At 69.9% G+C, this 46942-nt stretch carries 45 protein-coding genes and 2 pseudogenes (1 of these 47 only partly in view); 34 read left to right on the forward strand and 13 right to left on the reverse strand.

Annotated features, from left to right (window positions below):
- From PH203_RS44285 to PH203_RS44305, 5 genes are all read left to right on the forward strand, one after another.
- Positions 1 to 597, forward strand: the 3' portion of a protein-coding gene (locus tag PH203_RS44285) for a trypsin-like peptidase domain-containing protein (RefSeq protein WP_289928051.1). Its footprint begins 489 nt before the window's first position; only the last 597 of its 1086 coding nucleotides appear in the window; the start codon falls outside the window, past its left edge; its stop codon occupies positions 595 to 597.
- A 29-nt stretch (positions 598 to 626) separates the two neighbouring features.
- Entirely contained in the window at positions 627 to 806 is a 180-nt protein-coding gene (locus PH203_RS44290) for a hypothetical protein (RefSeq protein WP_289928052.1), read from the forward strand.
- A 99-nt stretch (positions 807 to 905) separates the two neighbouring features.
- Entirely contained in the window at positions 906 to 1643 is a 738-nt protein-coding gene (locus PH203_RS44295) for a response regulator transcription factor (protein WP_289928054.1), read from the forward strand.
- The gene (locus PH203_RS44300; protein WP_289928056.1) at positions 1640 to 3091 is read left to right on the forward strand and encodes a HAMP domain-containing sensor histidine kinase; all 1452 of its coding nucleotides are present in this window, start codon (positions 1640 to 1642) and stop codon (positions 3089 to 3091) included. Before PH203_RS44295 ends, PH203_RS44300 begins: the two co-directional genes overlap by 4 nt.
- A gap of 84 nt (positions 3092 to 3175) precedes the next feature.
- Positions 3176 to 3619 (forward strand): PH domain-containing protein, encoded by a 444-nt coding sequence (locus PH203_RS44305; protein ID WP_289928058.1) that lies wholly within the window; start codon positions 3176 to 3178, stop codon positions 3617 to 3619.
- 99 nt (positions 3620 to 3718) lie between these two features.
- Here PH203_RS44305 and PH203_RS44310 read toward each other — a convergent pair whose 3' ends face one another.
- Positions 3719 to 5527 carry a bifunctional metallophosphatase/5'-nucleotidase gene (locus tag PH203_RS44310; RefSeq protein WP_289928059.1) on the reverse strand — a complete coding sequence of 603 codons (1809 nt, stop codon included), beginning with the start codon at positions 5525 to 5527 and terminating at the stop codon, positions 3719 to 3721.
- A 159-nt stretch (positions 5528 to 5686) separates the two neighbouring features.
- Between PH203_RS44310 and mshD the strand changes: the two genes are divergently transcribed.
- The 15 genes and pseudogenes from mshD (at position 5687) to pstB (ending at position 21030) form a co-directional block, all read left to right on the forward strand.
- The gene (gene mshD, locus PH203_RS44315) at positions 5687 to 6613 is read left to right on the forward strand and encodes a mycothiol synthase (protein WP_289928060.1); all 927 of its coding nucleotides are present in this window, start codon (positions 5687 to 5689) and stop codon (positions 6611 to 6613) included.
- Positions 6614 to 6774: 161 nt separating this feature from the next.
- Positions 6775 to 7143 (forward strand): annotated as a pseudogene (locus PH203_RS44320) (GntR family transcriptional regulator); the annotation flags it as partial.
- Positions 7144 to 7292: 149 nt separating this feature from the next.
- Positions 7293 to 8246, forward strand: coding sequence for an ABC transporter ATP-binding protein (locus PH203_RS44325; protein ID WP_289928064.1), 954 nt, complete (start codon positions 7293 to 7295; stop codon positions 8244 to 8246).
- Complete coding sequence (locus tag PH203_RS44330; protein WP_289928065.1) at positions 8243 to 9211, forward strand: ABC transporter permease; 969 nt, start codon at positions 8243 to 8245, stop codon at positions 9209 to 9211. Before PH203_RS44325 ends, PH203_RS44330 begins: the two co-directional genes overlap by 4 nt.
- Positions 9208 to 10056, forward strand: a complete 849-nt coding sequence (locus tag PH203_RS44335) for an ABC transporter permease subunit (protein WP_289928066.1) — start codon at positions 9208 to 9210, stop codon at positions 10054 to 10056. The genes PH203_RS44330 and PH203_RS44335 overlap by 4 nt, the downstream gene beginning before the upstream one ends.
- Positions 10053 to 11015 (forward strand): hypothetical protein, encoded by a 963-nt coding sequence (locus PH203_RS44340; RefSeq protein WP_289928068.1) that lies wholly within the window; start codon positions 10053 to 10055, stop codon positions 11013 to 11015. The genes PH203_RS44335 and PH203_RS44340 overlap by 4 nt, the downstream gene beginning before the upstream one ends.
- On the forward strand, positions 11012 to 11875 hold the full coding sequence (locus PH203_RS44345) for a hypothetical protein (protein ID WP_289928070.1): 864 nt from the start codon (positions 11012 to 11014) through the stop codon (positions 11873 to 11875). Before PH203_RS44340 ends, PH203_RS44345 begins: the two co-directional genes overlap by 4 nt.
- Before the next feature lie 264 nt (positions 11876 to 12139).
- The gene (locus PH203_RS44350; RefSeq protein WP_289928072.1) at positions 12140 to 14380 is read left to right on the forward strand and encodes an RNA degradosome polyphosphate kinase; all 2241 of its coding nucleotides are present in this window, start codon (positions 12140 to 12142) and stop codon (positions 14378 to 14380) included.
- A pseudogene (locus PH203_RS44355) lies at positions 14361 to 14726 on the forward strand (CHAD domain-containing protein); the annotation flags it as partial. The gene PH203_RS44350 and the pseudogene PH203_RS44355, both read left to right, overlap by 20 nt.
- 105 nt (positions 14727 to 14831) lie before the next feature.
- A complete protein-coding gene (locus PH203_RS44360) occupies positions 14832 to 16097 on the forward strand; it encodes a CHAD domain-containing protein (RefSeq protein ID WP_289928132.1) in 1266 nt (421 codons plus the stop codon).
- Positions 16098 to 16139: 42 nt separating this feature from the next.
- On the forward strand, positions 16140 to 16562 hold the full coding sequence (locus PH203_RS44365) for an NUDIX hydrolase (protein ID WP_289928074.1): 423 nt from the start codon (positions 16140 to 16142) through the stop codon (positions 16560 to 16562).
- Between the two features lie 348 nt (positions 16563 to 16910).
- On the forward strand, positions 16911 to 18035 hold the full coding sequence (pstS, locus tag PH203_RS44370; RefSeq protein WP_289928075.1) for a phosphate ABC transporter substrate-binding protein PstS: 1125 nt from the start codon (positions 16911 to 16913) through the stop codon (positions 18033 to 18035).
- Between the two features lie 120 nt (positions 18036 to 18155).
- On the forward strand, positions 18156 to 19160 hold the full coding sequence (gene pstC, locus PH203_RS44375) for a phosphate ABC transporter permease subunit PstC (protein WP_289928077.1): 1005 nt from the start codon (positions 18156 to 18158) through the stop codon (positions 19158 to 19160).
- Positions 19157 to 20215, forward strand: a complete 1059-nt coding sequence (gene pstA, locus PH203_RS44380) for a phosphate ABC transporter permease PstA (protein WP_289928079.1) — start codon at positions 19157 to 19159, stop codon at positions 20213 to 20215. Before pstC ends, pstA begins: the two co-directional genes overlap by 4 nt.
- 38 nt (positions 20216 to 20253) lie before the next feature.
- Positions 20254 to 21030 carry a phosphate ABC transporter ATP-binding protein PstB gene (gene pstB, locus PH203_RS44385; protein WP_289928080.1) on the forward strand — a complete coding sequence of 259 codons (777 nt, stop codon included), beginning with the start codon at positions 20254 to 20256 and terminating at the stop codon, positions 21028 to 21030.
- Between the two features lie 140 nt (positions 21031 to 21170).
- On the opposite strand, the gene PH203_RS44390 is transcribed toward pstB, so the two are convergent.
- The 3 genes from PH203_RS44390 to PH203_RS44400 form a co-directional block, all read right to left on the reverse strand.
- Entirely contained in the window at positions 21171 to 21377 is a 207-nt protein-coding gene (locus PH203_RS44390; RefSeq protein ID WP_289928081.1) for a hypothetical protein, read from the reverse strand.
- 140 nt (positions 21378 to 21517) lie between these two features.
- Positions 21518 to 22516 (reverse strand): inorganic phosphate transporter, encoded by a 999-nt coding sequence (locus tag PH203_RS44395; protein ID WP_097265882.1) that lies wholly within the window; start codon positions 22514 to 22516, stop codon positions 21518 to 21520.
- Positions 22517 to 22523: 7 nt separating this feature from the next.
- The gene (locus PH203_RS44400; RefSeq protein WP_015659485.1) at positions 22524 to 23144 is read right to left on the reverse strand and encodes a DUF47 family protein; all 621 of its coding nucleotides are present in this window, start codon (positions 23142 to 23144) and stop codon (positions 22524 to 22526) included.
- A 212-nt stretch (positions 23145 to 23356) separates the two neighbouring features.
- Between PH203_RS44400 and PH203_RS44405 the strand changes: the two genes are divergently transcribed.
- Complete coding sequence (locus PH203_RS44405; protein WP_289928086.1) at positions 23357 to 23683, forward strand: metal-sensitive transcriptional regulator; 327 nt, start codon at positions 23357 to 23359, stop codon at positions 23681 to 23683.
- A gap of 48 nt (positions 23684 to 23731) precedes the next feature.
- Here the strand turns inward: PH203_RS44405 and PH203_RS44410 are convergent, their stop codons facing one another.
- Together PH203_RS44410 and PH203_RS44415 are read right to left on the reverse strand one after the other, a co-directional pair.
- Positions 23732 to 23911: a hypothetical protein gene (locus PH203_RS44410; RefSeq protein ID WP_289928087.1), complete on the reverse strand. Its 180-nt coding sequence runs from the start codon at positions 23909 to 23911 to the stop codon at positions 23732 to 23734.
- 118 nt (positions 23912 to 24029) lie between these two features.
- Positions 24030 to 24863, reverse strand: a complete 834-nt coding sequence (locus tag PH203_RS44415; RefSeq protein WP_289928088.1) for a hypothetical protein — start codon at positions 24861 to 24863, stop codon at positions 24030 to 24032.
- 471 nt (positions 24864 to 25334) lie between these two features.
- Here PH203_RS44415 and PH203_RS44420 point away from each other — a divergent pair, with 471 nt between their 5' ends.
- On the forward strand, positions 25335 to 26912 hold the full coding sequence (locus PH203_RS44420; protein ID WP_289928090.1) for an FAD-binding oxidoreductase: 1578 nt from the start codon (positions 25335 to 25337) through the stop codon (positions 26910 to 26912).
- 8 nt (positions 26913 to 26920) lie between these two features.
- On the opposite strand, the gene PH203_RS44425 is transcribed toward PH203_RS44420, so the two are convergent.
- The 4 genes from PH203_RS44425 to PH203_RS44440 form a co-directional block, all read right to left on the reverse strand.
- Positions 26921 to 27625, reverse strand: a complete 705-nt coding sequence (locus tag PH203_RS44425) for a phosphatase PAP2 family protein (protein ID WP_289928091.1) — start codon at positions 27623 to 27625, stop codon at positions 26921 to 26923.
- Between the two features lie 182 nt (positions 27626 to 27807).
- Positions 27808 to 28815, reverse strand: coding sequence for a bifunctional lytic transglycosylase/C40 family peptidase (locus PH203_RS44430; RefSeq protein WP_289928093.1), 1008 nt, complete (start codon positions 28813 to 28815; stop codon positions 27808 to 27810).
- Positions 28816 to 28851: 36 nt separating this feature from the next.
- Complete coding sequence (locus PH203_RS44435) at positions 28852 to 30531, reverse strand: serine/threonine-protein kinase (RefSeq protein WP_289928096.1); 1680 nt, start codon at positions 30529 to 30531, stop codon at positions 28852 to 28854.
- A 22-nt stretch (positions 30532 to 30553) separates the two neighbouring features.
- Entirely contained in the window at positions 30554 to 31276 is a 723-nt protein-coding gene (locus PH203_RS44440) for a trypsin-like peptidase domain-containing protein (RefSeq protein WP_289928100.1), read from the reverse strand.
- Between the two features lie 303 nt (positions 31277 to 31579).
- Between PH203_RS44440 and PH203_RS44445 the strand changes: the two genes are divergently transcribed.
- Complete coding sequence (locus tag PH203_RS44445) at positions 31580 to 32935, forward strand: S53 family peptidase (RefSeq protein WP_289928103.1); 1356 nt, start codon at positions 31580 to 31582, stop codon at positions 32933 to 32935.
- A gap of 161 nt (positions 32936 to 33096) precedes the next feature.
- Positions 33097 to 33963: a hypothetical protein gene (locus tag PH203_RS44450; RefSeq protein WP_289928106.1), complete on the forward strand. Its 867-nt coding sequence runs from the start codon at positions 33097 to 33099 to the stop codon at positions 33961 to 33963.
- 28 nt (positions 33964 to 33991) lie between these two features.
- Here PH203_RS44450 and PH203_RS44455 read toward each other — a convergent pair whose 3' ends face one another.
- Together PH203_RS44455 and PH203_RS44460 are read right to left on the reverse strand one after the other, a co-directional pair.
- On the reverse strand, positions 33992 to 34639 hold the full coding sequence (locus PH203_RS44455) for a Uma2 family endonuclease (RefSeq protein ID WP_289928108.1): 648 nt from the start codon (positions 34637 to 34639) through the stop codon (positions 33992 to 33994).
- A gap of 129 nt (positions 34640 to 34768) precedes the next feature.
- Positions 34769 to 35191: an ATP-binding protein gene (locus PH203_RS44460; RefSeq protein ID WP_289928112.1), complete on the reverse strand. Its 423-nt coding sequence runs from the start codon at positions 35189 to 35191 to the stop codon at positions 34769 to 34771.
- Between the two features lie 187 nt (positions 35192 to 35378).
- Here PH203_RS44460 and PH203_RS44465 point away from each other — a divergent pair, with 187 nt between their 5' ends.
- The 8 genes from PH203_RS44465 (at position 35379) to PH203_RS44500 (ending at position 44233) form a co-directional block, all read left to right on the forward strand.
- The gene (locus tag PH203_RS44465; protein ID WP_289928114.1) at positions 35379 to 36224 is read left to right on the forward strand and encodes a helix-turn-helix transcriptional regulator; all 846 of its coding nucleotides are present in this window, start codon (positions 35379 to 35381) and stop codon (positions 36222 to 36224) included.
- Between the two features lie 11 nt (positions 36225 to 36235).
- Positions 36236 to 36568 (forward strand): DUF397 domain-containing protein, encoded by a 333-nt coding sequence (locus PH203_RS44470; RefSeq protein WP_289928115.1) that lies wholly within the window; start codon positions 36236 to 36238, stop codon positions 36566 to 36568.
- Between the two features lie 479 nt (positions 36569 to 37047).
- Entirely contained in the window at positions 37048 to 37356 is a 309-nt protein-coding gene (locus PH203_RS44475; protein WP_007383036.1) for a hypothetical protein, read from the forward strand.
- Between the two features lie 197 nt (positions 37357 to 37553).
- Positions 37554 to 38363 (forward strand): hypothetical protein, encoded by an 810-nt coding sequence (locus PH203_RS44480; RefSeq protein WP_289928118.1) that lies wholly within the window; start codon positions 37554 to 37556, stop codon positions 38361 to 38363.
- Positions 38353 to 39690: a hypothetical protein gene (locus tag PH203_RS44485; protein ID WP_289928120.1), complete on the forward strand. Its 1338-nt coding sequence runs from the start codon at positions 38353 to 38355 to the stop codon at positions 39688 to 39690. Before PH203_RS44480 ends, PH203_RS44485 begins: the two co-directional genes overlap by 11 nt.
- A 23-nt stretch (positions 39691 to 39713) precedes the next feature.
- Complete coding sequence (locus tag PH203_RS44490; protein ID WP_289928122.1) at positions 39714 to 41255, forward strand: SCO6880 family protein; 1542 nt, start codon at positions 39714 to 39716, stop codon at positions 41253 to 41255.
- 14 nt (positions 41256 to 41269) lie between these two features.
- Positions 41270 to 42691 carry an ATP-binding protein gene (locus PH203_RS44495; RefSeq protein WP_289928123.1) on the forward strand — a complete coding sequence of 474 codons (1422 nt, stop codon included), beginning with the start codon at positions 41270 to 41272 and terminating at the stop codon, positions 42689 to 42691.
- 15 nt (positions 42692 to 42706) lie between these two features.
- Entirely contained in the window at positions 42707 to 44233 is a 1527-nt protein-coding gene (locus PH203_RS44500; protein WP_289928124.1) for a type IV secretory system conjugative DNA transfer family protein, read from the forward strand.
- 26 nt (positions 44234 to 44259) lie between these two features.
- On the opposite strand, the gene PH203_RS44505 is transcribed toward PH203_RS44500, so the two are convergent.
- Positions 44260 to 44820 carry a GNAT family N-acetyltransferase gene (locus PH203_RS44505; RefSeq protein ID WP_289928125.1) on the reverse strand — a complete coding sequence of 187 codons (561 nt, stop codon included), beginning with the start codon at positions 44818 to 44820 and terminating at the stop codon, positions 44260 to 44262.
- A 95-nt stretch (positions 44821 to 44915) separates the two neighbouring features.
- Between PH203_RS44505 and PH203_RS44510 the strand changes: the two genes are divergently transcribed.
- Both PH203_RS44510 and PH203_RS44515 read left to right on the forward strand, forming a co-directional pair.
- Positions 44916 to 46178 carry a sensor histidine kinase gene (locus PH203_RS44510; RefSeq protein WP_289928126.1) on the forward strand — a complete coding sequence of 421 codons (1263 nt, stop codon included), beginning with the start codon at positions 44916 to 44918 and terminating at the stop codon, positions 46176 to 46178.
- The gene (locus PH203_RS44515) at positions 46175 to 46843 is read left to right on the forward strand and encodes a response regulator transcription factor (protein ID WP_289928128.1); all 669 of its coding nucleotides are present in this window, start codon (positions 46175 to 46177) and stop codon (positions 46841 to 46843) included. Before PH203_RS44510 ends, PH203_RS44515 begins: the two co-directional genes overlap by 4 nt.
- Positions 46844 to 46942: the final 99 nt, after the last annotated feature.

The raw sequence follows: 46942 nt of genomic DNA on the forward strand, positions 1-46942 counted from the left end.
GGCGAGATCATCACCAACAACCACGTCATCTCCGGCGCCTCCACCATCAAGGTGAGCACCAGCGACGGCAAGACCTACACCGCGAACGTCGTCGGCACCGACCCCGCGAAGGACCTCGCCCTCATCAAGCTGGAGAACGCCTCCGGTCTGAGCGCGGCCACCCTCGGCGACTCCGACGGCGTCCAGGTCGGCGACCAGGTCGTGGCGATCGGCTCCCCCGAGGGCCTGACCGGCACGGTGACCAGCGGCATCGTGTCCGCCCTCAACCGGGACGTGACCGTCTCGACCGACGAGGGCCGGCAGCAGCAGGGCGGCGGGCAGTGGCCGTTCGAGTTCGGCGGCCAGCAGTTCAACGGCGACACCGGGTCGTCCACGACGACGTACAAGGCGATCCAGACCGACGCGTCCTTGAACCCGGGCAACTCCGGCGGCGCGCTGATCGACATGAACGGCAACATCATCGGCATCAACTCGGCTATGTACTCGGCCAGTTCGGACGCCTCGACGGCTGGCAGCTCGGGCCTCGGGTTCTCCATCCCGATCAACACCGTCAAGTCCGACCTGGCCACGCTGCGGGCCGGCGGCAGCGACAACTGAGCTTCTTCGAACCCCGTAGGGAGTACGTCATGATCAAGCAGGTTTCGCACACGGTGGCCGGCGCCGACCCGGCCGGGTTCGCCCTGGCCCTCGACGTGGCGTACGAACTGCACGCCCCGGTGGCGCGGGCGCCCGAGGTGGCCTCCCCGGCGGTGGCCCGCCGCGGGGCGAGCGCGGGCCGCGCCCGGCGCCGCAGTGCCGCCCGCTGACCCCGTGCCCCTCTCGCACCGGCCGGGAACCATGCGAGGCTGAAAACGTTCACCCTTCAGCTCCCTGCCGGCCCCACCGCACCCGAGGAATCCGAAGCCATGAGCCCCGCCGAAGGCGACCGTGACCCCCAGCGCATCCTGATCGTCGACGACGAGCCGGCCGTGCGCGAAGCACTCCAGCGCAGCCTCGCCTTCGAGGGCTACGACACGGAGGTCGCCGTGGACGGGGCCGACGCCCTCGACAAGGCGACCGCGTACCGGCCCGACCTGGTCGTCCTCGACATCCAGATGCCCCGCATGGACGGGCTCACGGCGGCCCGGCGCATCCGCGGCGCGGGCGACACGACCCCCATCCTGATGCTGACGGCACGGGACACGGTCGGCGACCGGGTGACCGGGCTCGACGCGGGCGCCGACGACTACCTGGTCAAGCCGTTCGAACTGGACGAGCTGTTCGCCCGGGTCCGGGCGCTGCTGCGGCGGTCCTCCTACGCCGCGGCGGCCGGGGCGGCGACCGCCGAGGCCGACGAGGCGCTCACCTTCGCGGACCTGCGGATGGATCTCGCGACGCGGGAGGTGACACGGGCCGGGCGGCCGGTGGAGCTGACCCGCACGGAGTTCACCCTGCTGGAGATGTTCATGGCGCATCCGCGTCAGGTGCTGACCCGTGAGCAGATCCTCAAGGCGGTGTGGGGCTTCGACTTCGAGCCCTCGTCCAACTCCCTCGACGTGTATGTGATGTACCTGCGCCGCAAGACGGAGGCGGGTGGCGAGCCCCGGCTCGTTCACACGGTGCGTGGGGTGGGGTATGTGCTGCGCCAGGGTGGGGCGGAGTGAAGAGGGTTCTGCGCCGGTTCCAGACCCTGCCGATCCGGGCGCGGTTGTCGTTGCTGGTGGCGGCGGCGGTGGCGTTCGCGGTGGCGGCGGTTTCGGTGACGTGTTGGTTCATCGTGCAGGGGAAGTTGTACGACCAGCTGGACGGTGACCTGCAGAAGGCGGCGGCCGTCCAGGGCCCCCAGCGGGTGGGTATCGAGAACGCCCTCGCCAACTGCACACAGACCCCCCAGACCGCCTACAACGGTCCCCGCAACACCTACTCCCAGGCGCTCACCGCCGACGCGACCGTCTGCCTCCTCGGGAACTCCGCGGGCGAGGTCAAGGTCACCCAGGCAGACAAGGGCGTCATCGAGAACAGGCACAACGGTGATGGGATCGTCCACAACGGCACCACGGTGGACGGCACCCCCGTGCGAGTGATGACCGTCCCCCTGACGCTCCAGAACCGCACGACCGGCGAGACCTCGAACGCCGCCTTCCTCGTCGCCGTCTCCCTCAAGGGCACCCAGAACACCCTCAACGAACTCGCCCTCATCCTCCTCCTCGTCTCCGGCGTCGGAGTCCTCGGCGCAGGCGCCGCCGGTCTCGCCGTCGCCCGCGCAGGTCTCCGCCCCGTCGACAAGCTCACCGAGGCCGTCGAACACGTGGCCAGGACCGAGGACCTGAACGTCCGTATCCCGGTCGAGGAGGACGCCGAGGACGAGGTCGCCCGGCTGTCCCGTTCCTTCAACTCGATGACGTCCTCCCTGGCCAGCTCCCGCGAGCTCCAGCAGCAGCTGATCGCGGACGCCGGCCATGAGCTCCGGACGCCGCTCACCTCCCTCCGTACCAACATCGAACTCCTCACCCGCAGCGAGGAGACGGGGCGCCCGATCCCGGAGGCCGACCGCAAGGCGCTCCTCGCCTCCGTGAAGGCGCAGATGACGGAACTGGCGTCGCTGATCGGTGACTTGCAGGAGCTGTCGCGGTCGGCGGGGCAGCGTGGGGAACGGGTCCAGGTGGTCTCGCTGGAGGACACCGTCGAGTCCGCGTTGCGCCGGGCGCGGCTGCGCGGACCGGAGTTGACGATCAACGCGCATGTGGAGCCGTGGTTCACGCGGGCCGAACCGGCGGCGTTGGAGCGGGCGGTGGTCAACATCCTCGACAACGCCGTGAAGTTCAGCCCCGACGGCGGCACCATCGACGTACGGCTGAGCGGGGGCGTCCTCACCGTCCGCGACCACGGCCCCGGCATCACCGAGGACGAACTCCCCCATGTCTTCGACCGCTTCTGGCGCTCCCCCAGCGCACGCGCGCTGCCGGGTTCGGGTCTCGGCCTGTCGATCGTCGCGCGCACGGTGGAACAGGCGGGCGGCCAGGTGACCCTGGCCCGCGCGGAGGGCGGCGGCACGGTGGCGACGGTACGGCTCCCGGGGGCGCCGACGCCGCCGCCGACAGAGCTGCAGTAACCCCGGATCCGGCCCTCCCCGCCCGGGCCCCCACGGCTACGATCCTGCGGACAGTGTCCGGGGAAATCGGGAACGGGGGGCAGCGTGGTCGAGAGGGTGTACCGCAGACAGGCGCCGGCGTGGAAGCCGGCCCTTCTGATCGGGCTGATGTTCGCGGCCGGTACCGCCGAGGTGCTGATCAGCGGCCTACGCGGCTGGGTCGCGGCGTTTCTGATCGCGATGCTGCTCGCAGCCGACGGCTTTTTCGCGCTCACCCTGCTCCGGGCCCGTACGGTCGTGCGGGCCTCCGGGATCACCGCGTACGGCGCCCTGCGGGTACGGAAGTGGTCCTGGCCCGAGATCCGGGAGCTGCGTGTCGAGACCGTCCAGCGCGCCCAGGGCGCCGGGCCGGGACAGATCGTCCACCTGTACGACACGGCGGGCCGCCGGACCACCCTGCCCTTCCTCAACGACCGGGTCCTGCCCCACCTGCACGCCGAGGTCGAGATCCTGCACGGGATGCTCGCGGGCCGGCGAGGGGTGGCGTAGCCGGAAAGGCGGGGACGGAAGGCACCAGACGGGAAGGCGAGACGCGAAGAGGCGGCCGCGTCATGTGACGCGGCCGCCTCTCACTGTTCCCGTGGGGGGTTACTTCACGATCGTGATCCGGTTCGCGGCCGGAGGTGCGATCGGGCTCGTGGCCGAGGAGTTGGCCAGCAGGTACTGCTCAAGGGCAGCCAGGTCGTCCGTGCCGACGAGGTCGTTGGTGCCCTGGCCCAGCGTGGTGATGCCGTCGCCGCCGCCCGCGAGGAAGCTGTTGGTCGCGACGCGGTAGGTGGCCGCCGGGTCGATGGCCGTGCCGTTGAGCTTGATGGAGTCGACGACGATCCGGTCGGCGTCGGTCTTCGTCAGGTCCAGCGTGTACGTGAGGCCCGAGGACGGCTGGAGGATCTTCGGGGAGGCCGCGTTGCTGCCGCTGACCTGCTCCTGGAGGACCTTGATCAGCTGGGCGCCGGTGAAGTCCTGGAGGTTCACGGTGTTGGAGAACGGCTGGACCGTGAAGCCCTCGGCGTAGGTGACCACGCCGTCGCCTTCCGTGCCCTTCTGCGCGTACGTCAGCCCGGCTCGCACACCGCCCGGGTTCATCAGCGCCAGGTCGGTCTCCGGGTCGAGCTGCTTGCCGTAAGCGAGCTGCGCGTCGGCGATGAGGTCGCCCATCGGGGACTCGGTGCCGGTGTTCGGGATGTCGGCGGAGATGTAGCCGATCGCGCGGTTGCCGATGGGCGCCGCGAGGGTGTTCCACTTGCTGATCAGCTCGGTCATGTCCGTGGCCTTGGCGACGGTCCGGGTGACCACGTGGTTCGCCGACTTCACCGCCGTACGGGCGATGTCACCCGTCCACCGGTCGTACGTCAGCGTCGTGTCCGTGTAGAGGCGGCCGAAGGCGGCGGCCGAGGTGACCGTGCGCGGGTTGCCCGCCGGGTCGTTGATGGTGCAGGCGTACGCGGCGTGGGTGTGACCCGTCACCAGCGCGTCGACCTGCGGGGTGATGTTCTTGGCGATGTCCACGATCGGGCCGGAGATGCCGTCGCCCGCGCCCGGGGCGTCGCAGTCGTAGTTGTACGCCGACGAGGCCGGGGCCCCGCCCTCGTGGATGAGGGCCACGATCGACCTCACGCCCTGCGCCTGCAGCACGCGGGCGTACTTGTTGATCGTCTCGACCTCGTCCTTGAACTTCAGGCCCTTGACGCCCTCGGCGGAGACGACGCCCGGAGTGTCCTCCAGGGTCACGCCGATGAAGCCGACCTTGACGCCGTTCTTCTTCCAGACCCAGTAGGGCTTGAGGATCGGCTTGCCGGTCTTCTCGTCCAGGACGTTCGCCGCGAGGTACGGGAAGTCGGCGCCCTCGAACTCCTCGTCCGTGTAGCAGCCGGCGGTCGGGTGACAGCCGCCCTTCTGGAGGCGGCCCAGTTCCTTGGCGCCCTCGTCGAACTCGTGGTTGCCGACCGAGGTGACGTCCAGGTCCAGCTTGTTGAGCGCCTCGATGGTGGGCTCGTCGTGGAAGAGGCCCGAGATCAGCGGCGAGGCGCCGACCATGTCGCCGCCGGCCGCGGTGATGGAGTACTTGTTGCCCGCGCGCGCCTCGCGCAGATGCGTGGCGAGGTACTCGACACCACCGGCGTCGATCGTCTTCGTGGTGCCGTCCGCCTGGAGCTCGGTGACGCGGCCGGAGGAACCGGACGGGGGCTCCAGGTTTCCGTGCAGGTCGTTGAAGGACAGCAGCTGCACGTCCTGGTACCGACTCAGGCCCTTTCCGCCCGGCTTGCCCGTTTCGCCCGCCGAGGCCGTCGAGGGCAGCGCGGCGGCGAGGGCACCGGCGGTCACCAGACCGGCGGTTGCGGCAAGGAGACGGATGGTCCGTCTGCGGCGGTGGTGCGGCTGGGATATGGCTGGCATACGCCCCCCTGTGGGATGTCTGAAATCGCGTGGGCCCCGTCCGGCGCAGCCTAAAGTCAACGCGCGTAGCGCGACAGGGGTTTCATGGTTACATCCTGGTTTCCCTTTGCCTCGCCCTTTGCCCCCACTTTGCGGCACCCTCCCCGTACCCTCGTACGCATGACCAGCGACGACACCGCACCGCGCGGTACTTCCCGCTCGATCGACACCCACTCGGCGCTCTCCCCGGACCAGACCGAAGCGGTCCTGGCGCTCCTCGCGGAGGCCGCGCACCGCGACGGGCAACAGGCGGTGTCGGAGCAGGGTCGGCTGCAGTTGCGCGGCGGCGCGCGCGAGGGGGTGTCGCATTTCCTGCTGACCGTGGACGAGGAACTCGTCGGCTACGCCCAGCTGGAGGACACCGACCCGGTGGAGGCCCCGGCCGCGGAGCTGGTCGTCCACCCGTCGCACCGCGGTCACGGCCACGGGCGGGCGCTGGGCTCGGCCCTGCTCGCCGCGTCCGGCAAGCGGCTGCGGGTGTGGGCCCACGGCGGCCACTCCGCGGCACGGCACCTCGCCCAGGTCCTCGGCCTGACGCTGTTCCGTGAGCTGCGTCAGATGCGTCGTCCCCTGACGGGTCTGGAACTCCCCGACCCGGTCCTCCCGGACGGCGTCTCGGTGCGCACCTTCGTCCCCGGCAAGGACGACGCCGCGTGGCTCGCCGTGAACGCCGCCGCCTTCGCCCACCACCCCGAGCAGGGCTCGCTCCAGCAGCGCGACCTCGACGACCGCATGGCCGAGCCCTGGTTCGACCCCGCCGGCTTCTTCCTCGCCTTCCGCGACGCGGAGCTGGTCGGCTTCCACTGGACCAAGGTGCACGCGGCGGAGCGGCTGGGCGAGGTGTACGTGCTGGGCGTGCGGCCGGGTGCGCAGGGCGGAGGGCTCGGCAAGTCCCTCACGACGATCGGGCTGCGGCATCTGGCGGGGCAGGGGCTGCCGACGGCGATGCTGTACGTCGACGCGGACAACAAGGCGGCGGTGTCCGTGTACGAGCGGCTGGGGTTCGTGACGCACGAGACGGATCTGATGTACCGGACGGAGACGTGAGCCGCCGCGCCTGATCCCCGCCCTCCTCTCCCCCTGCCTCTCTTTCTGAGCCCTCCCCTTCTGAGCCCTCTCCTTCCGAGCACCTCCTTCTGACGGCTTGACTTCCCGGGCCGTCTTACACCACCCTTTCACTACTCAATTAGTGAAAGGGTGGTGGACCGGTGGTCGAGTACCGCATCGACCGGCATTCCGGCGTGGCTACCTACGTCCAGATCATCCAGCAGACCAAGCAGGCCCTCCGTCTGGGCCATCTGGAGCCGGGCGACAAGCTCCCCACGGCGCGCGAGGTAGTGGAGGCCACCGCCATCAATCCGAACACCGTCCTCAAGGCCTACCGCGAGCTGGAGCGCGAGGGACTGGTCGAGGCCCGGCGCGGTCTCGGCACCTTCGTGCGCCGCGGTCTCGGCGCCGCCCCCGCCGACTCGCCCCTGCGCGCCGAGCTCGACGGATGGACGCAGCGGGCCAGGGCCTCCGGCCTCGACCGGGAGGACGTGGCCGCGCTCTTCACCGCCGTACTCGACAAGCACTTCCTGAACCAGCACGGCCTGAACCAGCACGGCCCGGACCAACACGTACCGGATCAACACGACCCGGACCAACACGACCCCGATCAACACATTCCCGATCAACACAGTCCCGACCAGCACAGCCAGGACCAGCACCGCCAGGGAGACCCCTCATGACCGACACCGCTCTCGAGACAGCCGCGCTGGGCAAGCGCTTCGGCCGGCTGAGACGGTCCGCCGGGTGGGCCCTGCGGGACTGCACGTTCGCGCTCCCCGCCGGCCGGGTCTGCGCCGTCGTCGGCCCCAACGGCGCGGGCAAGTCCACGCTGCTCGCCCTCGCCGCCGGTGTCATGGCGCCGACCGAGGGCAGCCTCTCGGTGCTCGGCAGGCCCGCGGGCGAGGCACGCGCGCGTGTGGGGTACGTCGCCCAGGACAAGCCTCTCTACCCCCAGCTCAGCGTCGCCGAGACGCTCCGTATGGGCGCCGACCTCAACCCGGGCCGCTGGGACACCCGCGCCGCCGAGCGGATCGTGACCGACGGCGGCCTGGACCCCAAGGCCCGGATCCGCACCCTCTCCGGCGGCCAGCGCACCCGCGTCGCGCTCGCCCTCGCGCTCGGCAAGAAGCCCGAACTGCTGCTCCTGGACGAGCCGATGGCCGACCTGGACCCGCTGGCCCGGCATGAGCTGATGGGCGTACTGATGTCCCAGGCGGCCCAGTTCGGCACCACGATCGTCATGTCCTCGCATGTCGTGGCCGAGCTGGAGGACTCCTGCGACCACCTGCTGCTGATCGGCGGGGGCCGGGTCCGGCTCAACGGCGAGATCGACGAGCTGCTGGAGACGCACGCGCGCGTGACGACCGCCTCGGACACCGTCCTCGACCCGCACACGGTCGTCGAGTCCCGCACCACGGGCCGCCAGCTGACCGCCCTGATCCGGCCGGCCGCCCCGCTTCCCGCCGACTGGCGCACGAGCACGCCCTCCCTGGAGGAGCTCGTCCTGTCCTATCTGCGCAACCCCGAGGCGCCCGGAAAGACCGATCCGGGGTCCCCGACGAATCCGCCGGCTCCGACGACACCGACGACACCGACGACTCCGACGAGCACCAAGGGGGTCTCCGCGTGAGCACGCTCGCCGCCCCGCGTCTGACCCGCTGGCTGATCCGGCTGCACCGCCCGGCCCTCGCCGTCTGGACCGTCGTACTCCTCGCGGTCGGCACCCTGCTGCTGTGGCTGTGGGGGCCGCTCGCCGATGCCGCGGCCGCGGCCTGGCAGCAGTACGACGCCTGTGCGGGGTCCGGTTGCCGCTACGACCAGGACGCGATCCTGCGCTACAAGGACGTCTACACCTACGCCAACTGGGCGGTCCTGGCCGTCCCCTTCCTGGTCGCCGCCTGGGCGGGCGCCGCCCTCACCGGCCGTGAACTGGAGCTGCACACCGCCCAGTTGGCGTGGACGCAGGGGGTGTCCCCGACCCGTTGGCTGTTCTCGAAGCTGGCCCTGCCGGCCGTCCTGGTCACCGCGGGCACCGGACTGCTGGTCCTGCTGCACCACCAGATGTGGTGGGCGGCGAAGGGCCGGATCGGCAACGCCAAGACCTGGTACGACCCGCCCACCTTCTACGCGGGCGGCCCGATCATCGTCGCCCTCGCCCTCGCCGGCCTGTTCGCGGGCGTCCTCGCGGGCCTGCTCCTGCGCCGCTCACTGGCCGCGCTGGGCACCGCCGTGGTCGCGGTGGGCGCGCTGTGGGCCGGGATCAACTGGGCCCTGCCCCACCTGTGGTCCCCGGTGACCAGCGTGTCGAGCCTCAGCGGCACCGGCCCCGCGGGCGCCGGTATCAACGTCTCGACGGGCCTGCTCACCGCCACGGGCGAGCGCCTCGGCGACCCGTACTGCGGGAGCGGCATCGACGACGACTGCGCCACCCTCTACGACCGCCTCGGCGCGGTGAGCTGGTACCACGACTACCACCCGCTCTCCCACTACTGGCCGCTGCAGCTGACCGCCTCCGCGATCCTGCTCGCCGTCGCCGTCCTGCTGGCCCTGGCCGCGTTCCGTGTGACCGCCGCACGGACGAGGTCCGTCTCATGAACGCGGGCCGGGTGCGGACGGTCCTGCGGCTGCACCGCACGGCACTGATCGTGTGGGCCGTGTTCGTGCTGGGATCGGTGGGCTACCTGGTGTGGCTGACCGAGGTCACCGCCGACGACGTGCACGCGACGCTGGCCGCCTGCCGGGACACCCCGTCGAACTACTGCGGCCTGTGGGCCTCGCAGGACTTCAGCGGTCCGATGGGCTGGATCAGCACGTTCATGTACTACGGCTTCTGGGCCGTCGCCGCCTGGTCGGCCGCCGCGCTCATCGGCCGCGAACTGGAGTCCGGCACCGCGCGGTTGGCGTGGACGCAGGGCGTGACACCGGCCCGCTGGCTGGCCGCGAAGCTCACCGTGCCGGCCCTGGTGCTCATAGCGGGCGGTCTGCTCTTCGTCCCCGTCTTCCGCTGGGCCTGGTCGGCCCACCGCGATCTGATGGGCGACCACTGGGGCTTCGCCGACGTGTTCGCCGCCCGCGGCCCGCTCGTCGTGGCGTACGGCCTGTGCGCCCTCGCGGTCGGCACGCTCACCGCGCTCGCCGTACGGCGTTCCCTGCCGGCCTCGGCCATCGCACTCGCGCTGGTGATCGTGCTCAACCGGTACGTGGAGAAGCACCGCGACGAGTACTGGCCGCCGGTCAGCGGCGACGGACGCGAACTGCCCGACACCGTGTGGCAGTTGGGGGGCGGTGACTATCACCCGCCGTCGCACTTCTGGCCGCTGCACCTCGTCGAGACCGGCATCGTCCTCGCCGTCGCCGCGGCAGCCGCCGTCGCCGCGTTCCTCCTGCTCCGCCACCGCACCGCTCCCGCACGCACGCCCCGCCAGGAGTCGCCCGCATGACCGCAACCCTCCCCATGGCGCCACCGCGTCCCCCGGCCACCGGCCGCACGGTGCTGCGCCTGCACCGCCCCGCCCTGATCGTCTGGGCGGTCCTGGTCGCGGCCGCCGCGCTGGCCTTCCTGTGGGCGTACGGCCCCGGCGCGGACGCCGCCGCGGCCGCGTGGCGCGAGAGCTGCCCCGCCCAGGACCGGACCTGCCAGTGGGACACCACGCTCAACGGCTACTACCGGGCGGTCAAGCTCGCCGAGTGGGCGGTCTACTGGACTCCGAGCCTGGTCGCCGTCTGGGCGGGCGCCGCGCTCGTCGGGCGTGAACTGGAGTCCGGCACCGCGCGGTTGGCGTGGACGCAGGGGGTGACACCGACCCGCTGGCTCGCCGTGAAGCTCGCCGTCCCGGCGGCCCTGCTCGTGGCGGGCACGACCGTCCTCGTACTGCTGCACCGCATGGTCTTCACGGCCAACCGATTCCCGCTGAGCTGGGAGTGGTACGAGGACGGCGCCTTCACCGCCAACGGCACCCTCGGCATCGCCCAGCCCCTCCTCGCCCTCGCGACAGGCGCCCTGGCAGGCGTCCTGCTGCGCCGCACACTCCCGGCCCTGGCGGTGTCCCTCCTGGTGACCAGCACCGTCCAGTACGCCACCGGCGAGCTGACCCCCCGCCTGTGGCCCTACGAGACGGCTGTGGGCACCCTCGACCACTACACCACCCCCGAGAACTCCCTCTGGGGCGACCAGGGCGCCCTCACCTCCACGGGCGCGCGGGTCCCCGACCCGCTCTGCGGCGACAGCGCCCAGTGCCTCGCCGCCCACGACATCACCGGCTACTACACCGACTACCACCCCTCCTCGCACTTCTGGCCCCTCCAACTCATCGAGACGGGCCTCACGTTGACGGCCGCGGCGGCTGCGGTGGGCGCGGCCTTCTGGCTGCTGCGCAGGACGACGAGGACGGCGACATGAGCGCGCCCTCGCTCCCGGTCGGCGCCCGGAACACCGTGCGCCTGCACCACACCGCCCTCATCCTCTGGCTCACGGCGCTGGCCGCCGCCGCGGGGTATCTGATCTGGCTCCGGTCCCTCTCGGACGAGGCCCGCCGCGGCGCCGGCGGGTGTGCCGTGCCGAGCCAGGACGGACTGCCGCTGTGTTCGGCCGTCGAGGCGATCACCGCCGACGCGACGTACCGCGAGGGCATGGCCCTGGTCAGCGGCTGTCTGGCGCTCATGATGTTCCCGGCGGCCGTCTGGGCCGGTGCCGCCGTCGGACGGGAGCTGGAGAGCCGTACCGCCTTGCTCGCCTGGACCCAGGGGCAGGCCCCGGCCCGCTGGCTAGCGGCCAAGCTGACCGTCCCGGCGGTGCTGCTCGCGGCCGGCACCGGCGCCGTCGTCGTACTGAACCGCTGGGCGCGCGGCGATGCCGACCCGAATCTCGTGGGCGACTGGTACTTCCCCGACGTGTTCCTCGCCGCGGGCCCCGCCGCCGTGGCGTACGCCCTCGCGGGGCTCGCCCTCGGTGCGCTCGCCGGACTGCTGACCGGGCGTGGCCTGGCCGGGGCGGGGGTGGCCTTCGCGGGCTGCCTGGTCCTCCACAACCTGGTGGACCTCTTCCGCGCGGACCTGTGGCCGACGCTCACGCACGTCGGCGCCTTCGAGCCGCCGCGCTCGTACTACCAGGTCGACTGGTCGGGCGACGAGACCGTCCTGGCGTATCACCCGCAGTCGCACTTCTGGCCGCTGCAGTACGTCGAGACCGGCCTCCTCCTCGCCGTCGCCGCGGCCGCGACCGCCGCCGCCTTCCTGCTGCTGCGCCGCCGCACGGCCTAGGACCCCGGGCCGCACGTCCCCCCACGGGGGTGGGGGACGTGCGGCCCGGTCATGTAGATGCCCGGGATCCGCCCCCCGGTGTCCCACACGCCATGTCTCCGTAACCATTGGTTCAGACAGACTTGCGACGCTCGGCGAATGAAGCCCGCCGTGCCAGAGCCTTCACCGCCACGTGAGGAGCCCGTGGGGAACGGAGTCGTCGCCGCGCTCCCCACCGCCCGCTCCGACGCGCCTGTCTCGCCCGTGGCGCGGAACAATGGGGGCATGAGCCAGCCCAGCACCCAGGCAGCAGCACAGGTCCAGCACGCGCAGCCCTCCGTGGGCTCCATAGCCGCGCACCGCCCGCACACCGTGGCGGCCGCGGTCTCCGACCTGGAACCCGACATCGACGCCGACCTCGACGCGTACGAGGAGTCCCTGGAGGACGGCGTAGCCCAGCTGCCCCAGGGCCGTTTCCTCGACCGGGAGCGCAGCTGGCTCGCCTTCAACGAGCGCGTCCTGGAACTCGCCGAGGACCCGAACACGCCCCTGCTCGAACGGGCGAACTTCCTCGCCATCTTCGCCAGCAACCTGGACGAGTTCTTCATGGTCCGGGTGGCCGGTCTGAAGCGCCGTATCGCCACCGGTGTCGCGACCCGCTCCGCCTCCGGCCTGCAGCCGCGCGAGGTCCTGGAGATGATCTGGGCCCGCTCGCGCGAGCTGATGGCCCGGCACGCCGCCTGCTACCACGAGGACGTCGCCCCCGCACTCGCGGAGGAGGGCATCCACTTGGTCCGCTGGAACGAGCTCCAGGAGAAGGAGCAGGCCCGCCTGTTCACCCTCTTCCGGCACCAGATCTTCCCGGTCCTGACCCCGCTGGCGGTCGACCCCGCGCACCCCTTCCCGTACATCTCGGGCCTCTCGCTGAACCTGGCCGTGGTCGTACGCAACCCCGTCACGGGCCACAAGCACTTCGCGCGCGTCAAGGTCCCGCCGCTGCTGTCCCGCTTCCTGGAGAGCTCCCCCGGCCGCTACGTCCCCATCGAGGACGTCATCGCGGCCCACCTGGAGGAGCTGTTCCCGGGCATGGAGGTCCTGGAGCACCACGCCTTCCGCCTCACCCGGAACGAGGACCTGGAGGTCGAGGAGGACGACGCCGAGAACCTCCTCAAGGCGCTGGAGAAGGAGCTCATGCGGCGCCGCTTCGGGCCGCCGGTGCGTCTGGAGGTCGAGGAGTCCATCGACCGCGACGTACTGGACCTCCTCGTGCGCGAGCTGAAGATCTCCGAGGCGGAGGTCTATCCGCTCCCCGGCCCCCTGGACCTCACGGGCCTCTTCCGTATCGCCTCGCTCGACCGGCCCGAGCTGAAGTACAAGAAGTTCATCGCCGGCGTCCACCGCGACCTGGCCGAGGTCGAGACGGCGTCCCAGCCCGACATCTTCGCCGCCCTGCGCGCCCGTGACGTCCTGCTGCACCACCCGTACGACAGCTTCTCGACGTCCGTGCAGGCCTTCCTGCAGCAGGCGGCCGACGACCCGGACGTCCTCGCCATCAAGCAGACCCTGTACCGGACTTCGGGCGACTCCCCCATAGTCGACGCCCTCATCGACGCCGCCGAGGCCGGCAAGCAGGTCCTCGTCCTGGTCGAGATCAAGGCCCGCTTCGACGAGCACGCCAACATCAAGTGGGCGCGCAAGCTGGAGGAGGCGGGCTGCCATGTCGTCTACGGCCTGGTGGGCCTGAAGACCCACTGCAAGCTGTCGCTCGTGGTCCGCCAGGAAGGCGACACGCTACGCCGCTACAGCCACGTCGGCACCGGCAACTACCACCCGAAGACGGCCCGGTTGTACGAGGACCTGGGCCTGCTGACGGCGGACCAGCAGGTCGGCGCGGACCTCTCCGACCTCTTCAACCGGCTCTCCGGCTACTCCCGCCGGGAGACGTACCGCCGGCTGCTGGTGGCCCCCAAGTCCCTGCGGGACGGCCTGGTCTCGCGGGTCAACAAGGAGGTCCAGCACCACAACGCGGGCCGCCCGGCCTTCATCCGCATCAAGGTCAACTCGATGGTGGACGAGGCGCTCATCGACTCGCTCTACCGGGCGTCCCAGGCGGGCGTGCCGGTCGACGTCTGGGTGCGCGGCATCTGCGCGATCCGCCCGGGTGTGGCGGGCCTGTCGGAGAACATCAGGGTCCGCTCGATCCTCGGCCGCTTCCTCGAACACTCCCGGGTCTTCGCCTTCGGCAACGGCGGCGAGCCCGAGGTGTGGATCGGCAGCGCCGACATGATGCACCGCAACCTCGACCGCCGTATCGAAGCGCTGGTGCGGGTCACGGACCCGGCCCACCGCGCAGCCCTCAACCGCCTCCTGGAAACCGGCATGTCCGACACCACCTCCTCCTGGCACCTGGGCCCGGACGGCGAGTGGGAGCGGCACGCGACCGACGCGGACGGCCAGCCCCTGCGCAACATCCAGGAGATGCTCATAGACGCCCGGAGGCGCCGGCGTGGCACAGCAACACCTTGACCCGACGGACCCCACCACGGCCGGGCCGATCACGGGGGAAGCCCTGGCGGGCTACCTCCGGGCCCAGGCCATGGAGTTCCTCCGCGCCCTGCGCCAGCACCGCGAGGCCGGCGCCCCGTCCTCGAACGGCACGGAACCCCCCGTGGACGCGGCCCGAGCCCTCCGCCGCTCGGCCCGCCGCATCAGCGGCAGCCTCCACACCTTCCGCCCGCTCCTCGACCCCGACTGGTCGGAACGCATCCGTCCCGAACTGGCCTGGGTCTCAGGCACCCTGGCCTCGGAACACGCCTGCGAGGCCCGCCTGGAGCGACTCCTGCTGGCACTGCACCGACTGTCGGGAGCAACGGCGTTCCCGACCCAGGGAACGACCCCGACCACGACGCCCCGCCCCGGAACGGCAACACCCAGGACGAGGACCCCAGGCCCGGGCGGCACGGTCCGCTCGGGCGGGGTGGCGGGTGCCGGTGGGGCGGCGGACGCGGACGGTGCGACCGGCGCAGGCGGCACGGCAGGCGCCGGCAGCACGACCGACGCGGACAGCACCGCGGGCCCGGGCGGCACAGCAGGCGCCGGCAGCACGACCGGCACCGGCGGCACGGCAGTCACCGGCAGCGCGGGCGGCACGACCGGCCACGGCAGCACGGCAGGCGCGGGCGGCACGACCGACGCGGCAGGTGCTGGCAGCACGACCGGCGGCACGCCCGGCGCCGGACACGTAGCCGCCTCAGCAGGCGCCCACGGCACGGCAGCCGCCGGCGCCGCCGAGGCAGGCAGCCGTACGGCAGACGCGACGGGCGCCGGCAGCACGCCAGCCTCCGCGGGCACGGCGGGGACCACGAGCGCCGACAGCGCAGGCGGCGCGAGCGGCGCGGCCGGACCTGTCGGCACGGCTGGCCCTGGTACATCCGGCACCGTCGGCGCAGGCGCAGCCGGGCGAGGCGACGCGCACCGCTCAGCCACGCCCGGCCGCCGTACCGACGCCGCCGCAGCAGCCCCCGGCCACCGTGCCGTCAGGGCGACCGCCGAACCCAAGAAGGCGGCACCCGGCGGCTCCTCGACGTACCCGGCCCCCACCTCCACCCCCGACCGCGGCAATCTCACCGTGGGCGCGGCGAAAGCGGGCGCTCTCCTCGACCGTCAGCTCACGCTCGCCCGTACCCGGGCCCACAGCACCGCCCTCCAGGCGCTCGGCTCCTCCCGCTTCCACGCGGTCGCCGACCACATCGCCGTACTCGCGAGCGAGGTGCCCCTCGTCCCCATGGCCGCCACGGCAGACCTCCACCCTTACGCCCAGGCCGCCGAGGACCGTCTCAAGGACGCCGTCGCCGCGCTGCCCCTCGTCACCGCGGGCCACCCGTACAACGCCGAGGCCCTCATCCACGGCCTCTCCCCGGACCCGTCCCCGCACCCGCAGGACGCCCCCTGGCACCAGGTCCGCCTGCTGCTGCGCCTGCACCGGTACGCCCGCGAGGTCCTCTACGGCGAGTACGGCGAGAGCGTCGACGTACGGCTGCTCGCGGCGGGTGAGGCGCTCGACCGGCACCGGGACGCGTCCGAGGCGGCGGCCGCCGCCGCGCAGGCGGCCCGCACCCCGCGTATCGCCCCGGCGACCGCGTACGCGCTCGGCGTTCTGCACGCCGACCAGCGCCACGAGGTGGAAGCCGCGCGGTTCGCCTTCCAGCGGGCCTGGCAGATGGAAACCGTCAGGACCTCGTAGCCGAACAGGACCCGTAGCCGACCAGGAGGCGGTGAGCGCCCGGTGAGTTCTCCCGACAACAGCACCGTCGAGGCGGCGGGCTGCGTCCTGTGGCGCCGCTCGCCGATCGACGGTGAGCTGGAGCTGTGTCTCGTCCACCGGCCGAAATACGACGACTGGTCCCACCCGAAGGGCAAGCTGAAACGCGGCGAGGACCCCCTGACCGGCGCCTTGCGCGAGGTGACGGAGGAGACCGGCTATCTGGCGGTGACCGGTGCCCAGCTCCCCACGTTGCGCTACCTGGCGAACGGCCGCCCCAAGCGGGTCCGCTACTGGGCCGCGGAAGCCACCGAGGGCGGCTTCACCCCGAACACGGAGGTGGACCGCATCCTCTGGCTCCCCCCGACGGCGGCCAGGAACCGCCTGACGCAACCCCGGGACCGAACCCTGGTGACCTCTTTGCTGGCCTCACTGCATCTCACCTAGGGGCACGGGGCTGTGTCGATGTGCGGCTCCGACGCGTGGGCGCGACCAGCCACGAAGGACTCGCACCCGGCCGACCACCTGCGCCCCACCCCCTTGGCCGCCCGGCTCAACCCAATGGAATGCGCCCGTGTCCTCGACGTGAGCGTTCCGTGACCTCACCGCACTGTCGGCAGGGGTTCACCCGCCGTTCATTTCCGCCAGTCGGCGCCTTCACCTGATCTGCCTAATTTCGGCCTTACGCGGTGCGGGACGTGCCTCGGGGACAACACCTCGAATATGCGTCCGCATCACCCAGTCTTCGCACGCCGCCGGATTCAGGACGGCGGCTCTCGGAAGGAACTCCCTCAAGTGAAGCTTCAGCGCAAGAACCGGCGGGCTCTCGCTCTCGGCGCGATCGCCGTCTCCGGCGCCCTGGCCCTCACGGCGTGCGGCTCCGACGACACCAGCAACGGCGGCGACGCCACCGGCTCCTCGACCGCGCAGGCCGGCAGCATCAAGTGTGACGACGCCAAGGGTCAGCTGCTCGCCGACGGCTCCTCCGCGCAGAAGAACGCGATCGACGCCTGGGTGAAGCAGTTCACCGCGCAGTGCGGCGTCCAGATCAACTACAAGGGCTCCGGCTCCGGCGCGGGCATCACCGCGTTCACCAACGGCCAGGTCGCCTTCGCCGGCTCGGACTCCGCTCTGAAGCCCGAAGAGGTCACCGCCTCCAAGAAGGTCTGCACCGGCGGCCAGGCCGTCGACTTCCCGATGGTCGGCGGCCCGATCGTGGCCGGCTTCAACGTCTCCGGCGTCGACAAGCTCACGCTGGACGCCGAGACCCTCGCCAAGATCTTCAACAACGAGATCACCAACTGGAACGACCCGGCGATCGCCAAGCTGAACCCGGGCGTCAAGCTGCCCGACCTGAAGATCCAGGCGTTCCACCGCTCGGACGAGTCCGGCACCACGGACAACTTCACCAAGTACCTGATCTCCGAGGCCAAGGACTCCTTCCCCTACGAGGGCGGCAAGGCCTGGCAGGCCAAGGGCGGCCAGTCGGCGTCCGGCTCCTCCGGTGTGGCCCAGCAGGTCAAGGAGACCAACGGCGCGATCGGCTACTTCGAGCTGTCGTACGCCAAGGACGGCATCACCCCGGCCTCCCTCGACACCGGCGCCTCCGCCCCGGTCGAGGCCACCGTGGAGAACGCCACGAAGGCCATCGCCGAGGCCCAGGTCGTCGGCACCGGCAACGACTACGCGCTGAAGCTGAACTACGGCACCAAGGCCGACGGCGCCTACCCGATGGTCCTGGTCACCTACGAGATCGTCTGCGACAAGGGCAACAAGGCCGACACCCTGCCCGCGACGAAGGCGTTCCTGCGCTACATCGCCTCCGAGGAGGGTCAGCAGATCCTCGCGGAGAACGACTACGCGCCGATCCCCGACGACATCATCGCGAAGGTTCGCACCGCCATCGAGAACCTGAGCTGATCCTGCGTGCGCGGTCCGGTCCGGGGGCCTGAGAAAGACCCCCGGCCGGGCCCGCACCGTCCGGTGCACCGCCGCCAGGAGCCGCACGCCATGTGAGGCTCCGCAGACCGGAGAAACCCGATGGACACCACACAGATAACCGACGCTCCTCCCCCCACCCCACAGACCTCGCCGGCCGAGCAGAAGCGCGCGGCCCGCGGCGCCACCCGACCCGGCGACCGGATCTTCCTCGCCCTCTCCCGCGGCTCGGGCATCCTGCTGCTGGTGATCATGGCCGCCATCGCCGGCTTCCTCACCTACCGCGCCTCGATCGCGATCGGCAAGGACGACGCCAACTTCTTCACCGCGTTCGAGTGGAACACCGGCCTCGTACCGCCCAGGTTCGGCATCGCCGTCCTGGTCTTCGGCACGGTCGTCTCCTCGATCATCGCCATGGTCATCGCGGTCCCGATCGCGGTCGCCATCGCGCTGTTCCTCACGCACTACGCCCCGCGCAAGCTGAGCGGTCCCATCGCCTATGTGATCGACCTGCTCGCCGCCGTGCCGTCCATCGTGTACGGCCTGTGGGGCGCCCTGATCCTCGTCCCGCACATGAACGGCCTGTACGGCTGGCTGGACGACTACCTCGGCTGGACCGGCATCTTCTCCTGGCAGGGCGGCGCGCCCCGCTCGATGCTCACCGTCGGCATCCTGCTCGCGATCATGATCCTGCCGATCATCACCAACGTCAGCCGTGAGGTCTTCCGGCAGACGCCCCGGATGAACGAGGAGGCGGCCCTGGCCCTCGGCGCCACGCGCTGGGAGGTCATCCGCATGGCCGTCCTGCCGTTCGGCCGCTCCGGCGTGATCTCCGCGTCGATGCTCGGCCTCGGCCGTGCGCTCGGCGAGACGATGGCCGTGGCCACCGTGCTCTCCCCGACCTTCGACATCCAGGCCAGCCTGCTCGACCCGGGCGGCGGCACCTTCGCCCAGAACATCGCCAGCAAGTTCAGCGAGGCCACCGAGATCGGCCGGGACGCGCTGATCGCCTCCGGTCTGGTCCTGTTCGTCATCACCCTGCTGGTCAACGGCGCGGCCCGCGCGATCATCGCCCGCCGCAAGGAGTACTCGGGGGCCAACGCATGAGCACCGCAGTCACCGGAAAGCGCCCCAGCACCCTGCGCGGCGCCCGGCTCCCCAAGTGGTCCCCGTACGCCATCGCGGCCGGTTCGATCGCCCTCGGCATCGGTATCAGCCTGGCCGCGGGCCTGGAGAGCAACATCCAGTGGGGCCTGATCGCCGCGCTCCTCTTCGTGGTCGGTACGTACGGCGTCGCCGCCCGCGTCGAGGGCCGCCGCCAGGCCAAGGACCGGGTCGCGACCTCGTTCGTCTGGGTCGCCTTCCTGATCGCCCTGATCCCGCTGGTGTCCCTGGTCTGGTCGACCGTCTCCCGCGGTGTGAAGGTCCTCGACTTCTACTTCCTGTCCCACTCGATGGGCCTGACCGCGGACTCCGAGCCGGGCGGCGGTATCTACCACGCCATCCTCGGCAGCCTTGAGCAGGTCGGACTCGCCACCCTGATCGCCGCGCCGATCGGCGTCCTCACCGCGATCTACCTGGTGGAGTACGGCCGCGGCAACCTCGCCCGGGCGGTCACCTTCTTCGTGGACGTCATGACGGGCATCCCGTCGATCGTCGCGGGCCTGTTCATCCTCTCCATCATGCTGATGGCGGACATGCAGCCCTTCGGCTTCGCCGGCTCGATGGCCCTGGCCATCCTGATGATGCCGGTCGTCGTACGCTCGACGGAAGAGATGCTCAAGCTCGTCCCGAACGAGCTGCGCGAGGCCTCCCTGGCACTCGGAGTCCCGAAGTGGCGCACGATCCTGAAGGTGGTCCTGCCGACCTCCATCGGCGGCATCACCACCGGCATCATGCTGGCCGTCGCCCGTATCGCGGGCGAGACGGCGCCGGTTCTGCTGCTGGTGTGGGGGAACTCGCTGATCAACGCCAACCCCTTCGAGGGGGCTCAGCAGTCGCTGCCGCTGTACATCTACCAGCAGTACGCGAACAGCGCGGGCTCGGGAGCGGCGTACGACCGCGCCTGGGCGGCGTCGCTGACGCTGATCGCCTTCGTGATGATCCTGAATCTGGTGGCCCGCGGCATCGCCCGCTGGAAGGCCCCGAAGACCGGTCGCTGACGCGACCCCTCAGCGACTGATCTGGAAGTGAAGTAATCATGGCCAAGCGAATCGACGTAAGCGGACTGACCGCTTACTACGGATCCCACAAGGCGATCGAAGACATCTCCATGACCGTCGAGCCCCGCTCGGTGACGGCCTTCATCGGCCCGTCCGGCTGCGGCAAGTCGACGTTCCTGCGCACGCTCAACCGCATGCACGAGGTCACCCCCGGTGGCCGCGTCGAGGGCAAGGTCCTCCTCGACGACGAGGACCTGTACGGCACGGGCATAGACCCGGTGTCGGTGCGCCGCGAGGTCGGCATGGTCTTCCAGCGCCCGAACCCCTTCCCCACGATGTCGATCTTCGACAACGTGGCGGCGGGCCTGCGTCTCAACGGCTCGTACAAGAAGTCCGAGCTCGCGGACGTCGTCGAGAAGTCCCTGAAGGGCGCGAACCTCTGGAACGAGGTCAAGGACCGCCTGAACAAGCCCGGCTCGGGCCTCTCCGGCGGCCAGCAGCAGCGCCTGTGCATCGCGAGGGCGATCGCCGTGGAGCCGAAGGTCCTCCTGATGGACGAGCCCTGCTCGGCCCTGGACCCCATCTCCACCCTCGCCATCGAGGACCTGATCGGCGAGCTGAAGGAGCGCTTCACGATCGTCATCGTGACGCACAACATGCAGCAGGCCGCCCGTGTCTCGGACCGCACGGCCTTCTTCAACCTCGCGGCGGTCGGCCAGCCCGGCAAGCTGATCGAGATCGACGAGACGGAGCGCATCTTCTCCAACCCGTCGGTCCAGGCCACGGAGGACTACATCTCGGGCCGCTTCGGCTAGACCGAACCCCGCCGATGGACCCCTCGCGGTGCTGCATGGCGGTGCCACCGCGAGGACGCAAAGGGCCCGCCCCCTGGCTCATCAGGGGGCGGGCCCGTTCGTTCATCACCCGGAGGTCAACCCGGAGGCCGATCCGCAGGTCACCCCACGCCGTCGGCGTAGGCCCTCTTCCAGCCGCTGCAGGTGCTTTCCTTCAGGTCGCCGTTGTCGCGGAGGCAGACCTTCATCCAGATCGTGGCGGACTCGGCGAAGTTCTCGGGCACCCATTCGCACTTGGCGAAGCCCTTGCCGTTGTAGACCTCGTGGACGGTGCCGTTGGCGTAGTTGCCGGAGCCGACGGTGCTCACGCCGTAGCGCTCGATCGCCGCCGACGCGGGCGAGGCCAGGTAGAGAGCACGGTGGCTGCCGCGACACAGTGGTCGAACGCGCGTCCATCGAACGCGCGATCAGCAGAGTGCCACGGAAGGGGTGGGTGGGGCGGGAGTTTTTAAAGGAACGCCAGATTCACGATGCCGAACGAAGCCGCCGCCACCAGCGCCGCCGCCGGCATGGTGATGAACCATCCCAGCACGATGTTCTTGGCGACGCCCCAGCGCACGGCGTTCACCCGCTTCGTCGCGCCGACGCCCATGATCGCGGAGGTGATGACATGGGTCGTCGAGATCGGCGCCTTGAAGAGGAACGCGGTCGTGAACATGATCGACGCACCGGTCGTCTCCGCGGCGAACCCCTGCGGCGGATCGAGCTCGATGATCTTCCGTCCGAGCGTCCGCATGATCCGCCATCCACCGGCGTACGTGCCCAGCGACAGCATCACGGCGCACACGATCTTCACCCACACCGGGATCGGATCGCCGTAGTCCTCGACATCGGCGATGACCAGCGCCATCACCACGATGCCCATGGTCTTCTGCGCGTCCTGCAGACCGTGCCCGAGCGCCATGCCGGCCGCCGACACCGTCTGCGCGATACGGAACCCCCGCTTGGCCTTGTGCGGATTGGCCCGCCGGAAGATCCACATGATCGCCGTCATCACCAGATAACCGGCGATCAGACCGACGAACGGCGAGACGAACATGGGGATGACGACCTTCTCCAGCACCCCGTGCCAGTACACCGTCGTACCGCCCGCGAGCGCCGCACCCACCATGCCGCCGAACAGCGCGTGGGACGAGGACGAGGGCAGCCCGAAGTACCAGGTGATGAGGTTCCAGGTGATCGCGCCCACCAGCGCGGCGAAGAGGATCCCCATCCCCTTCGACCCCTCGGGCGTCTGGATCAGCCCTTCCGAGACCGTCTTCGCGACCCCGGAGCCGAGGAAGGCGCCGGCGAGGTTCATGACGGCCGCCATCGCGAGCGCCGCCCGAGGCGTGAGCGCCCGGGTCGACACCGACGTGGCGATCGCGTTCGCCGAGTCGTGGAAGCCGTTCGTGTACGTGAAACCGAGCGCGACGCCGATGGTCACGATCAACGCAAAGGTGTCCATGAAGTACTCAGGACTCCTTGACCGCGATGGTCTCCACCGTGTTGGCCACGTGCTCGAAGGCGTCCGCCGCCTCCTCCAGCACATCCACGATCTGCTTGAGCTTCAGCACCTCGATGGCGTCGTACTTGCCGTTGAAGAGGTGGGCGAGCAGCTTGCGGTGGATCTGGTCGGCCTGGTTCTCCAGCCGGTTGACCTCGATCCAGTACTCGGTGAGGTTGTCCATGGTCCGCAGATTGGGCATGGCCTCCGCCGTGAGCTCGGCGGCCCTGGCCAGCACCTCGATCTGCTGCTCGACGCCCTTGGGCAGTTCCTCGACGTTGTAGAGGACGACCAGGTCGACGGCCTCCTCCATGAAGTCCATGATGTCGTCGAGGGAGGACGCGAGGGAGTAGATGTCCTCGCGGTCGAAGGGCGTGATGAACGAGGAGTTCAACTGGTGGAAGATCGCATGTGTGGCGTCGTCACCTGCGTGTTCCGCGGCCCGCATACGCTCTGCGATCTCGGCCCGGCCGGCGGTGTCCGCCCCGAGCAGTTCCATCAGGAGCTTCGAGCCCGTGACGATGTTGTCCGCGGAAGCGGCGAACATGTCGTAGAAGCTCGTCTCCCGGGGGGTCAGACGAAAGCGCACAAGGGGTCCTCAGGGTGCATCGGTTTCGGTCAGGCTGATGCTAAGTGCATCATCCGGCCACGGCTAATGGGCCGTCCCCCAGTGTCGCCCATCAGGCAGAGTGGTTGGCACGGGGGCCGTCCGCAGGCCCTATACCCGCCAAAGTTGGGTACGATATACCCAGTAGGGGTATATACCTGCCCAGGTGAGGCCCAGCTGACATGGAGGACGCGATGACGACCACCGAGGCCGGAGTGGAAGCGCCCTCCGAAAACGCCACGCACGGGTACCACAAGCAGAAGGACGAACACCTCAAGCGCCTGCGCCGCATCGAGGGCCAGATCCGCGGCCTGCAGCGCATGGTCGACGAGGACGTCTACTGCATCGACATACTCACGCAGGTGTCCGCCTCCACCAAGGCGCTGCAGTCCTTCGCCCTGCAGCTCCTGGAGGAACACCTGCGGCACTGCGTGGCCGACGCGGCCGTCAAGGGCGGCGACGAGATCGACGCGAAGGTGCAGGAGGCGACGCAGGCGATCGCCCGCATGCTGCGCACATGACACGTATGTGGTGCATGACGCGTGGATGAGGGAACGCCCCCGGGCGGCTCACGCTCCGGAGGCGTCCTCGCGTTCCTGGGCCACTTTCAGCACCTCGTCGATGCTCTCAAGGCTGAGCCGGTCCTCATGCGCGGCCGACGCCGCGATGATCAGCTCTCCGCACAGCTCGATCTCGGCGAGGGCCACGTGGTCCTGAACTGCCGTACCGCCGACCGGAGCCACGTGCATCACCTCTTCTCTGCCGTCACCGCTTCCTAGAGTAGGGAGCGGCCTACGCACCGCGCATGGCACGGACGGGCTAGTTCTTGACGCCCGTCACGTCCGCTCACCCCCCACTCGCCGCCACTCACTCCTCAGCGATCTTCCCGGCGTAGATGTCACCGTCGTCCGGAAGCCGTACGTCGACGGCGACCCCGAAGTCGTAGAGCAAGGTCGTGGAGGCGACCGCCACGGTCCCCTCCTGCTGCCCGCTGACAAAGCTGAACCGGTGTCTGACCTTGCGGATCCGGCCCTCGTCGTCGAGGTAGACGTCGAACGGAACCGTGGCGGTGGCGAACCCTTTCGCCGCCGCGCCGAGGGCCGCCCTGTTCCCGGCGCCGGCGTCCTTCGCGGCGAGGGCGAGATCGGCGGTCCCCCGGTAATGCCGCACCGCGGTCCCCGCGACCTCGCTCTCCCCCACATACGTGGCGGTACGCGCCCCCCGCAGCAACTCGGCGGCGGCGAACGGGTCGGTGGCCCCGCCGGTGACGAGGTTCCCGTCCGCGAGCGAGGCGGTCTCGACACGCACCCACTTGTCGGCGGGCACCCCGGCCCCGCGGTTCTTCATGAACAGGGCACCGGGAGCGAGCAGTTCGGTGATGGGCCGGTGATCACTCGTCCCGGCGGGATCCTGCGGCAGCGACACCTTGAGCTGCCCGAGCTGGCGCCGGTAGTCGTAGACCCCTTCCCCGCGAATGGTGACGCGGGTCCCCCCGGTGGCCATCTCCATGGAGGTCCTGGCCTTGGAACTCCCGGCCTGCACAAGCTGATCGGCGGCGAGATGCAGCGCCTCGACGGCGGGCCGCCCGTCCTCGGCGGCATCCACGTTCCCCGAACACCCGGAACCCCCCGCGCAGACGACAGCGACGAGCCCCGCCGCCACACCGACCCCGCGCAACCGCCTCAGCTGCCGCTCCGCCATCGCCCTGCCTCCGTCACGGACCCCCTGTCGTCCGACTAACGACGACCGGCGGGAGCCCGTCACGCGCATACCAGCCCTTTACCTCCGCCCGTTACCGTTGACCTGTGCCGCAGCAGGACAGGGTCCCCCCATCCCCCGAATCCCCGGAACACATGACGACCACCATCGAACAGGGCCGCTTCTGCACAGCCCGCTGCACCTGCGGATGGCGCGGCCCGGCAAGACGAGCGAGAAGCCAGGCAAGAACTGACGCAGCGACCCACACCAGCCTGGCCACCCCCTGACTCAAACCCCGCCCGAAATTCAGCCCCTCCGGCGTTTGAGGAGCGGGGGTCCAGGGGGCAGAGCCCCCTGGGAGCGGGGTCGGGCGGCGGGGGCGAAAACCCTCCCGGCGCGCACCCCCGCCACCCCACCCGATGGAACCCCACACCCCACCACCCCGTCTCGTTCCACGAACCCCCAGGAGGCGACATGGAACGGCGTACGTTCATCGGCGGCGGCGTGGCCGCACTGGCCGTGGCCACCGCGGCCGCGTGCACCAGCGGCGAGAACGCCGACGCGGCCCCGACGGCCACCGGCGGGGAGTCCACACGTACGTCGGCCTCGACCTCCACCAGCCGCGGCCGGCCCCCCACCCGCGCCGACTGGAGCGCCCTCGCCCGGGACCTCGACGGCCCCCTCATCCGCCCGGGCGACACCGACTGGCCGGCCGCCCACCAGCTCTACAACACCCGCTTCGACAGCCTGAAGCCCGCCGCCGTCGCCTACATCGCCCACGCCGACGACATCCGCACCGCCCTCGCCTACGCCAGGTCCCACAACCTCCGCATCGCGATCCGCAACGGCGGCCACTCCTACGCCGGCTGGTCCTCGGGCGACAACCGTCTGATCGTCGACGTCTCGAAGCTGAACAAGGTCCGCACCGGCGGCGGCACCGCGGTGGTCGGCGCCGGTGCGAAGCTCATCGACGTCTACCGCGCCCTCGCCGCGAAGGGCGTCACGATCCCCGCCGGCTCCTGCCCGACCGTGGGCGTCTCCGGCCTCACCCTCGGCGGCGGCCACGGAGTCGTCTCCCGCGCCTACGGCCTGACCTGCGACAGCCTCACCCAGGCCACCCTGATCACGGCGGACGGCAAGCAGCTCACCGCGAACGCGACCGAGAACAAGGACCTCTTCTGGGCCCTGCGCGGCGCGGGCAACGGCAACTTCGGCGTGGTGACCGAGCTCCGGTTCAAGACCCACCCCGCCCCGCAGGCCGTCACGGCGTACATGAGCTGGCCCTGGTCGAAGGCGGCCACGGTCTTCAAGGCCTGGCAGGAGTGGGGTCCCGGCCAGCCCGACGAGATCTGGTCCTCCCTCCACCTGGAGAACCACGCCGGGGGCACCCCCACCGTCTCCGTCGCCGCGTTCTCCCTCGGCACCTACACCGAACTCCAGAACGCGGTGGACCGCCTGGCCGACGGCCCGGGCGGCCCCGGCCCCGCGAGCAGCGTCTCCCTGCGGCGCCGCTCGTACGAGGAGGCGATGGAGATCTACGCCGGCTGCTCCTCCTTCTCGACGGACGCCCAGTGCCACCTCCCCGGCGCCACCCCGGGCCGCTCTCCGCAGGGCGCGCTGCAACGCGAGACGTACACCGCGAAGTCGGACTTCTTCGACCGTTCGATCTCCGCGGCCGGCGTCCAGACCCTGCTGACGCAGATCAAGTCGGTCCGCGGCGGCTCCGGCAGCATCGCCTTCACGGCCCTCGGCGGAGCGGTCAACCGCGTCTCCCCGACGGCGACGGCGTTCGTCCACCGCCGCTCCCGCATGCTGACCCAGTACATCGCCGCCTGGAAGGCGGGCACGAGCGGCACCACGGCCCAGTCCTGGCTGACCCGGGCCCACAACGCGATGAAGCCCTACGCGTCCGGCGCGGCCTACCAGAACTACACGGACCCGTCCCTGACGAACTGGCGGAAGGCGTACTACGGCGACGCGGCGGCCAAGCTCACGACTGTGAAGAAGCAGTACGACCCGAACGGCTTCTTCACGTTCCCTCAGTCGCTGTAGAGCCTTGGTCAGGCCGCAAGGTCCCGTTCCTCGGCGCCCGCTTCCCTCCGGGCGCCGGGAACGACGGCGCCCTGGCCGTCGTACGACGTCCCGCGCGCCCGGATCAGCCACCCGGCCCGCGGCGAGCGCTCGATCGCCTTCATGAGCGGGGTGAGCAGGGCCATGGCGAGCGGGGACAGCAGCAGTGCGACGGCCGTGCCGAGTGCGAAGCCGCCGACCACGTCGGTCGGGTAGTGCACTCCCATGTAGACGCGGCAGAAGCCTTCGAGCAGCGCCAGCCCGATGCCGAAGACGCCGAACTTCCGGTTGGCGACGAACAGTCCGACCGCCATCGCCATGGTGATCGTCGCGTGGTCGCTGACGAAGGAGTAGTCGGTCTTGCCGGACACGAGGACATCGAGCCCCTCGTGCGAGAGGAACGGCCGCGGCCGCTCCACGAACCCTCGTATCGGCACGTTGATCAGCACCGCGACCCCGGCGGCGAGCGGCGCCCACACCAGCGCGGCCACGGACGCGGGCGCGTCCTCACCGCCCCGCCTGCGCACGGACAGCCAGCACCACAGCACGAGCAGCACGGTGGCGAGGAGGATGCCGTACTCACCGACGTACTCCATGACCCGGTCGAACCACACGGGTGCGTCCTTGGCCAGGCCGTTGATGTCGTAGAGCAGCTCGACGTCGGGGTTCGACCCGGATGCGGCGAGTCCAGCCATGGTGCTGTGGCCCCTTCGTCGTCGTTCTTGGCCCCCGTGGGTGTAGATCCGATGTGCGTTCGGCTACAGCAACAGGAACGCACGGTCCCTGTTAATACGTTCCACACTCCACTGAATGATCACTCAGACGTTATCGAAGAGAGACACATCACTGCAGCTCAGGGGGTAGGTTCACAGGCTGCTCAGACCGTCGTGGGGAGCGCTTTCGCGCCATCTTCGGTGACCCGGGTGGCTCCGAAGTAATCGGGGGTGTCGATCGGGTCGAACCGGATCACAGCACCCGTTCTCGGGGCGTCGATCATGTATCCGCCGCCGACATAAATCCCCACATGCCGGATGGCCCGGGAGTTGGTGAGGTCGTCGGAGAAGAAGACGAGATCGCCCGGCAGCAGTTCGTCCCTGGCCGGATGCGGACCCGCGTTCCACTGGTCGTTGGCGACCCGCGGCAGCGTGACCCCGACACTCTCGTACGCGGCCTTCGTCAGCCCGGAGCAGTCGAAGCGGCCACCGTCCTGAGCAGTACCGTCACCGCCCCAGAGGTAGGGCGTGCCGAGTTTGTTCTGCGCGTAGGTGATGGCCGCGGCGGCCTGCTTGCTGGGATCGACCCGGCCGACGGGAGCGGCGAAGCTGTCCTCCAGCGTGGTGATCGTCTTCACGTAGTTCTGGGTCTCCTTGTACGGCGGCACGCCCCCGTACTTGATCACCGCGTACGCGCCCGCGTTGTAGGACGCGAGCATGTTCTTCGTGGGGTCCCCGGGCACGTCCTTCACATACGAGGCGAGGGTGCAGTCGTACTTCGCGGCCGATGGAATCGCGTCATTCGGGTCCCATACGTCGCGGTCGCCGTCCCCGTCCCCGTCGATCCCGTGCGTGGCCCACGTACCGGGGATGAATTGCGCTATCCCCTGCGCGGCCGCCGGGCTCTGCGCCTTCGGGTTGAACCCGCTCTCCTGGTACAGCTGGGCGGCGAGGAGAGCCGGGTTGATCGCGGGGCACAGATTGCCCCACTTCTGCACGAGCGCCTGGTAGTCGGCCGGCACCGACCCCTTGGCCAGCGCCTTGGTGGCCCCGCCCACCCCGTTCGCGAGGTTCCCGGCGACGACGTACACCCCGACGACGAGCAGCATCACGAAGCTGAGCCCCGCCCCGAGGACGGCACCCCCCACGATCCATGCCTTACGCACCGTCAACCGCCCCTCACCGCGCCGGAGTCCGCCCGCGTCAGTCTAGGAGCTTCCCACCTGGAATCCATGGCAACCGATGGACTCGTGATCGGTGGGGGCGGGGCCGGTGACGTGGTAGAAGACGACGGTCCAGTCGCCGGGGTCGGCGGCGAGGGGGACGGGCCGGTAGACCTTGCCGGTCCCGGAGTGCTCCTGGAAGTCGTCGGGATAGGTGAGTTCGATGTAACCGCCGTCCTTGCGGTGCGTGTAGATGTCGACGGGCCGGCTGGTGTAGCCGGCGCGCACATACGTCGTCCCCTCGTAGGGCACGCCCGTCGTGGGGGAGTTGTCGCGCGGCGGCTTCACCCCGACGGAGACGTAGTACGGCTCGGGCTGCTCCTTCTTCATCTCCGCGTACTTGAACCGGACACGGATCCGCGCCCTCTCCCGGACCTCCGCGGCGGTGGGATCGTCCGCGTCGACCGCGCTGTACTGGAGTTCCTCCGGCGCCGACACCGCACCGACCTGCGCGCACGTGCCGTCGGCACTGTTCCAGATATCCCGGTTGGGGCGATCGCCCACGATGTACGCCGGTGGCTTCCAGGCCGCGCCGGAACCGCTTGCCGACGCCCCGCCCCCACCCCCCTCGCTCTCCCCGTCCTGCATCCGCAGCGCCACGACGGACCCGGCGACCACGACGGCCGCGACGGAGACGGCCACCAGCCAGGGCGTACGACGGGACCGGCGCGGTCGCGGTGCGGGTACCGCCGTCGGCACGTACGTCGGGACGTACCCCGGCCCCACGGTGGGCCGATACGCGGGTGCCGCCGGCGCCCCGTGCCCCGCCGGTACCAGTCCCGCCGCCACCGCGGCCCGGAGATCCCTCGGTACGGCCACGGCGTCCGCGGCGAGACGACCGTAGAACGGGTCCTCGGCGAGCGCGGAGGAGACCGCGCAGCGCGCGATGACGGCGTCCGGCCCCGGCCGCGCGCCCGGATCCTTGGCCACGCATTCCTGGATCAGCGCGGCCAGCCCCGGCTCGACCCCGCTGACGTCGACGTCCTCGTGGACGACGCGGTACGAGACGGCGTGCGTCGGCCCGGTGCCGAAGGGGGGCCGCCCGGTGGTGGCGTACGCGAGCGTGGCGCCCAGGGCGAAGACGTCCGCGGCCGCCCCCACCTGATGGCCGGTCAGCACCTCGGGCGCGGTGTACCCGGGCGTCCCCGGAGTGAGGCCGGTCTGCGTGAGAGCGGTGTCCGCGGCGCCCCGCGCGATGCCGAAGTCGATGAGGAGCGGTCCCTGCGGGGAGAGGATGACGTTCTGCGGCTTGAGGTCCCGGTGTGTGACGCCGTGCGCGTGCACGCTCGCGAGCGCCTCGGCGAGGGCGGCGAAGAGGCGGCGCGCACTGTCGGCGGGCAGGGGCCCATGGGTGCCGACGGCGCCGCTGAGGGTGGGGCCGGAGACGTACTCGGTGGCGAGCCAGTAGGGCGGGGCCTGGAGGGAGGCATCGATGAGGTTCGCGGTGTACGCGCTGCGCACCGCCCGAACCGTCTCGGCCTCCCGCCGGAACCGGGCCAACGCCTCGGGATGGTCGGTGATCTCGTCCCTGATCACCTTGATGGCGACCAACCGCCCACCGGGCGACCGCGCGAGATACACCTGCCCCATGCCACCGGCCCCGAGCCGCGCGAGCAGCGTGTACGCGCCTATGTGCGCCGGGTCCCGATCTCTCAGTGCGTCCACCGCACCGACCTTGCCACAGAGATCAGTTGGCCGCGCGACGGTACAACTCCGCGGCCTCGGCCCCGAGTACGACGCTGTACGAGATGTCGTCCGTGGCCCCGCCCTGCTCATGCCCGCCCAGCACCCCGACGACGTCCCCGTCCCCGTTGACCCAGGGGCTGCCGCTGGTGCCCGCGCTGAAGCCGGGGCAGTCGATGCGCTGTTGGGTACGGCTGTGCGCGACGGGCTTGTTGGTGCAGCGGACGGGCGTCGCACGGGAGTTGGGGTAGCCGGTGACGGTCACGGCGGTGGCGCCGGTGGCGGTGCCGGGGGTGAAACGGTTGCCGCCGACGACGTCCTCGATGTGGCGGCCGTGCTGCTCGGCGAGGCCGGCGAAGGCCAGGTCACTGTCCTCGTCCCGCCCTTTCGTCCAGCCGTCGGGGAGATAGCGCTCGGTGATCCGCCATCTTCCGTACGGGGACCGGCCGTCGCGGTAGCCGGGGACGAACACGAAGTCGTCGGTGCCGGCGTCCTCGTCGAGGCAGTGCGCGGCGGTCACGATGAGGTCCCGGCCCGGGCTGCGCACGACGGAAGCGGTACAGAAATGCTCCCCGTCCACGAACAGGGCCCCGACCCGTGCCGCCTCCGCGCTCACCACGGCAGCCGTCGTGACACCGAGGGGCCCGGGCCCGCCGTCGGCGGCCGCCTCGGAGGCGGAGGTGGCGGCGAGGAGCAGGAGGGCGAGGTAGAGAGGCGCACGCTTCATCGGGGCGCAGGATTCCGTACGCGGGTGAGAAACAGGTCAAGCGAGCAATCTCAGCCGACCCCCGGCAGTTGTGCGCAACGCGTGCAGATGGTCAAGCCGAGACCATTCGGCCCCCATCGCCCCGCCATCCGCCGGTAACCCCCCAGCCTCCTTCGGTATTGCAGAAGTCAGGATTCCGTAGCCCGTCTTGTTGGCGCGTACTCAACAAGAGGATGGTCTACGCGGGTCGCCGCCCCCGCCGGGAACCTCACCGGTGGTCCCCCACCGCAGGCCTCTGCAACCCCACTTACAGGAGGCTGTACGTTGCATACGCCCAACACCCCTCACAGATCAGGCAGATGGCACCGCCTCGGCACAGCGACGGTCGCCACAGCGGCCCTGGTCCTCGCCGGACTCGGCGTCGCCACCCACGCGAACGCGGCCGCCCCCACGCCGCACAAGGTGACCGCCAAGGCGGTCGCCGCCCAGGTCGCCAAGGCCCACGTCCAGTACGAGAGCGCGTGTGACACGACCCCGAAGAAGGGCTTCGCCGCCTGCAACGCCCTGCGCGTCACCGGCGGCACCACCGCGTACATGGAGAAGCAGGCCGCGCTGAAGGGCGTGACGCCCAAGACCGTGAAGCCGCACGCCTCCTCGGCCACCCCGACCGGCTACGGCCCGACCGACCTCCAGGACGCGTACGGCCTGACCGACGCGGCCGCCTCCAACGGCTCCGGCGAGACGATCGCCATCGTCGACGCGTACGACGACCCCAACGCGGCGGCGGACCTTGCCACTTACCGCTCGTACTACGGCCTGCCGGACTGCACGGTAGCCAACGGCTGCTTCAAGAAGGTAAGTCAGACGGGCTCCACGACCTCCCTCCCCACCGCCGACAGCGGCTGGGCGGGCGAGATCTCCCTGGACCTCGACATGGTCTCGGCGATCGCCCCGAACGCCAACATCCTGCTGGTGGAGGCCGATTCGGCCTCCTGGGCGGACCTGGGCACGGCCGTGAACGAGGCCGTCAAGCTGGGCGCGAAGTTCGTCTCCAACTCCTACGGCGGCTCGGAGGCGTCGAGCGACACGAGCTACGACACCTCGTACTACAACCACCCGGGCGTCGCCATCACCGTGAGCGCGGGTGACAGCGGCTACGGCGCGGAGTACCCGGCGGCCTCGAAGTACGTGACGGCGGTCGGCGGCACCAAGCTCTCCACCGCCTCCAACAGCCGCGGCTGGACGGAGTCGGTGTGGAAGACGAGCAGCACCGAGGGCACGGGCTCCGGCTGCTCCAAGTACGACGCCAAACCGTCCTGGCAGACGGACACGGGCTGCACCAAGCGCATGATCGCCGACGTCTCGGCCGTGGCCGACCCGGCGACCGGCGTCTCCGTCTACGACACCTACGGCTCGGACGGCACCGGCTGGAACACCTACGGCGGCACCAGCGCCTCGGCCCCGATCATCGCGAGCGTGTACGCCCTGGCGGGCACCCCGTCCAGCAGCTCCTACCCGGCGAAGTTCCCGTACACCGCGGCCGGCACCTCGGCCCTCAACGACGTGACCACCGGCAACAACGGATCGTGCTCCACGAGCTACTTCTGCACCGCCAAGTCGGGCTACGACGGCCCGACCGGCTGGGGCACGCCTGAGGGAGTGGACGCCTTCACGGGCTGACGGCCAACAGGAACAGACGAACGGACAGGAAAGAGGACAGCCAAACGGAACGGGCCGTGGCAAGCGCCACGGCCCGTCTCTCTTCCCGGCAGCGGACCGGGCATCGTACAGCTCGACAGGATCGAGTACGCCGCCCTGAAGATCTGCAACGGGATCACACCATGATGTACAACCTGCTCGTCACCGGCGCGGCAACGCCCTCCAAGCTCCCCGCCGCACTGGCAACGGCCTTCCACATCTCCGTCCACGACGTGGACGTGGCCGACGCGCTCGGCGATCCCGACCGAAGGAACTGGGACGCGGCCGTGTCCTGCGCATACACGGCACTGCACGGCGACCTGTCCTGGGCCTTGGACCTCTATGCGCAGGAGTCCGTGCCGAACCCGCCGGGTGAGAGCGACCTGGCGAAGGAACTGGCGGCTCTCACCGGAGAGGTGGCGCTCCTCTCGGCCGCCGAAGCACTCCCGAGCGCCTACTGGGCGGCTTCTCCCAACGGGCTCCTCACCCGGGCGCGGGTGTTCGTCTCCGACGACGAGGAGCCCGTGTACCGCGTCGACGCCGTGGAGATGCCACTCCCCGGACTACCCGGAGCCCACGTCACACGCATCGCGGAGGTGGTCGGCGAACTGAACATCCCCACCCCCCTCACCGACACCTTCCGCGCACGACTCCCGGCACAGGAGTCGGCCGCGGGCACCCCGGGCTGGGAGGCGTGGACCCGCCTGGGAGCGTGGGAGAAGCTGGTCGCGTACATGGCATCGGGGTGGTCAGGCTCCGGCTGGTGCCCTCCCGATCTGTACCGGGCCCGCCTCGAGGCGAGGGATGCCCTGGAGGACGTCCCGCCCCGCCTGCCGGAGGCGATCGCAGCTGACCTGATGAGCGCCCTTCAGCACCTGGACAACTCCTACGCGGAGCTCACCGCAGAGGACAAGGGAGGCGAGCTGGCCGGGCTCCTGCTCGGCCCGGAGGCGCGGCAGCGACAACTGGCCTGGTGGTGGCACAGGCGCCCGGAGCCACTGCCCTGGTGAGCGGGCCAGAGGCTCTACCGAGATCACCTCAGGCCCGCTTGGGCCCCGTGATGTCCTCCCCGATGACGAACCCCTTGGCCGGACCCTCGGGGATGAGGGCATCCGTTCCGTACGGAACCCGGTGCTCGTCCTCGTACCGAGCACGCTCGGGCACCGGCGCGCTCAAGACACTCACCGTGCCGCTGTTGTCGTAGTCGTCGATGATCACGTACACGGGGATTCCGGCCCGGGCGTATTCGCGGCGCTTGCGGATGCGGTCACGGTCCTGGTTGCGCTTGCCGGGAGAGACGACCTCGACGACGAGCTGAAGGACTTTGGCCTCAACCCCCAGGCCATCCTCATCTGCGTACGGCTCCAGGTCTTCGGGAGCGACAAAGGCGTCAGGAATCCATCCCTTGCGTTTATGGATGACGTTGGTGTCCTGGTGGCAGACGTATTCACTGTCTTCCAGGAACTTGTCCAGCGCCCGACGCAGACGGTTGATGATCTGCGCATGGGACAGACGGCCGGTGGGCGACACCTCGATGGCTCCCTCAATGATCTCAGCGCGGTAGCCCTCGGGAAGTTCCATGGCTTTCCATGCCTGCCACAGAACCTCGTCCAGGTCGGATTCGTTCTGGGATTCGGGCTGGACGTCAGACATGGCCTGGGGCCTCTCATGCGCGAGAGCGGTCAAGGTGGCACCTCCTCCTCAAGTGTGGGCCGGGTGTGCACGAGGCACAAGCAACACGATCACGGTACGAACGGCGACAGGGCTGACCAGGGACAATGTCCACGGCCCACCCGTTCGAGCGAAGGCGACACCTCACCGGCACTCGGCCCACAACAACTTCCCGCCCTTCGACGCACCGAGCTCCCGCAGCACGGAAACCCCGACAGAGTCCGCGAAGGCCCGTACAAGATGCAGACCCCGGCCGTTCTCGGCGTCGGGCGGGGGTACGGGGCCGTCGGCGCCGGCGAATCCGGGCGGAACCCTCGGGTCGTTGTCCCATACGGCGACCCGCAGGCGCCCGGAGTCCATCTCGCGGAGCCGGAGGGCGTAGGGGCCTCGGGTGTGGAGGTGGGCGTTGGTGAGCAGTTCGGAGGCGAGAAGTTCGGCGACGGGGGCGACGTCGGACAGGCCGTGTGCGGCGAGGACGCTGCGGAGGGTGGCGCGGGCGATCCCCGGTGCGTGTGGATCGTGCGGGAGGTGGAGGGTGTAGGCCCAGGGCGGGGTTACGGTGGCCATCGGAAGTCTCCGATCACGGTGGGGAGTTGGATGGTGGCCCAGTGTCGGTGCCGCCCCGTCGGGCGGTGTGCTTCTGGGCGAGGGGCCCTGGAAGTAAGGTAGCGAGGAAAAGTGAAGGTATTTACTGAAACTGAGGAATCGCCTTCACTGCCACCCGTGTGAGTGACGGCAAGGAGGCGGCAAGCCCGTGAGGAACCCAACGGGTCGCCAACTGCGCTTCGGCGCGGAGCTGCGGAAACTCCGGGAGCGAGCAGGCCTGAGTTCCACTGAGGCCGGTCAACTTCTGGGCATCAAGCAGGCGCAGGTCAGCAACATGGAGGCCGGCCGGGTCGGCGTAAGCCCCGAGCGGGTGCGCACGATCGCCTGCCGCTACGAGTGCTACGACGAGCCCCTCGTCGACGCGCTCAGCGACATGACCTCCGAGCGCAGTCGCGGCTGGTGGGAGCAGTACCGAGAGCTGCTCCCCAGTTCACTCGTCGACCTGGCCGAACTGGAGCACCACGCCTGCTCGTTGCGCGACTCCACAACGGCCCGCATCCCAGGCCTGCTCCAGACGCGCGAGTACGCACTCGAAATCTTCCGCCAGGCGGTCACCGAACTCTCCCCACCCGATGCGGAACACCGCCTGTCATTCCGCATCAAGCGACAGGCAGTCCTCTTCCGAGAGGACAGCCCGACCCCTTACGAGGGGATCATCCACGAGGCCGCACTGCGCATGAAGGTCGGCGGCCCCAAGGTTGCCCGCCAGCAGTTGCAGCACCTCCTCGACCTGAGCGACCAGGACCACGTCACTCTGCGAGCCGTCACCTTCGACGCCGGCGCCTATCCGGGATCAGGTCAGTCGATCCACTACGCGTTCGGGCCGGTACGGCAGTTGGACACTGTCTATCTCGACCAAGCCCACGGCCTCGCATTCCTCGACGCCGAGGCACAACTGCACAAGTACCGCACTCTGTTCGAAAGAGTGAGCGCTGTTGCGCTGCCCCCGAAAAAGACCCGAGACCTCATCCACAACGTGATGCAAGAGCTGTGAAGGGAATCCCCGTGAACCTGCGCTGGCAGAAGTCGTCGTACTGCTCCGAGGGCGCCTCCTGCATACACGTGGCCGCAGGCCCCACCACCGTCCATCTAACGGAAAGCAGCGACCCCACCGAAGCGATACTCACGGCCACCCCGGCCACCTTCACCACCTTCCTCACCACCCTCAAACACGAACCGCCCCTCCCCCACCCCACCATCCACATCACCCACGCCGCCGAAACCGTTCGCATCCACACCACCGACACCACCGTCACCACTGCCCCAGCCAAGTGGGAAGCCTTCGTACTCGGCGTAAAGGCAGGCGAGTTCGACCACTTCGCGGCAGTGGGCTCATAACCGGGGAGAGCCACAAGCACCACGCGACGCTCACGCCGACCACGCCTTCACCCCCGTCAGGCGTCGAAGCTCTCTCGGTCACGTCGGCGTCGGCAGCGACGGGGAGTCGGGCCGCGGACGCTCGCCTCGCGCTCCGTACCGTTCCAGAAGGGCGCTGACGACCGCTTCCGTCTCCTACCAGGGCAGCTCCAGGTGCCCTGCGGCATGCCCAGCGCCGGGTAGCCTTCACCCACAGAACATGGGTCCAAGAAGAGGTCAACGACGGAGCCACACGAAGGTTCCGCTCCGGCCTCATTGCCCGGCGTGACCTGCCGTGATACACAGAGTGACCGGACAAGTACCAGACAAGCATTCGTACGAAACCCGCCAATCAATGACGCCAAGTCGACATACGGGGGCGGTTTCGTCAGCGACAATGAGGCCTGAACTCTGCGCACCCGCAGAGGAAGCGGAACTACCCACCAGGGGCGGTGACTTACATGCTCTTTGCGGCCGACAAGGGAGACATCAACACCATCATCGGCGGGATCGCTCCCGACTGGGGTCCCTTCGGGGCGCTGGGCACTGAAGCGAAGACGATGATCCAGGTTGTCATGGCGGTCGCCATCCTGCTCTGCCTCGGCATCGCCATCTGGGGCGCCGCCAAGCAGCGCATCGGCGCGACGGCCCTCCGCGACACCTTCAGCGCGGAACAGGGCAAGGGCCTGATCATCGCCGGCCTCACCGGGGTATTCATCATCGGCTCACTCGGCACACTGTTCACGATCGTGTACGGCATGGCCGTCTAGCTGGCGTTCCTTCAGTCTCCCTCCCCATCCCCCGGGCACGCCCGGCCCCCGTCTCCACCCCACCCGCCCGTCGTGCCCACCGACTGAGGTTGCGTTTCCCTGATGCCGAGTCACCACACCGCGCCCGCGCGGGAACCAGCGCGGCTACCGTCGTACTCCTACGTGTTTCCGTACGACGTCGAGGGGGCGTGCGCGGAATGAGTCTCGGGGACGAACACGAGGCCTCCGGCGGTTACGGCGGCTCGGGCCAGACCCGAACACGGCTGCCGGACGACGGGTACGGCGGTGCGCGGGGTCCACGCCCCAGGGGACGCTCGTCGTCCCGCAGCCTCGTCACGGTGGTCGGCGTGGTGGTCCTCCTCATCGCCGCGATCGCCTTCGCGAACCGAGGAGGAGACGATTCCTCATCGGGAAACGGGGGCGAGGACAAGCCGGAGGTGGCGACCACGGCGGCGAGCGGGACGAAGGCTGTTCAGTCGGGGTTCGCGCATGATGAACAGGGGTCTCAGAGCGCGGCGGCCAATTACGCGGCGACGCTGGTCTCGGCCGACATTCTCAAGCCGACCCAGCGGGCCGAGATCGTGCGGCAGGTCTTCGTCGCCGACAAGCAGGCCGAGCTCACCGCCAAGTTCGACAAGGCCTACTCCAAGGAGTTCCTGAGCAGCATCGGTCTGGACGCGAACGGCAACGCGACCGGCGGCCAGACCTACGTCTCACGGACCGTGCCGATCGGGACCAAGGTCACGAGCTACTCGAACACCGCCGCGACGGCCGAGGTCTGGTGCACCGGCCTGTACGGCACCGCCGGCGACAGCTCGACCAACCCCGTCACCAGCGACTGGTTCACCATGACCCTTCAGCTGCGCTGGACCGACGGCGACTGGAAGGTCGACAGTTTCTCCCAGAAGGACGGCCCCGCGCCGGTCCCCGGGGACAACAAGGCGTCCAGCGCCGACGACATGGCGAAGGCCGTCGAGGAGTACGGAGGGTTCACTTATGCCCGGTAGCCCGCGCCGCTTGCTCAAGGTCACCGCCGCCCTCACCGCCGTACAGACAGCCGTGGTGCTGCTGGCTGCCCGCGCCGTTGCCGCACCCACCCCCTCGCCGTCACCGACGCCCTCGCCGAGCGTGTCCAACGACAACTGCGATCTCATCGTCGGCCCCGCCAAGGACTACTGCGAACAAGGCAGAGGCTCCGGCGGCTCGGGCGGCACCACCCTAGACCCCACCTCCACCCTCGACCCCCTCTCCTCCCTCGCCAAGGGCTGCGCAGACGCCGCCGCCTGGACCATCGACAAGCTCAGCACGGCCGTGAAAGACACCGCGGACGTCGACTTCACGAACCCCAAGTTCCTCCAGCAGTACGCGGTCGTCTTCGCGGCGTCGACGATCCTCACCCTCCTCCTCTGGCTGCTGGCCGTAGCCAAGCGAGCCGTCCGCGGCGTGCCCCTCACCACCGCCATCGGCGAGGCGATCGGGTTCCTCTGGCTCACCGTCCTGGCCTCCGCCTTCACGCCCCTCATCCTGTACACCGTCGTATCGGCCACTGACAGCGTCACGGACGTCCTCGCGAAGACGACGGGCGATCAGACGGACACGTTCTTCGGTACCTTCTCCGGCGCTCTGGAGAAGGGGGAGGACATCGGCGGCGGCCCGATCATGCTGATCGTGGTGTCGCTCGTATCGATCCTCGCCGCCGGTGTGCTGTGGCTGGAGCTCGTCATCCGCGCCGCGCTCCTCTATGTGGGCGCCCTCCTCGGCACCGTCGTCTACGCGGGCCTGGTCGACAAGAACCTCTGGTCCCACGTCCGCCGCTGGGCGGGCATCATGATCGCGGTCATCCTGGTGAAGCCGGTCATCGTGATCGTCCTGGGCCTGGCCGGCGCACTGTCCGCCGACGACGGCCCGGACGCCTTCTCCGCGGTGGTCTCGGGCCTCGCCATCATCCTGCTCGCGATCTTCGCGTCCGCGATGATCTACCGCTTCGTCCCGGGCTTCGGCGACGAGATCGCCGGCTCCCGCAACAACCGCATCATGCAGGGCGCGGAGGGCAAGGCCGCGGCCGTCATCAGCTCCCCCGCCACCCTCGTCGCCCAGGGCATCAAGACCCACAGCACCCGGGCCGACAACAACGGTGGTGGCGGAAACAACAGCGCCCGCCCCTCCAACCCGGCCTCCGGCGGCGTGGCCGCCCACAGCACCCGCACCCCCAACGGCGGCGGTGGCGGCGGATCTGTCCCCTCCGCCGCACCCCAGCCCCGTTCGAGCAACGCGGTCAACACCCCGCACGCCAGCAACAACCGCAACAACCGCACAGGAGGTGACGGGCGTTGACGGCTGATTCCCACGCAGCCCATATGTCCACCGCGGTCACACCCCGCCGTACCTATCTCATCGGCCGGGCGCGGCCGAACGCGATCGTCGGCCGCAACCGTGAGACCGGCGAGATCGCGCTGATCATCGTCGGCGCGTTCCTCGGCATGATGTGCGGGCTCCTCGTCCCGGTCCTGGCCCTGCGCATCGTCCTGCTGATGGGCTTCCCGCTGATCGCCCTGATGGCGGTCTACGTGCCGTACAAGCACCGCACGTTCTACAAGTGGTTCGAGATCAACCGTAGTTACAAGCGGTCGCTGCGCCAGGGCACCACCTACCGCTCCAGCGTCATGGAGGCCGGCACCAGGTCCGACGGTCTGGAGGTCGAGGTCGGCCCGCCGCCCGGCATCGGCCGCATCACCTGGCTCGCCGCCCCCTTCGGCCCCGACGAGATCGCCGTACTCCTCCACGCGGACCGCCGCACGGTCACCGCGGCCATCGAGATCGAGGGCCCCGGCGTCGGCCTGCGCGACTCCGAGGACCAGGAAGCCCTCGTCGACCGCTTCGGCACCCTCCTCAAGCACGTGGCCAACGGCGACGGCTTCGTCACCCGCCTGCAGATGCTCGCCCGCACGCTCCCCGCCGACCCCGACGCCCACGCCAAGGACGTCGCCGTCCGCGGGGACGAGAAGTCACCGGCCTGGCTGCAGCAGTCGTACGACCAGCTCCAGTCCATGGTGTCGACGAGCAGCGAGCAGCACCGCGCGTACCTCGTCGCCTGTATGCACTTCACCCGCGAACTCGCCGCCGAGGCTCACACCATGGCCCGCGCGGCCCGCCCCCAGTCCGGCCGCAAGCTGGACCGTGACGCGGGTCTGGCGGTCGTCATGGCGCGCGAGCTGACGGACATCTGCTCGCGGCTGCAGGAGGCCGACATCCGCGTACGACAGCCCCTGGGCCAGGGCCGTCTCGCCTCCCTCATCCACTCCATGTACGACCCGGACCACCCCATCGACCACATCCAGGCGATGACCAAGCGCAACGCCTGGCCGGCCGAGCTGGACGCGATGGAGCCGACGTATCTCCAGGCGAAGACCCGGGAGTCCAGCACCCGCGCGCCCTGGTGCCACGCCACCGCCTGGGTGAAGGAGTGGCCCATGACTCCGGTGGGCGTCAACTTCCTGGCGCCTCTCCTCGTCCACACCCCCGACGTCATCCGCACGGTCGCCGTCACCATGGACCTCGAACCCACCGAGGTCGCCATCGAGCGCATGCTGACCGAGAAGACGAACGACGAGGCCGAAGCCTCCCGCGCCGCCAAGATGAACCGGACCGTCGACCCCCGCGACATCGCCGCCCACAACCGTCTGGACCAGCGCGGCGAGGACCTGGCGAGCGGCGCGGCCGGCGTCAACCTGGTCGGCTACATCACCGTCTCCTCCCGCTCCCCCGAATCCCTGGCCCGCGACAAGCGGACCATCCGGGCCTCGGCCGGAAAGTCGTATCTGAAGCTGGAGTGGTGCGACCGCGAGCACCACCGCGCCTTCGTGAACACGCTCCCGTTCGCCACCGGAATCCGAAGGTAGAGGCTGATGCGCTGATGCGGGACCCGCTGTCCGTCCTCACCGACGCCTTCACGTCCTTCCTCTTCGGGAAGGTCGAGACGACCCGCCTGCCCGTCCGCACCTCCACGGGCCAGGCCCAGGCGGTCTATCTCCCCACGGCAGCCCCGGGGTTGGGCGACTCGGGCGTGATCATCGGCCGCGAGGTGTACTCCGGCAAGGGCTACATCTACGACCCCTTCCAGCTGTACGGCCAGCAGCTCCCGGCACCTCACTGGCTGGTCCTCGGCGAGTCCGGAAACGGCAAGTCGGCGCTGGAGAAGACGTACGTCCTACGGCAGTTGAGGTTCCGCGACCGACAGGTCGTCGTCCTCGACGCCCAGGGCGAGGACGGCGTCGGTGAATGGAACCTCATCGCGCAGGAGCTGGGGATAACTCCTATCCGCCTGGACCCGATGGCCGCCCTGGACATGGGTATCCGCCTCAACCCGCTCGACCCCGCGATCACGACGACGGGCCAGCTCGCGCTGCTCCGGACCATCATCGAGGTCGCGATGGGCCACGGCCTCGACGAGCGCTCGGGCTTCGCGCTCAAGGTCGCGCACGCCTACGTCAACGAGACGATCGTCGAACGCCAGCCGGTGCTGACCGACATCGTCGAGCAACTACGCCACCCCGAGCCGGAGTCGGCCGAGGCGATGAACGTCGACCTAGACGACGTACGCGCCTGGGGACTCGATGTCGCCCTGGTCCTCGACCGGTTGGTCGACGGTGACCTGCGCGGCATGTTCGACGGCCCGACCACGGTCGGCATCGACCTCGACGCGCCGCTCATCGTCTTCGACCTGTCCCACATCGACCGCAACTCCATCGCCATGCCCATCCTCATGGCGATCGTCGGAGTGTGGCTGGAGCACACCTGGATCCGCCCCGACCGGAAGAAGCGCATCTTCCTGGTCGAGGAGGCCTGGCACATCATCAACAGCCCGTTCGTGGCCCAGCTGTTCCAGCGCCTGCTGAAGTTCGGCCGCCGCCTCGGCCTGTCCTTCGTGGCGGTCGTGCACCACCTGTCCGACGTCGTCGACGGAGCGGCGGCGAAGGAGGCCGCGGCGATCCTGAAGATGGCGTCGACGCGGACGATCTACGCCCAGAAGGCCGACGAGGCGCGGTCCACGGGCCGGGTGCTCGGGCTGCCGCGCTGGGCGGTCGAGATCATCCCCTCCCTGACTCCGGGCATCGCCGTCTGGGACGTCAACGGCAACGTCCAGGTCGTCAAACACCTGATCACCGAGACGGAACGCCCGCTGGTCTTCACCGACCGCGCCATGACCGAGTCCTCCAGCGAGCTCACGGACGACGCCCTGCGCGCCGCCGAACTGGAGGCCGAGGAGCGGGCCGCGGCCTTCATGGAACAGCACATGGAGCAGCACATGGGCGACTCCGAGTCGACGGTGGCGTAGGCGGGAGGCGGGGCAATGGTGAGACCTGACGACCGCCACCGGCAGGACGGTCACAGAGGCCAGAACGGTCATGGCGCTCAGGGCGGCCACAGAGGCCATGGCGGTCAGGGCGGCCAAGGCGGCATCCCCGACGGGCTGTTGATCGGCATACTCGTCTTCCTCCTCGGCATGACCCTGCTGATCTGGTCGGCCACCGGCCTCGCGGGCCTGTTCGCCAACGGCAGCTGGCCCGACGGCGTCACCTTCACCCGTACGCCTCTGGCCATGCGCCAGTTGATCGGCGATCCCCACGACATGCCGGGCGCCTGGCCGGAGACCCCGGCGGCCCAGCTCTCCGGGTACGGGCTGTTCTGGGGCCTGTTCATCGGCCAGTTGATGGTCCTGGTCGTGCTCACCGTGTTCGTCCTCGGGACGGTGGCCCGCTGGAAGGCCGTACGACGGGCTCGGCGGGCCGCGCCACCGGTCGTGGCAGCCGAGGCCCCTCCGGCAGCCCCGGAGCCCGAGCCCGTCGTCGAGACAGCCGCCCACCACGAGGTCCCGACACCCAGGGTGGAGCCGGTGCCGCCGGCGGCGTCGGAGCCTCTGGAGGTGCCGGAGCCTTTGAAGGTGCCGCCACGGGTGGAGAAGGTGCTCGTGGCCCCGCGCGAGACCCGCCAGTCCACCGCCACCCAGGCGGTCCGCGACGCGGAGGGCCCCACCCTCGTCGTCACCTCGAACCCCGCCGTCTGGTCGGAGACCAAGGACGCCCGCGCCAAACTGGGTCCGGTACACCTCTACGACCCCGCCCACCTGTGCGACACCCCGGCCCGCCTCCACTGGTCCCCCACAGCGGGCTGCGAGGACAAGCAGACGGCGTCAGCCAGAGCCGCCGCCCTCCTCGCCCCCGTGCGCCCCACCGCGAAGATCGACCAGGCCGTTGCCGACGTAGCCGAAACGCTCCTGCGGAGCTATCTGCACGCCGCCGCCATCGACGGCCGCACCATCCGCCACGTCCACCGCTGGTCCCAGGGCACCCAGATCCAGGACGCCGTCCGTGTCCTGCGCACCAACCCCAAGGCGGCCGCGGGCTCGGCCGGCGAACTCGAAGCCGCCCTCACCGGGCACCCCGAACGCCGGGACATCGCCCAGGAGTTGACCGGCCGCGCCCTCGCCGCACTCTTCACGGTCAACATCCGCGAGGCGTGCACTCCAAACCGAACTGATGCCCTTGCCTTGGATTCCTTCGTCGACGAAGGGGGCACGCTTTATGTCGTGGGGGAATCCATCGAGGACCCCAGGACCAACCCGGGCGCGATGCCTCTCCTGACGGCCCTCGTCTCCAGCGTGGTCGAGCGTGGCCGGCGCATGGCCGAACGGTCATCCTCCGGTCGCCTCGACCCACCACTGACGCTCGTCCTGGACGACGTCGCCGCCGTGGCTCCGCTTCCCCAGCTCCCGGAGCTGCTGGCCACCGGAGCGGACCGGGGCCTGCCGACCCTGGCCCTGCTCCGGTCCCGGGAACAGGCGAGGACCCGCTGGCCGCACGACGAACTGCCGGTGTAGGACGAACCCGGTGCAGCAGGAGCCCCTCAGGGCTTCTCGAGGACGAACTCCAACTCGATCTCCCCCTCCTGCCCGGGCAACGGCACGGTCTTCCCGGTCGGCACGAACCCGACCTTGCGATAGAACCCCTGAGCCCGCGGATTGTCCTCGTGCACGATGAGCCGCACAGCCTCGACCCCCCGCTCCCAGGCCCACTCCACGCCCGCCTCGAAGAGCCCCTTGGTCACCCCGCTGCCACGCCACTCGGGCCGTACGAACACCCCGACGATGTGCCCCTGGTCCCGCTCGACGGAAAACCCGGCCCAGTCGGTGCTCCCGGCCTTCTCGATCAGCACGACCGCGGACCCGACCCACGTCCCGTCCGCGGCCTCGGCGACGAACTGCCGCGCCTCTCCCCCGTGCGACGACCCGGCCGCCCGCTCCTGCCAGAAGGAGTCCGGATGCGTCAGGGCCTTCTCGTACGTCTCCAGAAAGGCGACCGGCGCCGCCGGATCCTGCAGGGCGACGAGCCGCAGCTCCTTCACAGCGCGCCACTCGTCAGGACGTATGGGACGGACAACGTACGAATCGAGGTTCGAGTCACTCATACCGAGCACGGTAGTACCCAGGTACTAGACCGCTCACCCGATATACGCCCCGTAGCCTGACGCCCCATACTCGTCCCACCAGGGAACATCGCACCATGGACCCCATGCCGGTGCGGGAGCAGCGAGAGACGAGGGCGGCCGAGCCCCTCACCCAGTGGATACAGCGCATCACCCGCGCGGTACGCGCCTTCGACCACCGCCATCCCCTCCCCTGGGACCTCGCCCTCGCCGGCTTCTGGGTGACAGCGGCCCTCATCGACTACGCCGGCGGTGGCTGGGAGAGCGTCACTCGCAATAAGGACGTCCCCGCCGAACTCCTCCTCACCATGAGCCTCGGCCTCTCCCTGCCCCTCCTCTGGCGCCGCACCCACCCCCGCACCGCCCTGCTGCTCATGGCCCCCATGGCCGTCGCCAACGCCTGGAGCGGCGCGGTACTCCAAGCCGCCCTGCTCCAGCTGATCATCGTCTACAACATCGCCCTGCGCCGCCCCCTGCGCTCCCTGTCGTGGACCACGCTCCTGGTCGTCACCCCGGAATTCATCACGCACGCCCGCCACCCGAAAGGCACCTGGGACGAACAGGTCTTCCCCGTCCTGATGTCGATCGCCCTGTGCGCCGTCCTCGGCATCGCGGTCCGCACCCGCCGCGACTACACCGAGGCCCTGGAGGACAAGGCCCGCCGCCTGGAGATCGAACGCGACCAGCAGGCCCAGCTCTCCGCGGCCGCCGAACGCGCCCGCATAGCCCGCGAAATGCACGACATCATCGGCCACAACCTCTCCGTCATCACCGGCCTGGCCGACGGAGGCCGCTACGCCGCCGCGAAGTCCCCCGCCCGAGCCGCAGAAGCCCTCACCGCGATATCGACGACAAGCCGCCAGGCCCTGACAGAACTACGCCGCCTCCTGGACGTCCTGCGCGAGGAAGGCGAAGCACCCCCAGACCTGACCCCGCAACCGGCCCTAACCGACCTGGACCACCTGATAGAAGGCGTCCGCAAAACAGGCCTCCCGGTAACAACAACCCTCCACGGCACCCCGTCCATCACCCCCGGCCGCCAACTCACCATCTACCGAGTCATCCAGGAAGCCCTCACCAACACCCTCAAACACGCCGGCCCCACCGCCACCTCACACATAGCCATCTCCTACGACGACGGCGGCACCGTCTCCGTCACAGTGACCGACACCGGCCACGGAGGCCCGACCGGAAACGACGGCAGCGACAACAGCAACGGCCGGGGCCTGCCGGGAATGCGCGAGCGAACCGCCTTGTACGGCGGCACACTTGAGGCCGGCCCACGCCCCGAAGGGGGCTGGCGCGTCCACCTGCACCTACCGGAGGAACCCGACCAGTGACGACCGTCCTCATCGCCGACGACCAGCCCCTGCAGCGCCTCGGCTTCCGCATGCTGCTGGAGAGCCAGGACGACATGACGGTGCTGGGCGAGGCCCCCAACGGCACCGAGGCGGTCCGTATGACGGCCGAACTCCAGCCCGACGTCGTCCTCATGGACGTCCGCATGCCCAGCCTCGACGGCATCGAGGCCACCCGCCGCATCGTGACGGCCGGCGCCCGCACCCGCGTCCTGATCCTCACGACCTTCGACCTCGACGAGTACGCCTACGCGGGCCTCCGCGTCGGCGCCTCCGGCTTCCTGGTGAAGGACGCCCAGCCGGAAGACCTCCTCTCCGGCATACGCGCGGTGGCAACGGGCGACGCGGTGGTGGCCCCCAGCCTGACCCGCCGTCTCCTGGACGCCTACGCCCACCACCTCCCGGCGGCAGCCCCCACACCGACCGACCCTCAGCCGGAGGACTCACGTCTCGCACCCCTCACCGACCGGGAACGCGAAATCCTGACGGTCATCGGCAAGGGCTGGACCAACACGGAGATAGCCACCCGCCTGCACCTGGCCGAGTCGACCGTGAAGACCCACGTGGGCCGCATCCTGGCGAAGACTGGGTCCAGGGACCGGATCCAGGCGGTGATCTTGGCGTACGAAACAAAGCTGGTGAAATAGAAAAAACCCCGTGCCAACGGCACGGGGGTTTTCTCAAAATTTGTTCGGCGGCGTCCTACTCTCCCACAGGGTCCCCCCTGCAGTACCATCGGCGCTGTA

The sequence above is a fragment of the Streptomyces sp. S.PB5 genome, from assembly GCF_030403745.1.
Classification (GTDB): domain Bacteria; phylum Actinomycetota; class Actinomycetes; order Streptomycetales; family Streptomycetaceae; genus Streptomyces.

Coding starts and splice junctions, on each gene's coding strand:
- PH203_RS44290 (WP_289928052.1), top strand. CDS start 627: ATGATCAAGCAGGTTTCGCACACGGTGGCCGGCGCCGACCCGGCCGGG.
- PH203_RS44295 (WP_289928054.1), top strand. CDS start 906: ATGAGCCCCGCCGAAGGCGACCGTGACCCCCAGCGCATCCTGATCGTC.
- PH203_RS44310 (WP_289928059.1), bottom strand. CDS start 5,527: ATGCCAGCCATATCCCAGCCGCACCACCGCCGCAGACGGACCATCCGT.
- mshD (WP_289928060.1), top strand. CDS start 5,687: ATGACCAGCGACGACACCGCACCGCGCGGTACTTCCCGCTCGATCGAC.
- PH203_RS44325 (WP_289928064.1), top strand. CDS start 7,293: ATGACCGACACCGCTCTCGAGACAGCCGCGCTGGGCAAGCGCTTCGGC.
- PH203_RS44335 (WP_289928066.1), top strand. CDS start 9,208: ATGAACGCGGGCCGGGTGCGGACGGTCCTGCGGCTGCACCGCACGGCA.
- PH203_RS44340 (WP_289928068.1), top strand. CDS start 10,053: ATGACCGCAACCCTCCCCATGGCGCCACCGCGTCCCCCGGCCACCGGC.
- PH203_RS44345 (WP_289928070.1), top strand. CDS start 11,012: ATGAGCGCGCCCTCGCTCCCGGTCGGCGCCCGGAACACCGTGCGCCTG.
- PH203_RS44350 (WP_289928072.1), top strand. CDS start 12,140: ATGAGCCAGCCCAGCACCCAGGCAGCAGCACAGGTCCAGCACGCGCAG.
- pstC (WP_289928077.1), top strand. CDS start 18,156: ATGGACACCACACAGATAACCGACGCTCCTCCCCCCACCCCACAGACC.
- pstA (WP_289928079.1), top strand. CDS start 19,157: ATGAGCACCGCAGTCACCGGAAAGCGCCCCAGCACCCTGCGCGGCGCC.
- pstB (WP_289928080.1), top strand. CDS start 20,254: ATGGCCAAGCGAATCGACGTAAGCGGACTGACCGCTTACTACGGATCC.
- PH203_RS44395 (WP_097265882.1), bottom strand. CDS start 22,516: ATGGACACCTTTGCGTTGATCGTGACCATCGGCGTCGCGCTCGGTTTC.
- PH203_RS44405 (WP_289928086.1), top strand. CDS start 23,357: ATGACGACCACCGAGGCCGGAGTGGAAGCGCCCTCCGAAAACGCCACG.
- PH203_RS44410 (WP_289928087.1), bottom strand. CDS start 23,911: ATGCACGTGGCTCCGGTCGGCGGTACGGCAGTTCAGGACCACGTGGCC.
- PH203_RS44415 (WP_289928088.1), bottom strand. CDS start 24,863: ATGGCGGAGCGGCAGCTGAGGCGGTTGCGCGGGGTCGGTGTGGCGGCG.
- PH203_RS44420 (WP_289928090.1), top strand. CDS start 25,335: ATGGAACGGCGTACGTTCATCGGCGGCGGCGTGGCCGCACTGGCCGTG.
- PH203_RS44425 (WP_289928091.1), bottom strand. CDS start 27,625: ATGGCTGGACTCGCCGCATCCGGGTCGAACCCCGACGTCGAGCTGCTC.
- PH203_RS44440 (WP_289928100.1), bottom strand. CDS start 31,276: ATGAAGCGTGCGCCTCTCTACCTCGCCCTCCTGCTCCTCGCCGCCACC.
- PH203_RS44450 (WP_289928106.1), top strand. CDS start 33,097: ATGATGTACAACCTGCTCGTCACCGGCGCGGCAACGCCCTCCAAGCTC.
- PH203_RS44460 (WP_289928112.1), bottom strand. CDS start 35,191: ATGGCCACCGTAACCCCGCCCTGGGCCTACACCCTCCACCTCCCGCAC.
- PH203_RS44475 (WP_007383036.1), top strand. CDS start 37,048: ATGCTCTTTGCGGCCGACAAGGGAGACATCAACACCATCATCGGCGGG.
- PH203_RS44480 (WP_289928118.1), top strand. CDS start 37,554: ATGAGTCTCGGGGACGAACACGAGGCCTCCGGCGGTTACGGCGGCTCG.
- PH203_RS44485 (WP_289928120.1), top strand. CDS start 38,353: ATGCCCGGTAGCCCGCGCCGCTTGCTCAAGGTCACCGCCGCCCTCACC.
- PH203_RS44490 (WP_289928122.1), top strand. CDS start 39,714: ATGTCCACCGCGGTCACACCCCGCCGTACCTATCTCATCGGCCGGGCG.
- PH203_RS44495 (WP_289928123.1), top strand. CDS start 41,270: ATGCGGGACCCGCTGTCCGTCCTCACCGACGCCTTCACGTCCTTCCTC.
- PH203_RS44500 (WP_289928124.1), top strand. CDS start 42,707: ATGGTGAGACCTGACGACCGCCACCGGCAGGACGGTCACAGAGGCCAG.
- PH203_RS44505 (WP_289928125.1), bottom strand. CDS start 44,820: ATGAGTGACTCGAACCTCGATTCGTACGTTGTCCGTCCCATACGTCCT.
- PH203_RS44510 (WP_289928126.1), top strand. CDS start 44,916: ATGGACCCCATGCCGGTGCGGGAGCAGCGAGAGACGAGGGCGGCCGAG.